The sequence below is a fragment of the Microbacterium sp. NPDC079176 genome, from assembly GCF_040686675.1.
In the GTDB taxonomy this organism is placed as follows: Bacteria; Actinomycetota; Actinomycetes; order Actinomycetales; family Microbacteriaceae; genus Microbacterium.
Window position 1 is genome coordinate 1 of record NZ_JBFBLM010000004.1, and the last position, 57178, is coordinate 57178.

Below are 57178 nucleotides of genomic sequence, written 5' to 3' on the forward strand. Positions count from 1 at the left end.
TCCGCTCGAGGCCCTCGTCATCCCGCTCTTCCTGCAGGTCAAGAGCCTCGGGCTGCTCAACAGCATCCTCGGCCTGATGGTCGTGTACGTCGCGCTCTCGCTGGCGTTCGGGATCTGGATGCTGCGCGGATTCGTCGCCGCCGTGCCCGTCGAGCTCGAGGAGGCCGCGTACATCGACGGCGCCAGCTGGTGGCGGATGTTCCGCTCGATCCTGCTGCCGCTGGTGATGCCCGGTCTCGTCGCGACCAGCATCTTCAGCTTCATCACGGCCTGGAACGAATTCATCTTCGCCATGACGATCCTCGGCAGCGCGACCGACCAGTACACGGTCTCGATCGGACTGAAGTCGTTCTTCGGCCTGCACTCCAACGACTGGGGCAGCATCATGGCCGCGTCGACGATCATCACGATCCCGGTGATGGTGTTCTTCGTGATCGTGCAGCGTCGTCTCTCGGCCGGCATGGTCGCGGGAGCGGTGAAGGGATGACCGACGACCTCGTCCGCCTCGCCAACGGGGTGCTCTGGCCGGGGTTCCTCGGCACGGAGGCCCCCGAATGGCTTCTCGACGAGCTGCGCGACGGCCTCGCGGGTGTCGTGTACTTCAGTCAGAACGTCGGCGAGGGACTTCCGGCTCTGAGCGACGAGATCCTCCGGGCCAATCCGGACGCGCTGATCGGGATCGACGAGGAGGGCGGCAACGTCACACGCCTCGAGTCCGCAGCCGGCTCCACGCTTCCGGGGGCGGCTCAGCTGGGCATCGTCGACGACGTCGAGGCGACGCGGGCATCGGGTGCCGAGCTGGCTCGACGAGTGGCCGCGATCGGCGGCAACGTCGTGCTCGGTCCCGTCGCGGATGTGAACACCGATCCGCGGAATCCTGTGATCGGCGTCCGTTCCTTCGGCAGCGACCAGAAGCTCGTCGCCCGACACGTGCAGGCGGCCGTGGAGGGCCTGCAGAGCACGGCGGTCGCGGCGTGCGTCAAGCACTTCCCGGGGCACGGTGACACGCACACCGACTCGCACCACGCACTGCCCGAGATCTCGCTGGGGATCGAGGATTTCGAGCGCGTGCACCTCGAGCCGTTCCGCGCGGCGGTGGCCGCAGGTGTCGACGCCGTCATGACCGCGCACATCGTCGTTCCCGCCTGGGGCGCCGAGCCGGCGACGCTGAACCCCCGAGTGCTCGGGCTGCTCCGCGGCTGGGGCTTCGACGGCGTGATCATCACGGATGCCCTCGACATGGCGGCCATCCGCGAGACCGTCGGCATCGGCGAAGGCGCCGCGCGGGCCCTCGCGGCCGGAGCGGATCTGCTGTGCATCGGCAACCCGACGAACCGCGGTGAGGCCACGCTCCCCGACCAGGACCGTCGAGACTTCCTCGCCGCGCGCGACGGGATCCTCGCGGCGGTGGACGACGGCTCACTCTCTCGCGAGCGACTCGCCGAAGCGGCCGGGAGGGTCTCCCGCCTGGCTCAGACCCTGAGCGTCCGTGCCGAGACTGCGACTCCCGTCGACTACGACGGATCGGACATCGTCCGACGCGCGATCACAGGAGTGGCGCGCGATGCCGAGGCGCTCGCCGTCGTCGATGCTCGTCGACGTTCGACGCTCGCGGTCGACAGCGCGTCGGCGTACGTGGCTGAGACTCTGGCGGCAGACGGTCATCGCGTGCGCGTCGACGTCGCACGGACGACGATCGACGAGCAGGATGGGGCTCTCGACGCGGCTGTCGCCGCAGACGGACTGACGGTCGTCCTCCTGGATCGTCCAGACACCGACGACGGGCAGCGTGCGCTCGTCGAGCGCGCCGCTCTGCGTGATCCCGACGCGGTCGTGGTCAACGTCGGACTCGCGGCACGGCAGCCTCTGCCCCTCGCGCTCGTGGAGGTCGGATCCGCGAGCCGGATCGGAGCCCAGGCCGCCAGAGATCGACTGATCGGGGGCTCGTCGCGCCGCGCCGATCCGTCGCCCGACAGCGCAGGTGCCGCCGACTGAGGCAGGATGACACCGTGGACGCCGATGTTCTCGCGCTGGTGCGCCGATCCGTTCCCCGACTGAGTGCTGCAGAAGCACGGGTCGCGGAGACGATCCTCGGAGACCCCACGCTCGTCGTCGACCTCGCCATCAACGACCTCGCCCAGCTCTGTCACACATCGCTGTCGACCGTGGCTCGCTTCGCGCAGTCGCTCGGCTTCAGCGGATACCGGGAGCTGCGGGTCGCGGTCGCCCGCACGATCACGCTCGCCCAGGCGCAGCAGGCGCGCTTCGGCCTCGACACCACGGCGATCGATCCCGATGACGAGCCGTCCGCCATCGCTGCGAAGCTCGCGGCACAGGAGATCGACGCGATCGAGAAGACGGCGCTCGGACTGGACGCCGACGCGCTCGACCGCGTCGCCAGGGCCGTCGTGGCGGCGCGCCACGTCGATCTGTTCGGGCAGGCCGCATCGTCGTTGACCGCTCAGGACCTTCAGCAGAAGCTCGCGCGCATCGGGTGCTCGGTCGCGCACTCCGCCGATCCGCACCTCGCCCTCACGACGGCGTCGCTGCGGACCCCGGAGGACGTCGTCATCGCGTTCTCCCACGGGGGCGAGACGCAGGAGGTCGTCCGGGCTGTCGAGATCGCCAGAGATGCGGGCGCCTTGTCGGTGGCCATCACCAGCGCGCCCGACTCGACGCTCGCGCTCGCCGCAGACGTCTCGCTGATCACCTACGCGCAGGAGTCGCCGTTCCGCATGGCCGCGATGTCGAGCCGCATCGCGCAGCTGGCGCTGGTCGACATCCTCTTCGTCCGGGTCGTCCAGCACCGGGGTGAACCCGTGGTCATCCCGCTGCAGCTGACGCACGACGCTGCGGCGCCGCGTCGACGTCGCTAGAGGCAGGCGATGAGATACCCGTCGACCGTCACCGGTGCCCGTGGCGACCGGCAGGAACAGCGCCGCTGATCAGTCGATGTGGTCTCGGGTGCTGACCAGTGCCCTGGTCGCGATCCGGTGCGCGCGAGCGAGGCTGCCGGTGAGCGAGAGTCCCGACAGGACGCCGGCCAGGAATCCGGCGGCGAACGCATCTCCGGCGCCGATGGACTCCACGACGGGGACATCGAGCGACCTGCTGTCGGTGCGCTCGGCGCCGTCGAAGGCCACAGCGCCGTCTGGACTCGTGGCCAGCAGATACCTCGGTTCGGGGAACAGCTCGCGCAGTCGATCGGGCTCGCCGGTGCCGAAGACCGCCTCGGCGTCGGGGCGTGTGCAGAACGCGATGTCGGCGCGGCGGACGTAGTCCGCGATCACCGCGCGCCCCTCGTCCTGTCGCCCGCGCCACAGCGCAGGTCGCCAGTTCACGTCGAAGCTGAGCAGCCGCCCGTCGCGCGGCGCATCGAAGAGGGCGTTCTGCGCTGCGTGGGCGGTGTCCGAGAGAGCAGGCGTGATCCCCGAGGTGTGCACGAGGGCGGCCTGTGACAGCAGCGCGGATGCCGCGTCGGAGTCGAGCGTCGCCGGCGACAGGGCCGCGGCCGCGGAGCCCGAGCGGTAGTAGTGCATGGTCCCGTCGACGGAGCCGTCCGGACGCGGTGACAGCTCCTTGACGTAGAGGCCGGTGGGCGCCTCGGCGTCGATCTCCACGGCGGAGTCGTCGACCTCGTGCCGGCGCAGCTCGGCGGCGAGGAAGCGCCCGAACCCGTCGTCGCCCACACGGGAGACGACGGCGGTGCGGATGCCGGCCGAGGCCAGTGCGATCGCCGTGTTCCACTCCGCTCCGGCGAGCGAGCGGTGGAACGTCCGCACGTCCTCGAGGGGCGCGGCGATGGCCGGGACGAAGGAGACGAGGCCCTCGCCGACGCAGACGGCGAGGGGAGACGTGTCGGGCACGCTCTGGAGATTACCGGATCGGCCACACCCCCGGACATCCGTAACAGGAATGAAACCTGCAGGTGTTTGGCATCGGTCTGCGCACTGGGTAGTTTCAAGGAATCACCGTTTCCGAAGTCGACGATGTCTTCGGAACGCGCACAGCAGCGCTCGACAGGAAGGTCACACAATGCACCACTCAGTCATGCGTCGGCGAGGTCTCATCGCCGTCACCGGAGCGGCAGTCGCCGCGATGGTCCTCTCAGGATGCGTCGCCAGCGAGCGCGGCGACGACGGCGGAGAGGCGTCCGGCGATGTCGACGGAACCTTCGTGTTCGCGGCGTCCTCCGACCCCGCGAGCCTCGACCCGGCGTTCGCCCAGGACGGCGAGAGCTTCCGCGTCTCGCGTCAGATCTTCGAGGGCCTCGTCGGCACCGAGCCCGGCACGGCCGACCCGGCACCGCTGCTGGCCGAGTCATGGGAATCGTCCGAAGACGGCATGAGCCACACCTTCACGCTGAAGGAGGACGTGACCTTCCACGACGGCACGCCGTTCAACGCCGAAGCCGTATGCGCGAACTTCGACCGCTGGTTCAACTGGACCGGCCTCGCGGCCTCCGAGGCGTTCGGCTACTACTACAACAAGCTCTTCAAGGGCTACGCGGAGAACCCGGCTGACGCCGTCTACAAGTCCTGCACCCCCGACGGCGACTACTCCGTGACGATCGACCTGAACAAGCCGTTCGCAGGGTTCGTGGCGTCGCTGTCGCTGCCGTCCTTCTCCATGCAGAGCCCTTCGGCCCTGCAGGAGTTCGGTGCTGACGAGGTCAGCGGCTCGGCCGAGGCACCCGTCCTCTCGGAGTACGCGATGGGGCACCCGGTCGGCACCGGCCCGTACCAGTTCGACGAGTGGGCGCCGGGCGAGCAGGTCTCGCTCAAGGCGTACGACGACTACTGGGGCGAGGCGGGTCAGATCGACGAGATCATCTTCCGCACGATCGACGACCCGACCGCGCGTCGTCAGGCTCTCGAGTCCGGCTCCATCGACGGCTACGACCTCGTCGGTCCGGCCGACACGCAGGCACTCGAGGACGACGGCTTCACCATGGTCTCCCGTCCTCCGTTCACGATCCTGTACCTCGCGTTCAACCAGGCGCTCCCTGAGCTGCAGGACCCGAAGGTCCGCGAGGCGCTCTCGTACGCGGTCGACAAGGATGCCCTGATCAGCCAGGTCCTGCCCGAGGGCACCGAGAAGGCGATCGAGTTCGTGCCCGACACCGTCAACGGCTACAACCCCGATGTCACGACCTACGACTACGACCCCGAGAAGGCCAAGGAGCTGCTGGCGGAGGCCGGCTACGACGAGGCCAACCCGCTGAAGCTGACCTTCAACTACCCCGTCAACGTCTCGCGTCCCTACATGCCGGACCCCGAGCAGATCTTCACGGTCCTCTCGTCGCAGCTCGCCGAGGTCGGCGTCGAGACCACCCCGGTCTCGGAGGAGTGGGTCGAGTACCTCGACCGCACCACCGGCACGTCGGACCACGGCATCCACCTGCTCGGCTGGACCGGTGACTACAACGACACGGACAACTTCGTCGGCGTCTTCTTCGGGCAGCAGAGCTCCGAGTGGGGCTTCGACAACCCGGAGCTGTTCCAGAAGCTCAACGAGGCTCGCGGCGTCTCCAACCTCGAGGACCAGACGGCCCTCTACGAGGAGATCAACGAGATGGTCGCGCAGTTCATCCCCGGTGTCCCGCTCGCGCACCCGGCGCCCACACTGGCGTTCGACCCGCGTGTCGAGAGCTACCCCGCCAGCCCGGTGAACGACGAGGTCTTCACGGACATCGTCCTCACCGAGTAGGTCTGACCGACTGAGTTGCCCACCCGGGTCCCCGCGCTCGCCGCGGGGACCCGGGCCCGGCGTACCTTCTGATCAACGGAGACCTCTTGCTGCGCACCATCGGCAGACGACTGCTTTTCCTCATCCCCACCCTGATCGGCCTCAGCATCCTGCTGTTCGCCTGGGTCAGGGCCCTCCCCGGCGGCCCGGCCGTCGCGCTTCTCGGCGAGAAGGCGACACCCGAGGCCATCGAGAGGGTCAACGAGCTCTACGGCTTCAACAAGCCCATCATCGAGCAGTACTTCATCTGGGTCGGCCGCCTGCTGCAGGGCGACTTCGGCACATCGATCCAGACCAACCGGCCGGTCACGGAGGAGTTCTTCCGCCGATTCCCGGCCACGATCGAGCTGAGCGTCGTCGCGCTCATCTTCGCGGTCGGCGTGGGCATCCCGCTCGGATACTGGGCCGCTCGCCGCCACGGCAAGTTCACCGACCACGCGTCGGTCGTGCTGAGTCTCATCGGCATCACCATCCCGGTGTTCTTCCTCGCCTTCATCCTCAAGTACGTGTTCGCCGTGCAGCTCGGCTGGCTGCCGTCGGACGGCAGGCAGAATCCACGAATAGACGCCACCCATCCGACGGGGTTCTATGTGTGGGACGGCATCATCACCGGCGAGTTCGACGCCTCCTGGGATGCCCTCATGCACCTGGTGCTCCCGGCACTCGCGCTCGGCACCATCCCGCTCGCGATCATCGTCCGCATCACCAGGGCGAGCGTGCTCGAAGTGCAGAACGCGGACTACGTGCGGACGGGGCGGGCGAAGGGCGTCGGCTCGTCGACGCTGCGCAGTCGCTTCATCCTCCGCAACGCGATGCTGCCGGTGATCACGACGATCGGTCTGCAGACCGGGCTCCTGATCTCGGGGGCAGTGCTCACCGAGACCGTCTTCGCGTTCCCCGGCATCGGGTCCTTCCTCGCGAGGGCGATCTTCACACGGGACTTCCCCGTGCTGCAGGGGTTCATCATCTTCATCGCGATCGCCTACGCGCTGATCAACCTGGCCGTCGACGTGTCGTACAGCTTCATCGATCCGAGAGTGCGGGTGCAGTGATGATCCGTCTCGTTCTCCGAAAGGGGGTGGCGTCATGACCATCTCGCTCCCACCCGCGCAGGGACCGTCCGCGGCGAGCGGCTCGGTCGTCGACACGGTCGCCGTGAATCAGGCCGGCCTCAAAGAGGGGCCCGGGGGGTTCTGGCGCGACGTGTTCCGCCGCCTCCGCCGCAACCCGACGGCCTGGATCGGCGCCGGCATCGTGCTGGTGTTCGTCCTCGTCTCGGTGCTCGCGCCATTGCTCGCCCCGTACCCCGAGACGGCGTTGCCCGGCGCGAAGTACATCACGCCGACGCACATCCCCGGTCCGGGGGAGCTGCCGGAGTTCCCCCTCGGGCTCGACCGCTTCGGCGGCGATGTGCTCTCCAAGCTCATCTGGGGCGCGCAGGCGTCGCTGCTGATCGGTGTGATCTCGACCGCGCTCGGTCTGGTCGGCGGAATGATCCTCGGACTCCTCGCCGGCACATTCGGCGGATGGGTCGACACCCTCATCATGCGCATCGTCGACATCATCCTGTCGGTGCCGAACCTGCTGCTGGCGGTCTCGATCGCCGCGATCCTGGGTCAGACGCCCTTCGCGGTGATGATCGCCATCGGAGCATCCCAGGTTCCGATCTTCGCCCGCCTCCTGCGGGCGTCGATGCTGCAGCAGCGATCGAGCGACTACGTGCTCTCGGCCCAGACGCTGGGGCTCGGTCGCGGGCAGATCACCATGTCGCATGTGCTGCCGAACGCCATCGGACCTGTCATCGTACAGGGCACGCTCACGCTCGCGACGGCGGTGATCGATGCGGCGGCGCTGTCGTTCCTCGGTCTCGGCGGCGGTCGTCCCGAGACGGCCGAGTGGGGCCGCATGCTCACCTACGCCCAGGCCGAGCTGGCCATCGCGCCATGGCTGGCATTCCTGCCCGGCATCTGCATCGCGGTCACCGCGCTCGGCTTCACCCTGTTCGGTGAAGCCCTGCGCGAGGCCATGGACCCGAGGACGAGAGCACGATGAACGCTGCGAAAGAGACACGGACCACGGACGCTCCGCTGCTGTCCGTCAAAGGGCTGGCGGTCGACTTCGCCACCATGGACGGCGTCGTGCACGCCGTCGAGGGAGTCGACCTCGAGATCGCGCCGGGCCAGACCGTCGCGATCGTGGGGGAGTCCGGGTCGGGCAAGTCGACGACTGCCATGGCCATCATCGGGCTGCTCGCCGGTGGCGGGCGCGTCGCCGGCGGCAGCATCCGCCTCGACGGCAAGGACATCACCCGCGCTCCCGAGAGCGAGCTGCGCACCATCCGCGGGCGCGACATCGGCCTCGTGCCGCAGGACCCCATGTCGAACCTGAATCCGGTCGCGAAGATCGGCACCCAGGTCGCCGAGACCCTGCTCGCCCACGGACTCGCCACCAGGCAGAACGTGCAGCAGAAGGTCGTCGAGGCGCTGACAGCAGCCGGACTGCCGGATCCCGAGAAACGCGCGAAGCAGTACCCGCACGAGTTCTCCGGCGGCATGCGCCAGCGCGCGCTGATCGCGATCGGCCTGGCGTGCAAACCGCGCCTGCTGATCGCGGACGAGCCGACGAGCGCGCTCGACGTGACGGTGCAGCAGACGATCCTCGACCAGATCGGCGACATGACGCGCGAGCTCGGCACCGCCGTGCTGCTCATCACGCACGATCTGGGACTCGCGGCCGAGCGTGCCGAGCGCGTCATCGTGATGCACCGCGGCAAGGTGGTCGAGCAAGGGCCGGCGAAGCAGATCCTCGAGAATCCGCAGCACCCCTACACGCAGTCGCTCGTGCAGGCGGCGCCGTCGGTGGCTGCCGCGCGTCTGCGCCCGGAGGCGTTCCACGCCGAGGAGCGTCCGTCCGATCCGAACGCAGCCGAGGATGCCTCGAGCGCGCTCGCCCTGCCGACAGCGGACAACATCGTCGAGATCGAGAACCTCACCAAGGTCTATCCGGTCCGTGGGCAGAAAGAGGACTTCGTCGCCGTGGACGACGTGTCGCTCGCCATCCCGCGCGGCGAGACGGTGGCGATCGTGGGCGAGTCCGGTTCGGGCAAGACGACGACCGCGCGGATGCTGCTGAAGATCATCGAGCCGACGAGCGGTCTCATCCGCTACGAGGGAAAGGACGTCTCCTCGCTCACCCGTGCGGAGACCCGGGACTTCCGGCAGAAGGTGCAGCCGATCTTCCAGGATCCGTACTCGAGCCTGAATCCGATGTTCACCATCGAGCGCCTCATCTCCGAGCCGCTGGACTTCTACAAGCGGGGGAGCGGCGCCGATCGGCGCAAGCGCGTCCGGCAGCTGCTCGACGACGTGGCGCTGCCGCAGTCGATGCTGCGCCGGTATCCGTCCGAGCTGTCCGGCGGTCAGCGTCAGCGTGTCGCGATCGCCCGTGCGCTCGCGCTCTCGCCCGAGCTGATCGTGTGCGACGAACCCGTGTCAGCGCTCGACGTCCTCGTGCAGGATCAGATCCTGAACCTGCTGGGCGACCTGCAGACCGAGTACGGACTCAGCTATCTCTTCATCTCCCACGACCTCGCCGTGGTCCGCCTGATCAGCGACTACGTGTGCGTGATGAAGGACGGCTCGCTCGTCGAGGCGGCATCCTCGGAGGAGATCTTCACGAATCCTCGAGACCCGTACACGCGACGTCTGCTGGCGTCGATCCCGGGGAACGAACTCAACATCGCCTCCTGACGACGACGGTGCGCCCGCCCCGAGCGCGAGCTCCGGGGCGGGCGCACCGGGTCGACGGACGACGCTTCCGGGTGCCATTACCGCAGCATCCGAAGAAGGTCAAGGATTGCGCTTGCCATGTCGCAAGATCGCGCGTATAGTTGGTAGTTGCGCTCGCTTCTCCGTGCCCTCATATGGTGGTCGGCATTTCGTTGAGTCTTTGAGCGCACACTCCACCTGACGACAAAGGAATCGAGAAGCCCTGCGGGGCTCACGGAGGTTATTCCCTTGGCTGCTGCTCGCAACGCATCCACATCCACCACCACCAAGAACGGACGCGGAGCTTCCCGTCTTTCGTTCGCCAAGATCTCCGACACGCTGACGGTCCCTGACCTTCTCGCTCTGCAGACGGAATCCTTCGGATGGCTCGTCGGCAACGACGCCTGGAAGGCTCGAGTCGCAGAGGCCAAGAAGGCCGGCCGCACCGACGTGAACGAGAACAGCGGTCTCGGCGAGATCTTCGAGGAGATCTCTCCGATCGAGGACCTCGGCGAGACGATGCAGCTGTCGTTCACCAACCCTTACCTCGAGCCGGAGAAGTACTCGATCGAGGAGTGCAAGGAGCGCGGCAAGACGTACGCCGCTCCGCTGTACGTCGAGGCCGAGTTCATGAACCACCTCACGGGTGAGATCAAGACCCAGACGGTCTTCATGGGCGACTTCCCGCTGCAGACCGACAAGGGAACGTTCATCATCAACGGCTCCGAGCGCGTCGTCGTCTCGCAGCTCGTGCGTTCGCCCGGTGTGTACTTCGACAAGACCCCCGACAAGACGTCCGATAAGGACATCGTGTCGGCTCGCGTCATCCCGAGCCGTGGTGCATGGCTCGAGTTCGAGATCGACAAGCGCGACCAGGTCGGCGTGCGCGTCGACCGCAAGCGCAAGCAGTCGGTCACCGTGTTCCTCAAGGCGCTGGGCATGACCAGCGAGGAGATCCTCACGGAGTTCGCCGGCTACACCTCGATCGAGGAGACGCTCGCGAAGGACACGATCGTCACGAAGGAAGATGCGCTCCGCGACATCTACCGCAAGCTGCGTCCGGGCGAGCAGGTCGCCGCCGAGGCCGCCCGCGCGCTCCTCGACAACTTCTACTTCAACCCGAAGCGCTACGACCTCGCGAAGGTGGGTCGTTACAAGATCAACCACAAGCTCGGTCTCGACGCTCCGCTGACCGACTCGGTCCTCACGGTTCAGGACATCGTCGCGACGATCAAGTACCTCGTGCGTCTGCACGCAGGCACGGAAGAGACCTTCCCCGGCATCCGCTCGGGCAAGAAGGCCGACATCCGCATCGCGACCGATGACATCGACAACTTCGGCAACCGTCGCATCCGCGCGGTCGGCGAGCTGATCCAGAACCAGGTCCGCACCGGTCTGTCCCGCATGGAGCGCGTCGTCCGCGAGCGCATGACCACGCAGGACATCGAGGCGATCACGCCGCAGACCCTGATCAACGTGCGCCCCGTCGTCGCCGCGATCAAGGAGTTCTTCGGAACCTCGCAGCTGTCGCAGTTCATGGACCAGAACAACCCGCTCGCGGGTCTGACCAACAAGCGCCGCCTCTCGGCTCTCGGCCCCGGTGGTCTGAGCCGTGACCGCGCAGGCGTCGAGGTCCGTGACGTCCACCCGTCGCACTACGGCCGCATGTGCCCCATCGAGACCCCTGAAGGCCCGAACATCGGTCTGATCGGTGCTCTCGCGACGTTCGCGCGCATCAACTCGTTCGGTTTCATCGAGACCCCGTACCGCAAGGTCGAGGGTGGCGTCGTCACCGAGCACATCGATTACCTGACCGCTTCCGAAGAGGTCGACTTCAACATCGCGCAGGCGAACGCCCCGCTCGACAAGAACGGTCGCTTCCGCGAGAGCCACGTCCTCGCGCGCCCCAAGGGCGGTAGCGGTGAGGTGGACCTCTTCCTTCCGGAGGAGATCGGCTACATCGACGTCTCGCCGCGCCAGATGGTGTCGGTCGCGACCTCGCTCGTGCCCTTCCTCGAGCACGACGACGCACAGCGCGCACTCATGGGCGCCAACATGCAGCGTCAGGCTGTGCCGCTGCTCCGCAGCGACTCGCCGCTCGTCGGAACCGGTATGGAGGGCTACACGGCCATCGACGCCGGCGACGTGCTCACGGCTGAGAAGCCGGGTGTCGTCACCGAGGTCTCCGCAGACCGCGTCACCGTCATGCTCGACGAGGGTGGAACGCAGGACTACCACCTGCGCAAGTTCGACCGCTCGAACCAGGGCACGTCGTACAACCAGAAGGTCGTCGTCAACGAGGGCGACCGCGTCGAGGTCGGAGAGGTCATCGCCGATGGCCCCGCCACCGAGAACGGCGAACTGGCACTCGGAAAGAACCTCCTCGTCGCGTTCATGACGTGGGAGGGCTACAACTTCGAGGACGCGATCATCCTGAGCCAGGACCTGGTCAAGGACGACACCCTCTCCTCGATCCACATCGAGGAGTACGAGGTCGACGCGCGCGACACGAAGCTCGGCAAGGAGGAGATCACCCGTGACCTCCCCAACGTCAGCCCCGAGCTCCTGAAGGATCTCGACGAGCGCGGCATCATCCGCATCGGTGCCGAGGTCCGCCCCGGTGACATCCTCGTCGGCAAGGTCACGCCGAAGGGCGAGACCGAGCTGTCGGCGGAAGAGCGTCTGCTCCGCGCGATCTTCAACGAGAAGAGCCGCGAAGTCCGTGACACCTCTCTCAAGGTGCCCCACGGCGAGCAGGGCACGATCATCGCCGTCAAGGAGTTCAACGCCGAGGACGGCGACGACGAGCTCGGCTCCGGTGTCAACCGCCGCGTCGTGGTCTACATCGCCCAGAAGCGCAAGATCACCGAGGGTGACAAGCTCGCCGGTCGTCACGGCAACAAGGGTGTCATCGCCAAGATCCTCCCGATCGAGGACATGCCGTTCCTCGCGGACGGAACCCCGGTCGACATCGTCCTGAACCCGCTGGGCATCCCCGGTCGAATGAACTTCGGCCAGGTGCTCGAGACCCACCTCGGGTGGATCGCGAAGCAGGGCTGGAAGGTCGAAGGCACCCCGGAGTGGGCTGCGCGACTCCCCAAGGACGCGTTCGAGGCTGCCCCCGGCACCAAGGTCGCGACCCCGGTGTTCGACGGTGCGAGCGAGGAGGAGATCTCCGGTCTCCTCGACGCGACCACCCCGACCCGTGACGGCATCCGCCTGATCGACTCGACCGGAAAGACGCAGCTGTTCGACGGCCGCTCCGGTGAGCCGTTCCCGGCGCCGATCTCGGTGGGCTACATGTACATCCTGAAGCTGCACCACCTGGTCGACGACAAGATCCACGCACGCTCGACGGGTCCGTACTCGATGATCACCCAGCAGCCGCTCGGTGGTAAGGCGCAGTTCGGTGGCCAGCGATTCGGTGAGATGGAGGTGTGGGCCCTCGAGGCCTACGGCGCCGCATACGCGCTCCAGGAGCTCCTCACGATCAAGTCCGACGACATCCTCGGCCGCGTCAAGGTGTACGAGGCGATCGTCAAGGGCGAGAACATCCAGGAGCCCGGCATCCCCGAGTCCTTCAAGGTGCTCATGAAGGAGATGCAGTCGCTCTGCCTGAACGTCGAGGTCCTCTCGGCAGACGGCACGCTCGTCAACCTGCGTGACACCGACGACGAGGCCTTCCGCGCTGCGGAGGAACTCGGCATCAACATCTCCAGCCGCTTCGAGGCCGCCTCGATCGACGAGATCTAAGGTCCAGGCCGCCGACCGCGCGTCACGCCCGGTCGGCGGCCCACCTCCCCGATTTCTTCAGAAGAATTCCTACACAGGAGAATTTGTGCTCGAGTCAAACACTTTCGATGAGCTTCGCATCGGCCTGGCCACCGCGGACCACATCCGCGCCTGGTCCTACGGCGAGGTCAAGAAGCCTGAAACCATCAACTACCGCACCCTGAAGCCGGAGAAGGACGGTCTCTTCGGAGAGCAGATCTTCGGCCCGTCCCGCGACTGGGAGTGCGCCTGCGGCAAGTACAAGCGTGTCCGCTTCAAGGGCATCGTCTGCGAGCGCTGCGGCGTCGAGGTCACCAAGTCCTCGGTCCGTCGTGAGCGCATGGGTCACATCGAGCTCGCCGCTCCCGTCACCCACATCTGGTACTTCAAGGGTGTTCCCTCGCGTCTCGGGTACCTGCTCGACATGGCGCCGAAGGACCTCGAGAAGGTCATCTACTTCGCCGCCTACATGGTCATCTCGGTCGACGAGGATGCTCGTCACCGCGACCTGGGCACGCAGGAGAACAACATCCGTCTCGAGCTGAAGACGCTCGGAGACCGCCGCGACGCGAAGATCGCCGAGCGCCTGGCTCGCCTGGAGGAGGAGCTCGCTTCCCTCGAGGCGGAGGGCGCCAAGGCCGACGCGAAGAAGAAGGTCAAGGACGCCGCCGAGAAGGAGATGTCGCTCATCCGCAAGGGTGCCGACGAGGCGATCGCCAAGCTCGAGCGCGTGTGGGAGGACTTCCGCACGCTCGAGGTCGGCGCACTGCGTCCCGAGGACGATGTCTTCCACGAGCTCCAGGACCGCTTCGGTCAGTACTTCGAGGCCTACATGGGCGCCGAGTCGATCCAGCGTCGCCTCGCGGCGTTCGACCTGGCAGCCGAGGCGGAGAGCCTGCACCTGCAGATCTCCGAGGGCAAGGGCCAGCGCAAGATCCGCGCGATCAAGCGTCTGAAGGTCGTCAACTCGTTCCTGGAGACCGGCATGAGCCCGGCCGCCATGGTCCTCGACGTCGTTCCGGTGATCCCGCCGGAGCTGCGCCCGATGGTGCAGCTCGACGGTGGCCGCTTCGCGACCTCCGACCTCAACGACCTCTACCGTCGTGTGATCAACCGCAACAACCGTCTTCGTCGTCTGATCGACCTCGGTGCTCCCGAGATCATCGTCAACAACGAGAAGCGGATGCTGCAGGAGGCCGTCGACGCACTGTTCGACAACGGTCGCCGTGGTCGTCCCGTCACCGGTACCGGTAACCGTGCCCTGAAGTCCCTCAGCGACATGCTGAAGGGTAAGCAGGGTCGTTTCCGCCAGAACCTGCTCGGCAAGCGCGTCGACTACTCGGGCCGTTCGGTCATCATCGTCGGCCCGCAGCTGAAGCTGCACCAGTGCGGTCTGCCCAAGCAGATGGCTCTGGAGCTCTTCAAGCCGTTCGTCATCAAGCGCCTGATCGACCTCGGTCACTCGCAGAACATCAAGGCGGCCAAGCGCGCCGTCGAGCGCACGCGTCCCGAGGTCTGGGACGTGCTCGAGGAGATCATCCGCGAGCGTCCGGTGCTGCTCAACCGTGCGCCCACGCTGCACCGTCTCGGCATCCAGGCCTTCGAGCCTCAGCTCGTCGAGGGCAAGGCCATCCAGCTGCACCCGCTCGTCTGCGCGGCGTTCAACGCCGACTTCGACGGTGACCAGATGGCTGTCCACCTGCCGCTGTCGGTCGAGGCTCAGGCCGAGGCCCGCGTGCTCATGCTCGCGTCGAACAACATCCTGAAGCCGTCCGACGGACGCCCGGTCACCCTGCCTTCGCAGGACATGATCATCGGTCTGCACCACCTGACCACGGTCAAGGCGGGCGCAGCCGGTGAGGGTCGTGCATTCGGTTCGGTGGGCGAGGCGATCCTGGCGAAGGACGAGGGAACCCTCGACCTGCAGGCCAAGGTCCGCATCCGCATCCCGGGTCTCACGTTCCTCGAGGGCGAAGCTCCCGAGGGCTACGAGCGTCACGGTCTCGTCGACGCATCGCTCGGTCAGGCGATCTTCAACGACACGCTGCCCAAGGGATACCCGTTCGTCCGCGAGCAGGCTGACAAGAACAAGCTGTCGCAGATCGTCAACAAGCTGGCCGAGGAGTACCCCAAGGTCGAGACGGCTGCGTCGCTGGACCGCATCAAGGACGCCGGTTTCTACTGGGCCACGCGCTCGGGTGTGACCGTCGCCCTGAGCGACATCCTCACGCCGCCGAACAAGGCTGAGATCGTCGCGGGCTACGAGAAGCAGGCCGCGAAGGTCCAGTCCCAGTACGAGAAGGGCCTCACGACCGACGTCGAGCGTCGTCAGGAGCTCATCAAGATCTGGACCGAGGCGACCGACGAGGTCCAGGCTGCGATGAAGGCCAACTTCCCCGAGGACAACACCATCAACCGCATGGTGTCGTCGGGTGCTCGTGGTAACTGGCTGCAGATCCGGAACATCGCCGGTATGCGTGGTCTGGTGAACAACCCCAAGGGTGAGATCATCCCGCGTCCGATCATCTCCTCGTACCGCGAGGGTCTGTCGGTTGCGGAGTACTTCATCGCGACGCACGGTACCCGTAAGGGTCTCGCCGACACCGCTCTGCGTACCGCCGACTCGGGTTACCTGACCCGTCGTCTGGTGGATGTCTCGCAGGACGTCATCATCCGCGAAGAGGACTGCGGCACGTCGAAGGGCCTCGAGCTCCCGATCGCCGCTCCGAACTCGCAGGGTGAGCTCGTGCGCGACGCGAACGTCGAGAACTCGGTGTTCGCTCGTACGCTGGCCTCCGACGTGGTCGACAGCAAGGGCGAGGTCCTCGCCTCTGCCGGCGACGACGTGGGTGACGTTCTCATCGACAAGCTGGTCGGTCTCGGTGTCGAGAGCATCAAGGTGCGCTCGGTCCTCACCTGCGACTCCGCCGTCGGTGTCTGCGCGCAGTGCTACGGCCGTTCGCTCGCGACGGGTAAGACCGTCGACATCGGCGAGGCCGTCGGCATCATCGCGGCACAGTCGATCGGTGAGCCCGGTACCCAGCTGACGATGCGTACGTTCCACACCGGTGGTTCGGCGTCGGCAGATGACATCACGCAGGGTCTGCCCCGCGTGCAGGAGCTCTTCGAGGCTCGCACCCCGAAGGCCGCATCGCCGATCGCCGAGGCCGATGGCCGCATCACGATCGACGAGACGGACAAGGCCAAGAAGGTCATCCTGACGCCCGACAACGGTGACGAGGAAGTGATCTACCCGGTCCTGAAGCGTGCGACGCTTCTGGTCGAGGACGGTCAGCACGTCACGGTCGGTCAGCCTCTCCTGGTCGGAACGCTCGACCCCAAGGAGGTCATGCGCGTCATGGGTGCCCGCGAGGTGCAGCGTTACCTCGTCGGCGGCGTCCAGGGTGTCTACCGCTCGCAGGGTGTGCCGATCCACGACAAGCACATCGAGGTCATCGTCCGTCAGATGCTCCGCAAGGTCACCGTCGTCGATCACGCCGACACGACCCTGCTCCCGGGTGAGATGGTCGACCTCAAGCGCTACCAGGCGATCAACCGCGAGGCTGTGGCAGAGGGCAAGCGCCCCGCGTCCGGCCGTCCGGAGCTGATGGGTATCACGAAGGCGTCGCTCGCGACCGAGTCGTGGCTGTCGGCCGCTTCCTTCCAGGAGACGACCCGCGTTCTCACGCAGGCCGCCATGGAGGGCAAGCGCGACCCGCTGGTCGGTCTCAAGGAGAACGTCATCATCGGAAAGCTCATCCCCGCCGGAACCGGTCTCTCGAAGTACCGCGACGTCACGGTCGAGGCGACGGAGGAAGCCAAGAGCGAGCGCTACCCGAACCGGATCTTCGCATCCGACGGTGCGTACGCCGACGGCGACTTCGGTTACGTCGACTTCGACGCGTTCTCGACGGACGACATCACGCCGGGTACGTACAACTGATCGAGTGAGTGAGTGAGAAGGCCCCGGGCGATTCGCCCGGGGCCTTCTTCGTGCCCGGATCCGGGGTGCCTGCCGTGGACAGGGCGACGGATCAGTCGAAGAGGTGCGCCACGATGCTCGAGGTGTATCCCTCGGGCGCGAGATTCGAGTACTGGGAGTCGATCAGCACGTCGTCCCGCCAGAAGAGGGTGCGACCGTCGGTGACAGGGTACCGCTCGTTCTGCCAGGTCTTCTCGCAGCGCGTGCCGCCGTCGGGAGTGAAGCACGTGTAGCCCTCGTCGGCCACGAGAGCGTTCAGCATGTCGAGGGCCGGCCCTCGGTTCATCAGGGAGATGGTGGTGACCAGCCGGGTGGTGTCCGCCTTCGGATCCGCCCAGATGCAGGTGAGCTCGCCGTCGTCTCCGACCCCGGACGGTCCGAACGCCGCGTCATTGAGTGGCACTCCCTCGAGCTGTGCGAGCACGTCGTCCGAGAGGATCGCCCTGCAGTCGGTCGGCAGAGCGATCGGAGTCTCTGTCGGTGTGGGGGAGGGCGACGGGCTCTCCGATTCGTCCGGTCCCGGACTCGACGACGGTTCAGCGGAATCGTTCGACGGCGTGGTGCCCGAACCGGTCGGATCGCAGCCGGTGAGCACGGCGAGGAGCAGGAGAGCCGCAGCGCCGGCGGCGATTCGAGCGTTCATGCGCTCACCGTAGCGCTGTGCCCAGCCCGCGCAGGGAGGCTGACCGAACCGCCGAAGAAGCCGCTCTCGCGGTAGTGTCGGCGGAATGAGTGATGATTCCTCCCGTATGCCCGGTGCAGTCGTCGTCGGAGACGCGCTGATCGACGAGATCCACGACGTCGGCGGGGTGCGTGAGCTGGTCGGCGGCGCGGCACTGAACGTCGCCGTCGGTCTTCGCAGGCTCGGTGTGCCGACCACCCTGATCGCGATGGTCGGGGACGACGAAGCGGGGGCGCACATTCGCGAATACCTCGACGATCACGACGTGCGGCTGATCGCCAGCGAGGCGCCGCTGGGCTCGTCCCGGGCGATCGTGCAGCGTGGTCCCGACGGCGAGCCCGTCTACGTGTTCAACGAGGCCGCGCAGCGGCGCAGCATCCGCTATTCCGACGCGGCTGTCCGTGCGATCGCCGATTCGGATCTCGTGGCCGTCAGCTGCTTCCCCTTCGACGTGCCCGGTGAGGTCGACGCCCTGCTCGACGCCGTCGGCGACACTCGCCTCGCTGTCGACCCGAACCCACGGTCGGGGATGCTGAGCGACCGTGCCGAGTTCGTGCAGGGCTTCGAGCGCGCCGCCGCAGGAGCGTCGATCGTCAAGATCGGCGCCGATGATGCGGCTCTCCTCTATGACGGCGATCTCGATGCGCTGAGGGCGCGGCTGCGCGCGCTCGGGGTGAGCGCGGTGCTCGCGACCGCAGGCGCCGATGGTGCAGCCCTCGAGTCGGATGCCGGCATCGTCACGGCGCCCATCTCGACGCTGCCCGGTCGCGTCGTCGACACCGTGGGAGCCGGAGATGCGACTCTCGCGGCCGTGGCGGCCGGCCTTGCTCAGGGGACACCCTCCGATGCGAAAGGCTGGCAGCACCTGCTCGATCGAGCCATGGATGTGGCCGCTGCGACGTGCCGAGCCGAGGGCGGCCTGCTGCGGACTCCGGAGTCGATCGCTGACGCCGATCGCGGCGTGTTCGGCAGCTGAGCGTTCGATTTCTCACGCTTGCCCTCGGCAGGTATGATTATCTATCGTGCCCCCGGTTGGCTGTCGAAGTCGGACGGGTGCGCTCTGGCGAGTTACCCAAGCGGCCAAAGGGATCTGACTGTAAATCAGACTGCTCAGCATTCGGGGGTTCGAATCCCTCACTCGCCACCATGGGGTATTCCCGGATCTCGAGGATTTTGTTCTCGTATCTCAGAATGCCAGGTCAAACGAGGAAAGCCCCCGAGAATACCGGGGGCTTTCCTCGTTTCGGTGCCAGTTCTGCTTCTTGCGTGAGCTGTCGGCAGGCCGCCCAGAGGTCCCTGGGCTGGCTGGGTCGCACTGTGCGCGACCGTCGGGCAGTGGCAGCTCACCCGATGAGACAACAGGCACGACGAGAGCGTCGCAGGGCGAGCTCAGTCTCGACGTAGCAGGCCCTCAGGTAGGCGATCCCCTGGGGAGAGCCAGAACCTGAGGGCGACGGCGCCGCGGCCGAATCCTGAGCTTCGCCCGCTGGCACCTCAAGCAGGTGTAGGGCAGTCGGGGGTATCCGTGGGAATCGCGAAAGGAACGCGTGGGAAACGCGTAGGAATCGCGGGCCCCGATCCCTGTAAAGGGTAGGACTCGGGGACACGGGAAAACCCCACCCTCTGTTCGTTGTTCTCGATCACGAGATCCACGAGCCGGAGAAACGCCCCCGTCCTCGGGGGCGTTTCCTTTTCACGGCGTGCTCACATCGCAGGAACCAGGACGCGATCGATCGTGTGGATCACTCCATTGTTCGCGGTGATGTTCACCCGCCACAGCACCAGGGCCGGGTCCCGCAGGGTGGGGCTCTCGTCACGCAAGAAGACGCCGCGCGGCCGGACGACCCCGCCGTTGGCCATGGTGAGCGACTTCGACGTGATGACCTTGATCGGGCCCAGCTTCTTGCCCGCGACGACGTGGTAGAGCAGGATGTCGGCGATCTGGTCGGTGGTGAAGGCGGTCGTGAGCGTGGTCAGTGCCGCCGCCTCGGATGCGGGTGCGGTGCCCGTCAGGTCGGACACCAGCCGCAGGAAGGCTCGATCGTTCGGAGCGAAGACGGTGAACGTTCCCGCCGGATCTGCGAGCGTGCTGTCGAGGCCGGTGGCGAGCACCGCCTGGACGAGCAGGTCGTAGTCGTTGGCGTTTCGGTCTGGAGCGCCTCCTCCTGAGGCGGTGACGAGAACATCGACGATGTTCCCCGAGGGGCGTGCTGTCTCTGCGGCCTGTGCGGGCGCGGCGGTCAGGACGAGGGCGAGTGCGGCCACCCCTGCGAGGGAGGCGCGGATCTTTCCAGTCATCGTTCAACTCCATTGTCGATCGGAGTCACGGCGAGGGTCGTGACACAGGGTTATTCCGCTGGTCACCACCGTTTGGATGCACCGGCCGCGAAGTTTCTCTGAGCTGCCTCGGAGAGCGGAAGACAGTTTCTGGACTGTATTCAAAAACATATGGACAGAGTGATCGGGGGCGCGCATAATCGCTTCAACACCACCGGGCACCAGCGAAGGAGCACCCCATGAGTGATGAGAAGGAAACGTCCGAACTGTTCTCCGAGGCCTCGGGGCCGAGTGGAGCATCGATCACGGACTGGACGGATCTCGGCCGAGAGATGTGGGCCTATCTGACCGGTCGCGGAGCGGCGGTCAACTACACGTTCGAGGACATGACCGTGGAAGTCCCTCGGGATATCGGGCCGGATGCGCCTCGCGCGACGTGGAAGTTCAACGGCACGCTGCGCGTGACGACCAGCGACAGCGAGTCCGGCGAGAGCCGGCCGGCCTGACGGCCTGCCACCATGATCCGTCTCGATATCGACCTGAAGGTCGAGCACGTCGCTTCGGACGGCGCATCTCCGACTCGCTTCACGGTGCGTGCCGCGGGTCGGGAGGTCGTCATCTCGTTCGAGTCCACTGCGGGCCTCACCGGCATGGGTCGCCGCGAGCTCACGCAGCTGGCACCTCTCGCCGATGCCTTGTCGCGACGAGGCCTCAGCGTGCGTGTGGAAGGGCCGAAGGGGACTCTGCTCCAGCTCGGCGACGTCAGGTCAGGGCCTGTCGGCCGTGCGATCGCCGGGTCGTCGCACATCAGGCTCGGACATCTGTCGGCGCTGCTCTCGGAGGTGAAGCACCGGGACGATGGCAGCCGGTTCCGCCTCCCCGCCCCGCCGCCCACTCTCTTCCCCCTCGTTCCCACGTTGGCACGTCGGGTGCCGCGGCGGGTGACGACCACCCACTACCTTCCCGGATCCGGTCGACCACGGCTGATCTTCGCGGTCGGGAACGGCGACTGGAACAGCACCAGGCCGCGTGAGTTCGATCTCCTTCCCGGACGGACGACGATCGGCTCGGGCAAGGACGCCGACCTGCGGCTCGAGGGAGTGGAGGCGCTGCACGCCGAAGTCCGCCACAACGAGGACGACGAGTACGTCCTGTATTCGTACGCCCCCACCGGCGGCGGGCGGCCTAATCTGCCGCACAGCTCGGAGGATGCCCGGATTCTGCGCACCGGATCGCGGATCGAGATCGGATCCTGGCGGCTGGCGTTCTATCGTGAGGAGTTCGCCGATCACGGACGCCCCTTCGGAGGGCGTCAGGGTGGCGAGTACGCCTTCCAGAGGCAGCAGCCGATTCGACCGTACGGATCGGGGGAACTCGGCTGAACAGACGCACACGAGAGGTACCGGACATGAGTGACCAGACACGGATCGCGCAGCTCGAGAAGGAGCACGTCGAACTCGTCCTGCGCCGCTTCGACCGCAGGGACGCATGGGAGCTGGGTCGCTCGATCGCAGAACGGGCATTGGCCGAGGGCCACCCGGTCGCCGTGGACGTGCGCACCTCGTCAGGGGTCCTCTTCCACGCATCTCTGCCGGGCGCGACGGCCGACAACGACGCATGGGCGGCGAAGAAGGCGGCGACCGCTCTCAGGTTCGAGACCAGCACGGCTCTGCTCGAAGCGCGCATCGAGCAGGGCGGCCGGGACATGTACGAGCCGGGATGGCTCGATCCGGTCGTCTACGCGGTCGCGGGTGGGTCGGTGCCGATCCGCGTCGACGGTGTGGGTGTCGTCGCGGTCGCGACGGTGTCGGGACTTCCGTCATCGGACGACCACGACCTGGTCGTCGAGGGGATCGCAGGGCTGGGTCTGCTCACGGAGTAGCGGCGCGGATCTCGATCTCCGCGTATGGATAGTGGCAGTCGCCGGTCGCACCTGATCGCTCGCAATCGAGATCGGGTACGAGCATCAGCATCGGCGTCCCCGTGAGATCGGGCGGCACCTCGACCGACACCGAGGTCGCTCCGACCTCGAGACGTGAACCGGTGCGCAGATCGCCCTCGGGGGAGCGGATGATCACCTCGCCCGCCCAGAGCTCGTCGAGGCACTCGGGGGGATGCACTGACACGGAGACCGTCTGCCCGGCGGTGGCTGACAGCGGATCGACCGTCAACATCACAGCCACGCCATCGCAGCTGAGAGGGCTCGCACGAGGGGCGTCGCTGACCGAACCGGCGCCAAGGGCGGTCTCAGCAGTCGACGCATCGTTCGCAGGCTGAGTTCCGCCGGAGGAGGGCGAGCAGCCGGTCAGCCCGACGCTGAGCGTCGTCGCCGCGACCAGGATCCGCACAGCGCGCCGCATCGAGTTCTTCATGACTCAGAGTGTCGCTGGCCGAGGAATCGTCTCAGTAGTCCGGGTGCAACCGCAGCCGTGACGCGATCTGAGCGGCCTGCTCAGCCGGCGTCAGAGCGATGTCGATCTCGATGGCCCGCTCGTCCGCCTCCAGGGGTTCGAGCGTCGCGAACTGCGAGTCGAGCAGTGTGGCGGGCATGAAGTGCCCCTGGCGGCGCAGCATCCGCTCGAGGATCAGCTCGCGCTCGCCGGCGAAATGCACGAACGTGACCGCATCCCGGCGAAGCACGTCGCGGTAGCTGCGTCGCAGGGCGGAGCAGGTCACGATGCCGGGCTCGCCGGCGTCGATGCGCTCATCGATCCACTCGGCGATGCGGTCGAGCCAGGGCCAGCGGTCCTCGTCGTTCAGAGCGTGGCCGGCAGCCATCTTGGCGACGTTCGCCTCGGGATGCAGGTCGTCGCCCTCTTCGAACGCCCATCCGAGACGGCCGGCGAGCATCGCTGCCACGGTCGACTTTCCGGTGCTGGCGACGCCCATGAAGACGAGGACAGGTGCGTTGACGGACATCATGGCGCGCTCAGACGAACATGCTCAGGACGAGGACGCCGGCGAGACCGGTGACGGAGATGAGGCATTCGAGTACTGTCCATGACTTCAGAGTCTGCGGGATGCTGAGGCCGAAGTACTCCTTGATGAGCCAGAAACCCGCATCATTGACATGCGACAGGAACACCGAGCCCGAGCCGATCGCGAGCACCAGCAGCGCGACCATGGGGGAGTCGAGGGTCTCGGTGAGCGGCTGCAGGATGCCGGCGGCGGTGATCGTCGCGACGGTCGCGGATCCCGTGGCGATGCGGATGACGACGGCGACCAGCCACGCGAGGATCAGCACCGAGACGGACGACCCGGAGACGAACTGGGCGATCACGTTGCCGATGCCGGTGTCGACCAGCACCTGCTTGAATCCGCCACCCGCGCCGACGATCAGCAGGATGCCGGCGATGGGACCGAGCGACGAGCCGACGATGTCGTTGATCTTCGTGCGGTCGAATCCGGCGCCGCGGCCGAGGATGAAGAATCCGGCGAGCACGGCGATGAGCAGGGCGATGACCGGCGTGCCGAGGAAGTCGAGCGCGACCTTCCACGGGGCGTCGGAGCCTGCGGCCGAGATGTCGGCGACAGCCTTGGCGAGCATGAGGAACACGGGGAGCAGGATGCTGAAGAGCGTCGCACCGAACGACGGGCGGCGACGCTGCTCGATGCCCTCGTCCTCGTCCGTCACGAACAGCTCGGGGACCGGGACGTCGACCCAGCGCTCTGCGAAGCGGGCGAACAGCGGCCCAGAGATGATCACGGCGGGGATCGCGACGATCACACCGAAGGCGAGGGTGAGGCCGAGGTTGGCTCCGAGCGCGTCGATCGCGGCGAGCGGGCCCGGGTGCGGCGGCACGAGGCCGTGCATGGCCGAGAGGCCGGCGAGCGTCGGGATCGCGATGCGCATGAGTGGCGCCCCGGAGCGCCGTGCGACGAGGATGATGACCGGCACGAGGAGCACGAGGCCGACCTCGAAGAACATCGGGAGACCGATGACCGCACCGATGAGTCCCATGACCCACGGCAGCGACCGTGCGCTGGCACGGCTGACGAGCGTATCGACGATGCGGTCGGCACCACCCGAGTCGGCGAGGAGCTTTCCGTAGATGGCACCGAGGGCGATCAGGATTCCCACCCCGCCCATCGTGGTGCCGAATCCGGTCGAGAAGCTGGTGACCGATGCCGCGATGTCCATGCCGGCGATCGCGCCGGTGGCGAGCGCGCCGATGGTGAGCGACAGGAAGGGATGCAGCTTCACCCACGTGATGAGGACGATGATGATCGCGATCCCGAGCACTGCGGCGGTGATCAGCTGACCGGCGGGGCGGTCAGGGGCTGCCGTGTCGGCGACTGCCGTCATGAGCGCGGCGGCGGCGGGGGTGAAGAGTGCCATGAGCTTCCTTGATCCGGGCGTGGTTTACGACCTTATGCCGTACATAATAAGCACGCATACCACGTCATGCGCAACATAACCGAAACAATCGCCTGAGACGTCCCACGTCAACGACCCTGTGGCGGGCATACTCGACATATGACCGTCGCCGGCCCTGCAAGCCCTGTCCACGACTCGCTCGTCGCCGAGCTCGGTCGCGCGATCGTCGACGGCGAGCACCCCCCGGGCTCGCGGATGCTGACGGTGGAGCTCGCTCAGGAGCGGGGAGTGTCCCGCTCCGCCGCCCGTGAGGCGGTGCGGGTCCTCGAGTCCTTCGGTCTTGTCTGGGTGCGGCGGAAATCGGGTGTCGAGGTGCGGCCGCGGGCCGATTGGAACGTCTACGCGCCCGAGGTGATCGCGTGGCGACTCGCGGGCCCCGGTCGCGATGAGCAGCTTCGCGAGCTCAGCCAGCTCCGTTCCGTGATCGAACCGCTCGCTGCGCGACTCGCTGCGGTGAACGCGACGTCGGAACAGAAGGTCGAGCTCGTCTCACTCGTCGTCGCGATGAGCGAGGAGGACCACGAGGCCGACCGAGAGCGCTACCTCGCCGCGGACATCAGGCTTCACCGTCTTCTGCTGGATTCGTCCGGCAATCGGATGCTCGCCGCTCTGGGCGGCATGGTCGAGGCAGTGCTCAGGGGGCGCACGGCGCATGACCTCATGCCGCACGTGGCCAATCAGAGCGCTGTGCAGTGGCATCGGGATGTCGCGTTCGCGGTTGCGGGCGGAGATGCCGATGCCGCCGCGTCAGCGATGCGGAGCATCGTCATGGAGGCCGACGAGGCGATGCAGCGCGCTGCCGAATAGCCGAAGAGCGGCATACTCAGCCGATATCTCGGTATACGTCGGCTTTCGCAGTATTCCGGAATCATTCGCAGACCTACGATCGGATCGCGGAGAGTTTCGCGTTCTCGGGGGAGGCCGGCGATGGAGCAGGGGACAGGCGGACGTGCGCGCGGCGCGCGTCTTCCCCTGCACATGCTCGATCGTCCGCGGCTGACGGAGATCTTCGATCGAGGGCATGCCCTGACGGTCATCAGCGGCCCCGCCGGAGGTGGGAAGTCGGTTCTGCTGAGCCAGTGGGCGACGATGCAGGAAGAACGAGCGGCTGCTGCGGTGCGACTCGGGTTCGACGAGAGCGTCACGAACGAGCACCTCATGCTTCGCGAGATCCTGACCAAGGTCATCGTCCAGGACTTGATCGCTGATCGGAGCACCGCTCGCTCGGCGCTGCGTGGGTTCGACAGCGTCCGGGATCCGGGCGGCGAACTCGGGCGCCTGCTCGGCGACCTGAGTCGACCGTGCGTCCTACTGATCGACAATGCGGAGCGGGCCGATGAGCGGTCGCTTCTCGGGCGGGCTCTCGATCTTCTCGACGCCGCACCGCTCCTGCGGATCGTCGTGGCGACGCGCCGCTCGACGGTGACGCGGACGCTGCAGATGCTCGCGTCCGCGGACGTGTGCGTCGTCGGACCCGCGCATCTCTTCTTCACGTGTGACGAGGCTCGGGCGGTGGTGGAACGCGTATCCGGTCAGGCGCTCCCGCCGCATCCGCTCGGTGAGGAGAGCGCACTGCCCCTTGCAGCCCGGGCGTTGGGCCTTGCTCTCGCGACCCATCGGGACCCGGTCGAGATCGCCGCCGTCGAGGTGCAAGGGCTCGCTGATGCTCTGATGGCCAGCCTGATCGGTCCGGATGCTCCGGCCGACTTCCAGGAGTTCCTGCTTCGGACTTCGGTGCCGGGGAGAGTGACGCGCGAGATCGTCCGGCGTCTCGGCTGGCCGGATGGCGGGGACGAGCACCTCGATCGGGCCGAGCTCTACGGACTGGGCATGTGGGAACCGGCGGATGACGGTCTCGGGTTCGTCTACACCCCGCTGCTGCGCGAAGCGCTCGCGCGCCGACTCGATCAGCGGCCACTCGACGCCGTGGCACCGATCCGCCGAACAGTCGCGCTGTGGGCTTCCGAGCACGGCCGCCATCTCGAGGCGCTGACCAACGCGATGAGAGCGAGGGACTACGTCCTCGCGGTGCGCCTCGGGCGCAAGTCCTGGTTCATCCTCTCGCGGTCGAGTCCGCGCGAAGTCGAGACGCTGCTGCGTCGCGAGAATCCTCTCGTGCTCGCGCGTCATCCGCTGCTCGGCATGCTGCTGGCTTTGGTCCTGCTGCGTCTCGGTCAACGGCTGCGTGCGTTCGCCTATTTTCAGGGCGCCGCGCTGTCACTCGGCCGCCGGGGCGTCGACGATGACCCCGTCGAGCGGTTCTGGATGCTCAGCGCGAAGGCGCTGGCCGAGCGGTTCGCCGGGCAGTTCCGGCGATCCGGGATGTCCGCCGATCTGGTTGTTCAGGTCTTCCACACGATGGATGCCGAGCAGCGTGCGGAGTGCACCGGATTCGCGGCGCTGCTGCTCAGCAACTGCGGGCTCAGCTTCTTTCAGCTGGGTCGGATCTCGGATGCCATCGAGGTCCTGGAGCTCGGAATGACGATTCAGGTCGCGCATACCGTCATGATCCTCGAAGACGGTGTCGGTCTGCGGATGCCCGATGACGACGGCGGCTGGTATCACTGCGCTGCGACTCTCGCCGGCGTATACGCCCTGCGGGGACGGCTGTCCGATGCGCGGCGGGTCCTCGATGAGATCGACGGCGCGGATCCGCCGCCCGCCTGGCGATCGGAGCAGTTCGGGATACTGGAGCAGATCGCCCACGCCGTCATCGCCATCGCGGCGCTCGATCTCGACGAGGCCAGACGCCGTACGGATTCGATCGCACACCACCTGGGAACGACGGAGCTCTGGCCCTACCTCGTCTGCGTTCAGAGCGAGATCGAGGTGCGCGAGGGGCGCGCGGCCGAGGCATCGCTGGCCATCGCCCATTCGCTCGGGCGGGGCGTGAACTCGGCGGTCTCCGACTACGGATCGTCCCGGCTGACTGTCGCGCAGGCGATGGCGTCGCTGGCGCTCGGCGACCAGACGGCGGCCCGACGGACTGCGGCCGGGCTCCCCGGCGATGATCCGGCTCGGCTTGCCGTCGAGGCGTTCGTCGCGCTCCTCACCGGTGACGACGCGCGTTCCTACGCCGCGGCCGAGGTCGCCCAGGCCGAACGCGACCCGGACCTCGACCGGCTCTGCCTCGCAGCCATCACGTCCTCAGCCGCGGCAGCACGGTTGGGCAGGCGTGAGGCGTCTGCCCGCGCGATGTCTCGCGCCGTCGCCGTGATGCGAGAGCAGCGCTCTCAGGCTCCGCTCGCGCTCTTCGCCGGTGACGTGCTGAGCGAGGTGCGCGAACTGTGCGCGCCGACCGAGCAGGAATTCCTCGACTCCTATCTCGCGCGCGCCTCGGACGGATGCCCGTTCCCGGCGCTGCCGCCCCCGGTCAGGCTCACGTCGAGAGAACTCGCGGTGATGCGAGAGCTGCGGAGGACGTCGTCCACCGACGTGCTCGCCGCGGCACTCTTCGTCTCACCGAACACGGTGAAGGTCCAACGTCGCAGCGCGTACCGCAAGCTCGGTGCGTCGAACAGGGAGCAGGCTCTTCTGCGCGCCGCAGAGCTGGGGCTGCTCGAGGAATGAGCGACTGACCGGTCGATCGAGGCGCACCCCGAGTTCGGGTGACGCGTGGTGCGCCTCAGAGTCGGGAGCGTGGGAGGGGTGAACCTGGGGGTTCGTGCTCTCATCGACCTGTGTTCACGATAGGTGCGGGCGCGTCGGGGTCGTGAGGGAGCGCATCCAACACGCGGTATTTCGCCCTGGAACTCACCCTGGCCGCGCCTCGGCGCGATCTCGGACGCCTGGTCGCGACCCCATGCGCACCGGTGTTCATAGACTGGAGCGATGCGAGCGCTCACCGAAGCAGACGTCCGTGCCTCGTTCGTCAATGCGGATGCCGACGAGCTGCGGGTCATGGAGATGCCCCACGACTTCGTCCTGATCGACTGGGACTACCTGGACTTCTTCGCGTGGCGAGACCCGAGTGCGGGTCGGCGCGGCTACGTGCTCACTCAGCACGACGGTGAGGTCTCGGGGTTCGTGCTGCGAGTCTCGGACCCCGGCCGAGGTCGTTCGGGCATGTGCAACATCTGCCACACCATGCAGCCGGGAAACCAGGTGGCGCTGTTCTCAGCACGGCTCGCAGGTGAGGCCGGTGAGCGGGGCGACTCCGTCGGCACCTACATGTGCGCCGATCTCTCCTGTCACGAGAACGTGAGACTCGCCCACCCGCTCGCCCCGAACGAGATCCTCGCCCCCGGACAGGTGGACGTCCGTCTCGACGGCACGAGGCGGCGAATGGAGGCCTTCGTGGGCCGCGTGAGGCAGCAGGCCTGATCACGGTTAGCCTGGTCGCATACGTCTGCGCTCGAAGGAGAAGCCATGAACGATGCCATCCTGTTCACCGTCGATGAGGGGCTGGCCCGGCTCACACTGAACCGTCCGGCACGGCTCAATGCCTTCAACTCCGATCTGGCGCACGCGTGGCGCGACGCGACGGCCGAGGCGACGTCGCGCACGGATGTGAAGGCGATCCTGATCGATGCGGCGGGCCCCGCGTTCTGCGCCGGCGGTGATGTCATCGAGATGGCGACGACGATGGGATCGGGTGACGAGATCACGGCCCTGGCCGAAGTCATCAACGCCGGGATCCGGTCGCTGACCGAGTCTGCGGTGCCGGTCGTCGCCGCAGCCCACGGGACGACCGCCGGCGGCGGGCTCGGCATCCTGCTCAGCAGCGACTACGCCGTGGTCGGCTCACGCTCTCGGCTGGGCAGCCTCTATGCGAACATCGGGCTGACACCCGACCTGTCGGTCTCGGCTCAGCTCGCTCGAGCGGTCGGACAGCGCCGCGCGCTGCAGCTGGTGCTGCAGGACCGCCTCCTGACGGCCGCGGAAGCCGTGGAATGGGGCCTCGTCGCAGAGGCCGTCGACGGGGCCGACTCTGCGGACGAAGCCGGCCGGGTGAGGGCGCGTGCGGAGGAGATCGCCCGCTTCTGGCTCGCCGGTGCGGCTGAAGCGTACGGTCACGCGAAGCGCCTCGTCCGCTCTCAGCCCGAGCGGACGTTCGCCGAGCAGCTGGGCGAGGAGGCGCGCTCGATCGGTGCCTCCCTGGCGACCCCGGACGCTCAGGCCCGGATCGCCGCGTTCGCCGCGGCATCCGCACGCAAGGGCTGATTCCCGCGGGAGCCGGTTCGCCCCGATGTATCCACGGATCATGTCGAGGCTCCTGCCTCCGCGCCGGCGCATGCAAGGATGAACGCAACGCCGCTCAACGAGAGGAACGCGATGTCGCAGCCGGAGATCACCCAGCAGCCCCCCGCGCTGGTCGAGAAGAAGAACATGTCCCTTCTCATCAGAGGGGCGATCTGGATCGCCATCGGCGCACTCATCGCCGCGGCGCTCGTCTGCGTCGTGTGGGTTCTGATCGGTGATCAGGACGGGCTGATCGGGCGGGCATTCCTCACGATCCTCCTGCTCGCCGCGTTCGCGGGGATCGCGATCCTCGAGGCGGGACTCGCCCCCAACCGTCCCGACTGGCTCGCGCTGTCGAGCATGGTCAGCTGGATCGTGGCTCTGCTGGTCGGAGCGGTCAAGATCTGGCTGCCCGAGGACGACGCGTTCTTCACCGGTGCAGAGCGCTTCTTCCAGCTGCTGCTCGTGGTGGGAATCCTGCAGCTCGCCCTGCTGCATGTGAGGCTGTTCACTCCGGCCGCGCAGCGTCACGTGACGACGTTCACCCGCATCATCTACATCGCGACGATCGTGTTCCTCGGCGGCCTCGTGGCCATGCTGATCTTCTTCCTCACCTTCCCGCACACCTTCGACTACGGCGAGCTGTACTGGCGAATCGTCGTCGCACTCACGATCCTGGCCGCGGTCGGAACCACGCTGATCCCGCTGCTCAACGCCCTGTTCGCTCCTCGCAAGCCGGCCGGCGCTCGTGCCGCCGCCGCGGCGCAGAGTGTCGCAGCCGCTCCGGCATGGCCGACCTACGCAGACGGTGTGACGCCCCTGCCTGTGCTGCCCGACGGCTCGCCGGACTGGAATGCCTACTACACCGGCCACCCGTCGCCGCAGCCGCAGCAGGCGCTCCCTGTCGCTCCCGCGCCGCAGGGGTTCCCCGTCGCGCCGTTCCCGACCGCGCCTGAGCCGTACTCGCAGGGCCCGGCGACGCCTCCGGCTCCGCCCGCGCCCGCGGCTCACGACGCCTACCCGCCGGCTCCCACTGCTCACGACGCCTACCCGCCGGCTCCGCCGCTGCCTCCCCAGTGAGCATCGAACTCGAACTGGCTGACCTCGCCCGCCGGATCGCACGCGAGGCGGGCGACCTGGCGCGGCGCCGTCGCGACGAGGGCGTGCACCTCGCCGCCACGAAGTCGACGCTGGCGGACATCGTCACCGATGCCGATCGCGAAGTCGAAGCGCTCGTCCGCGACCGGTTGAGGGTCGCTCGACCCGGCGACGGCTTCCTGGGCGAAGAGTCGGAGGCTGAACCCGGCGTGACCGGCATCACCTGGGTCGTCGATCCGATCGACGGCACGGTGAACTACGCCTACGGAATCCCCTCCTATGCCGTGAGCATCGCGGCAGTGAGGGGCAGCGCAGTCGCGGGGGAGTGGGAGGCGCTCGCCGCTGCCGTCTACGCGCCCGCAACCGCCGAGATGTTCACCGCCGCTCGAGGTCATGGCGCCTTCCTGGGCGACGTGCGGCTGTCGGTCACGACGGAGACGCCGGCGGGAGCGCTGCTCGCCACCGGATTCGGCTACGACCCCGCGACGCATGACGGCGACCTCGCGACCGTGCGCAGGATCATGCCGATCGCGAGAGACCTCCGCCGCGCAGGCTCTGCCGCCCTCGACCTCGCTTTCGTGGCCTCCGGGCGGCTGGACGGCTACTTCGAGCGCGGCCTGAAGCCGTGGGATCACGCGGCAGGCGCGCTGCTGGTCACCGAGGCGGGGGGCGATGTCTCGCTGATCGACCGTGCCTCCGCGAGACCCATGCTCATCGCGGGTGGCACTGAGGTCCATCAGCGCGTCCTCGATATTCTTCGAGATGAAACGTGAACGATTCATGGCATTCACAGGTGGATCAGGCTAGGGTTTATCCGATCGTTACTTTCATCGGCCCGAATCGGTGAAGGTCGTAAGCGCCCCCGAGCTTGACGTTTGAACCCGAGAGAATCTGATTTGCCCTTCGAGAATCCCCAGGCTGCCTCTGCGCCCACGCGCCGCTCCAGCCGTACCCGCACTGCGGCCTTCGAGGCCTCCGCGGCAGGAGTGACGGAAGCCGTCTCCGAAGCCGCGCCCGTCTCCGAAGCCACGGCCGTCCCCTCCGAGGCTCCCCTGTCTCGTCGTGCCGCCCGCCAGCGACTGAACACCGCAGAGGTCTTCATCGCCGCGACCGCGGTCGCGGCGGCGTCGGCAGCATCCGACTCCGCCGACGTCGTCGTGAGCGAGACCGATGAGGCTCCCGCGGACGTCGCCGAGCCGATCGTCATCGAGCCGATCGTCGCCGAGCCGATTGCGATGCCCGCAGCAGCCGAGCACGATCAGCCCGACTCGGAGCGCGCGGACGACGCAAGCCACCGTTCGAGCGACGAGGATGCCTTCGAGACGGCTGCCCGTGCATTCCGTCGCGTGGCACCCGAGGCCGCGGCCGAGCCCGCCGAGGACCCGACTGAGGCCGCCGAGGCTGACGAGACTCCGGTCGAGCATGTCGTGCGCCGTCGCCCGTCTGCACGCAAGTTCCTCGCCGTCGGCGCGACCGTCGGCGTGATGAGCCTCGCCGGTCTCCTCGCCGTCGGCATGACCCTTCCTGCCGAAGCCGTCGCCGCAGTGCAGGGAACGCCGTCGCTCGCGGCGACGTCCCTCGTCGCTGCATCGGGTACGGCGTCGAAGGCTGCATCCGACGACGAGATCCAGGCGTTCGTCACGTCTTCCGACGTGCAGAACGAGCCGCTCGCGCGCTCCGACAGCTTCTCGAGCGTGTCTCTCATCCAGGTGGCATCGGAAGAGGGCATCAACTACTCGAACGAGGTCTTCACCAACGACGCCGAGGCTGCCATCCAGTGGCCGTTCAAGGTCGGCGTGGGTATGAGCTCGGGATACGGCATGCGCTGGGGTCGTCTGCACGAGGGAATCGACTTCGTCCCCGGTGAGGGAGCGCCCATCCAGGCGATCGCCGACGGCGTGGTGCGCATCGCCACCGAGCAGGGCGGCGCCTACGGTGTCACCGTGTACATCGACCACGTGATCGACGGACAGATCGTCACGAGCCACTACTCGCACATGCAGTACGGCTCGCTGCAGGTCAAGCCCGGGCAGACCGTGAAGGTCGGCGACGTCGTCGGCCACACCGGAAACACCGGTCGTTCCTACGGAGCGCACCTGCACTTCGAGATCATCATCAACGGTGGCACGATCGATCCGCTGCCGTGGTTGCGCGAGAACGCGGGTCGTACCTCGTACTGACACCTCGATTTCATGAGGACGCCACAGTGATGGTATTCTCGTGTGGTTGCCCCGCGAGGGGCAGCACGCCCCGATAGCTCAGTGGCAGAGCACTTCCATGGTAAGGAAGGGGTCGTCAGTTCAATCCTGACTCGGGGCTCACAGCGTTCGTATCTGCGATGCGGATGCGGTGTGGCAGGGTAGCTCAGCTGGTCAGAGCGCACGACTCATAATCGTGAGGTCGCGGGTTCAAGCCCCGCTCCTGCTACAGATGAAAACCCCCGGGATTCCCGGGGGTTTTTGCGTACCCGGGCTCAGGATCGACCGAGACGCACTGCGGGCACGATGTTCGCACGGTGCCCACCCGATCGGTTGAGGTTCGGCGTGCGCGATGTCAAGGGGATGCCGTGGCGAGGCCTGCGGCGGTCACACTGGTCGTCCAGTACCCGGACGATAGGAGCGACTCATGTCAGACCCCCAGGCAGCACCGGACGAAGGCGCCGAGATCGACGCGACCGGCGTGGACGCCGACTTCGTGACGAACGACCCGGACCCCGAGGTCGACCCCGCCACCCCGGGTGAGAGCCAGAAGGCCGACGGCGACAATGCGGATCACCCGGACGAGCTCGAGGTCGGCGACCTCCCCTGACCACGCACGAAGACGGGCCCGCTCCTCATCTGAGGAGCGGGCCCGTCGTTCGTGAAAAGGTCAGCGACCGGCGGGCGGGATGTCGCGTCGACCGGCTGCGATGCGGTCCTCGTCGCCGGGAGCGGCGTCACTTCGACCGGAGCCGCCGCGCTGCTCCGCCTCGAGACGCTCCGCCTCCTCGCCGCTGATGGCCTCGCCCCGAGCGACGAGTCCCGCCTGATCCGACAGCGGGATCTGCTTGAGGAACAGCGAGAGCACCAGAGCGAGAGCGATGAAGGGCACCAGGTACCAGAAGACCGGTGCGAGGGCATCCGCGTAGGCCGTGACGATGCCGTCCCTGACCTCGTCCGGCAGCGAGTTCAGCGTCGCGGGGTCGATCGTCGACGCCGCCTGCGAGGCGGCATCCGGTGATGCTCCGGCGTCGGCGAAGACGCCGAGCAGGTTCTCGGTCAGGCGGGTGGTGAAGATCGTGCCGAAGACGGCGGTTCCGAGTGATGCACCCACTTCGCGGAAGTAGTTGTTCGTGCTCGTCGCTGTGCCGATCTCGCCGGCGGGGACGGCGTTCTGCACGACCAGCACGACGACCTGCATGATCAGGCCCAGACCGGCGCCGAATACGAAGAGGAAGGCGCAGATCAGCCAGATCGGCGTCTCGGCCGAGAGGGTGGTCATCGAGATCATCGCGATGCCCGTCAGGATCGTTCCGACGATCGGGTAGATCTTGTACTTCCCCGTCTTCGAGATCGCGATGCCCGAGAAGATCGACGTTCCGATCAGTCCCACCATCATCGGGATCATCAGCAGACCGGATGCGGCGGCCGACGTGCCTGACGACATCTGCAGGAACGTCGGGACGAACCCGATCGCCGCGAACATCCCGATGCCGAGCACGAGACCGATCGCGGTCGCGTTGACGAAGATCGGATTGCGGAAAAGGCTCAGCGGGATGATCGGGTCCTGCACCTTGGCCTCGGTGATGACGAACGCGGTCGCGGCAACGATGAGCCCGGCTCCCCAGGCCCATGTGGCGAGCGAATCCCAGCCGAACTCCTTGTCGCCGCCGAAGTCGGTGAAGAAGATCAGACAGGTCGTCGCCATCGAGAGGAAGATGACGCCGAAGATGTCGATCGGCTTCTGGGCCTTCTTGCTGGGCAGCTTCAACGCGACGAGGGCGATGATGAAGGCGGCGATTCCGACCGGGATGTTGATGTAGAACGCCCACTGCCAGGTGAGGTGGTCGACGAAGAACCCGCCGAGCAGGGGGCCGGCGACGGCCGACAGACCGAAGACGGCGCCCAGGGGACCCATGTACTTGCCGCGCTCGTTCGCGGGGACGATGTCGGCGATGATCGCCTGCGACAGGATCATCAGACCGCCGCCGCCGAGGCCCTGCAGTGCGCGGAAGATCACGAACATCCAGAAGTCGGTGGCGAAGGCGCATCCGACGGACGCGAGCGTGAACAGCGCGATCGCGACGAGGAAGAGGTTGCGTCGGCCCAGGACGTCACCGAACTTGCCGTAGATGGGCATGACGATGGTGGTCGCGAGCAGATAGGCCGTGGTGATCCAGACCTGGTGGTCGACGCCGCCGAGCTGTCCGACGATGGTCGGCATGGCGGTCGAAACGATCGTCTGGTCGAGGCTCGAGAGCAGCATGCCCGCTATCAGGGCGCTGAAGATGATCCAGATGCGGCGCTTCGTGAGCAGGAAGGGCGCATCCTTGGTGGCGGTGGCGGACATTCAGTGGGCTTTCTGTGATGGTGCGAACACGGTGCGAGCGATCTCGAGGCGTCGGCTGACGAGGTCGCTGAAGGAGTCGGTCGAGTGGTGGTGCAGCAGCTGGTCCATGCACAGGCGCACCAGGGCGCCGACAGTGTGGACCATGACCTCGGCGCGCAGCGCGGCATCGTCGCCTCCACCGCTTCGCTGAACGACGAGCTCGCCGTCGCGCCTCTCGTTCTTCGCCAGCTGCTCGAATGCGGCCTTGAGCAGTCGAGGCTCCTGCTCGATCACCGCGAACAGCGCCGGTGCGTCGTCGAGGGGATTGAAGAGCTCGAATCGCGCGATCGTCAACCCGATGAAGTCGTCGAGCAGCTCGCCGTCCTGCGCGACGAAGGCGGCCTCGAGCGCTTCCTGTCGCGAGTCGATCGCGGCGAACCCGAAGACGGCGTTCTCCTTGCTCTCGAAGTAGTTGAAGAACGTACGCCGCGAGACGCCGACCGCAGAGCAGAGCTCCTCGACGGTGAAGCCGGCGAAACCGTGCTCGGTCGTCAGTCGGCGAGCCTCGTCGGTGAGTGCGCGGGACGTCTCCCTCTTGCGCTGCTCTCGCAATGAATCTGCACTCTCGCTCATGAAGTGCAATATTGCACTCTGAACCTAAGAGTGCACTGTGAGCTCCGTGCTCCGATCCTGTCGGTATGGGCTTCCTCACCATCTGGAGCGTCTGCGCCGGCGCGTTCATCATCTCCGCCCTCGCGCTCGCATTCATGCGGATGCCGCGCCTCACCGACTCCTCCGCACGAAAGGCCCACTCGTGAGCGCCCCCGATTTCGCGGCCGATGCCGTCGCGATCCTGCCTGACCTGGTCGCCCTGCGACGAGCTCTGCACGCCGACCCCGAGCTCGGACTCGACCTGCCGCGCACGCAGCAGAAGGTTCTCGACGCGCTCGAAGGACTGCCCCTCGAGATCACCACCGGCACGCGCACCACCTCGGTCGTGGCGGTTCTGCGCGGAGGGCGGCCGGGGCCCGCGGTGCTGCTGCGCGGTGACATGGACGCCCTGCCGATCGAGGAGACGACCGGTCTGGAGTTCGCCTCCACCAACGGCACCATGCACGCGTGCGGGCACGACCTGCACACCGCGGGCCTCGTGGGCGCGGCGAGGCTTCTCTCGGAGAGACGCGACGAGCTGCACGGCTCGGTGATCTTCATGTTCCAGCCGGGGGAGGAGGGACACGGGGGCGCGAAGGTCATGATCGAGGAGGGGCTGCTCGACGCGGCCGGTGAACGTCCGGTCGCCGCGTATGCGATCCATGTCGCACCCGGTCCGCGCGGCCTCTTCGCGACGAGGAGCGGAGCGGTGGCCGCAGGATCCAACCAGCTCTTCGTCACGGTCGACGGCAGGGGAGGGCACGGTTCGCAGCCTCATCAGACGCTCGATCCGGTGCCCGCCGCGGCCGAGATCGTGCTGGCGCTCCAGAGCTTCGTGACGCGGCGGTTCGATGCCTTCGATCCCGTGGTGCTGTCGGTGACCCGGCTCTCGACGGGTGAGGGAGCGGTCAACGTCATCCCCGAGCAGGTCGAGCTCGCTGCGACCGTCCGCAACATGTCGCCCGCGTCGCTCGCGACCCTCCAGGAGGGGCTGCCTCGGGTGATCGAGGGGGTGGCGGCCGCGCACGGCCTCACCGCCGACGTGCGCTTCGACACGATGTATCCGGTGACCGTGAACGACCCCGCAGAGACGGCCGAGACCGTCGACGTGCTGCAGGGTGTCTTCGGCGAGCAGCGCGTCGTCATCATGCCGACGCCGATGATGGGATCAGAGGACTTCGCCTTCGTCCTCGACGAGGTGCCCGGCACGTTCATCGCGCTGATGACCTCGCCGCCCGACGCGGACCCGAGCACGATCGAGTGGAACCACTCGCCGAGGGTGCTGTTCGACGACGCGGTGCTCGGCGACCAGGCTGCGGCGCTGGCATCCGTCGCATTCGCCCGCACGGCTCGCTGACGTCCCCTCTCAGCGGAGGCCGCTCCCCGTCGGGGAGCGGCCTCCGTCATGAATGACGACCAATTTGTGACGAATCGTTCGTAGCATCCGTCTTAGTGGTGTCGCTGCACTGCGGCCCTCCCCGCAGGGGATCGGAACACACTGACGAAGGAGCACATGATGGCGAACGTCTCGAACGCACAGCAGCCCAAGGTCCAGGTCGCCCCGGCAGGTTCGACCGTCGCCTCGACGGGTGCGACGATCATCGAGAACGGCGTGGTCGCGAAGATCGCGGGAATCGCGGCTCGCGAGGTTCCCGGTGTGTACGCTCTCGGTGGCGGAGCCGCTCGCGCCGTCGGAGCCATCCGTGATGCTCTCAACTCCACCGACCTGACCCAGGGTGTCAGCGTCGAAGTGGGCGAGACGCAGGTCGCGGTCGACGTGACGATCGTCGCCGAGTACCCGGCGTCGTTGCAGAAGGTCGCGGACGATGTCCGCGCGGCGATCTCCGTCGCGATGAGCGAGTTCGTCGGCAAGCAGGCGGTCGAGGTCAACGTCACCATCAACGACGTCCACATCCCCTCCGATGACGCGTCGGACGACGACGGCGCCGCCGCCGACGACGCCGTGGAGACGCGTGTCCTGTGATCCATCGAGATGCGAACGAGTGATCGGATCAGCATCTCGTGACCTCGTGACCTCGTGATCGGGTCGATGATCCGATCCGATCACGGGTCCGCTCCGAATCTATTCGGGGGAATGGAAAAGGGAGTCGACGCATGGCTGGGGAACGCTTTCGCTCTGCACTCGAGCAGGCCGACGACCGGATCGTCGCCGGTCGGGCGATGGATGGGGACGTCGCCGCATTCGCGGTGCTGGTGCGCAGGTACACGCCGATGATGCGCGCGTACACGCAGCGGATGCTGAACGCCTCGGCCGATGTCGACGACATCGTCCAGGAGACGTTCGTGACCGCGTGGCAGCGGTTCTCCGAACTGGACGACCCCGCGAAGGTCAAGAGCTGGCTGATGCGCATCGTGAGCCGCAAGGCGGTGGATCGCATCCGCGCACTGCGACCGATGATCGACGTCGACGACGTGGAGCAGGCCGCGCCGCCGCAGGGTGCTCCGGCGCGCGTCGTCGAGGCCCGCGCGGGGATCGAGGCGCTGGGGGCGGCGTTGCAGGAGCTGCCGGCCGCCCAGCGGGAGTGCTGGGTGCTCAGGGAGATGGGCGGGTACTCGTACGACGAGATCGCCGCCGAGCTCGACATATCGGTGTCGACGGCGCGTGGCCTTCTCGCCAGAGCCCGCAAATTCATGATCGTGCGAATGGAGGCCTGGCGATGAGCGATGATCAGGCGACCCCCGATGTCCGTCAGCTCGGTCTCGAACCGGGCGATCTCGACGGGCACACGCTCGAAGAGCTGAGCGACTATCTCGAAGCAGGGAGGGTTCCCCTCGACCCGTCGATCGAGGGCTCGCCGGGATGCCAGCTCGCTCTCGACGCACTCGAGCGGCTGCACGGCCTCGGCGGTCAGCTGATCGACGCCGATGCCGCCGCCATGCCCGAGGTCGATGACAGCTGGGTCGATCGCATCCTCTCGGGCATCGCCCTGGACGCCCGCGCCGGGCGTCGGATCCCGTTCGCAGAGACCGACCCCGCGGTCGACTTCGGAATCACCGAGGGTGCCGTCCGGGGCCTCATCCGCTCGGCGGAGAACGCTGTGCCCGGCATTCTGGTCGGCCGGTCGACACTCGACGGCGACGTCACCGCCGTGGGCGAGCCGATCCGCATCACGATCGAGGTCAACGCCGTCTACGGCGAGTCGATCCCGCAGGCGGTGGACCGGCTCCGCGAAGAGGTCGCCGAGCGTCTGCGGCGGCAGACGTCCCTCACGGTGACTGCGATCGACGTCACCGTGCGGGACATCCAGAGAATCAGCAGCGCGGCGGAGGAGACACCATGAGCGTTACCGATCCCACGGGACTCGCTGAGAGGATCGAGGCGGCCGTGCTGGCCACGCCGGGTGTGCGCAGCGTCTACCGGGCGGGCTCACTGGTGTCGAATCTCGTCGGAGAAGGTGCGGTCGCGATCGGCATCAGCCGGGTCGACGAGCCGCTCGTGGCGGTTCGCGTCGCCGACGAGGGCGTCGTGGTCGAGGCGTCGCTCGGCATCGAGTACTCGGCGAGTGCCGTCGAGCTGCTGCAGGACGTCCGCGGGGCCTTGGGGAAGGTCCTGGCGGAGGACGGGCTGGGGCCCGTCGAGATCGTGCTCACGATCGCGTATGTCCATCCTCGGGAGGCATCGTCGGACTGAGTCCGCGTGAGCGCGCTGAGGCGCCGATCCTGGGTGAGGATCGGCGCCTCCTGGTGGGGCGGCCGGCCGGATGCCGAACGGCGGATCAGGCGATGGCGCGCAGGCCCTCGACGAGAGGCGTCGTGGGACGGCCGATGAGCCGCGCGAGCGTGCCGTCCGACTCGGAGAGCGCGCCCGACGCGATGCCGGCATCCAGAGCGACGACGAAGCCCGCCGTGCCCTCGTCGAGACCGGCCGCCTGGAGTCCGGCGAGCTGCTCGTCGGCCGTGAGCGGCTGATAGGTCACGTCGCGGCCGGAGACCTCCGCGATCGCGGCTGCGAGCTGGGTGTAGTCCCACGCGACGTCGCCGCCGAGTTCATACACCTGCCCGATGTGACCGTCTTCGAGCAGCACGACGGCTGCGGCCTCGGCGAAGTCCTTGCGGCTGGCCGACGCGACGCGGCCGTCGCCGGCTCCGGAGGCGAGCACTCCGGTCTCGGCTGCACGGGCGAGGTCAGCGGCGTAGTTCTCGGTGTACCAGTTGTTGCGCAGGATGACTGCCGGGAGACCGGACGCCGTGATGAGCTCCTCGGTGGCCTTGTGTTCGGGGGCGAGCACGAGATCGCTCGTCGTGGCCTTCGGAGCGCTGGTGTAGACGAACTTCGTGACACCGGCGGACCGGGCGGCGTCGATGACCGCCTGGTGCTGCGCGACGCGCTGCCCGACCTCGGAACCCGAGATCAGCAGGACGCTGTCCACGCCCTCGAGGGCGGAGGTGACGGAGGAGGGGTCGGTGTAGTCGAGCCGCGCGACCCGCACGCCGAGATCCTCGGCCTTCGCGACATCGCGGGCGCCGGCGATGATCGACTGCGGGTCGGCGCCGCGCTCGAGGAGGCTGGCGATGACGAGGCGTCCGAGGTTGCCGGTCGCACCGGTGACGAGGATGGTCATGGGGTGTCCTTTCGTAGGTGACAGAGGCGATAACCTGGCCACCGTGTCGGAACATTCCATACTGCGGGTACCCACTTTGAAGTAAGGTACCTACATGACGGTTAGTTATGCACAGATCCGTGAGTCGACTCCGCAGATCTTCGAGCCGGGATGCAGCACCCGCGTCATCCTCGACCACGTGATGAGCAAGTGGGGCGTGCTCGTGCTCTCGTCCCTCTCCGACGGCACCCATCGCTGGGGCGAACTGCGCCGCGAGGTCGGCGGCATCAGCGAGAAGATGCTCGCCTCGACCCTGCGAACCCTCGCCGACGACGGGCTGGTGCGTCGGGAGTCCTTCCCGACGGTGCCTCCGCACGTCGAGTACAGCCTGACTCCTCTCGGGCGGGATCTCATGGGGCGGATGCTGCCGCTCGTCGAGTGGGTCGCCGACCACGCCGACGGAATGATCGTTCGTGACTCACTCGACTGATTCCGTCGCTCAGTTGCGCAGACGCCCACGGAATCCGTCGGTATAAGAAAAGGATTGACGCGATATACGCGGTACCCGTATGTTCTGAGCATGTCAGCTACGACGCCGATCCATCTCGAACGCCCCGACGGCAAGGGCCTGGCCGCCGGCACCCTCGGTCTGTGGGGCTCGACCGTCATCGGCCTGGCCTCGACGGCCCCCGTCTACTCACTCGTCGCGACGCTCGGCTATGTGGTGCTGGCCGTCGGAGCTCAGGCACCGATCGCGTTCATCATCGCGTTCGTGCCGATGCTGCTGATCGCCTTCGCCTACCGTGAGCTGAACAACGCTGTCCCCGACTGCGGCACCACGTTCACGTGGGGGACGAAGGCGTTCGGTCCCTGGGTCGGCTGGATGGGCGGCTGGGGTGTCGCAGTCGCCGGCATGGTGGTGCTCGCCAACCTCGCCCAGATCGCATCGGTCTACTTCTGGTCCCTGATCGGGTTCGATCTCGAGAACAACGACTGGCGGATCGTCCTCGTCGCTGTGCTGTTCATCGCCGCGATGACCTGGGTCAGCTGGCGCGGCGTCGAGATCGGTGAGCGCATCCAGAACGTTCTGCTGGGCATCCAGTACCTCGCCCTGGCGATCTTCGTCGTCGCCGCTCTCTGGCAGTTCTTCGCGGGTACCGCCCCGAACCCGACGCCGTTCGAGATGGAATGGCTGAACCCGTTCGCGTTCACCAGCTGGCCCGGATTCACCGAGTCGATCCTGCTCGCTCTCTTCATCTACTGGGGCTGGGACACGTGCCTCGCGCTCAACGAGGAGACCAAGGATCCCAAGAAGATCCCCGGTCGCGCGGCGCTGCTGACGACCGTCATCCTCCTCGTCACCTACGTCGGCGTCACGATCGCCGCGATGATGTACGCCGGTCTCGGGTCGGAGGGCACCGGGCTCGGCAACGAGGCCAACGCCGACGACTTCTTCCTGGCGATCAAGGACGGCCTGCTCGGCCCGTTCGGCTGGGTGCTCGTGGTCGCCGTCGTGCTCTCGGCCATCTCGTCGACGCAGACCACGATCCTCCCCACCGCCCGCGGCACCCTCGCGATGGGCGTCTACCGCGCTCTGCCGGCGAAGTTCAAGGACGTGCACCCGACCTACAAGACTCCGTCCTTCTCGACCATCGTCATGGGGGTCGTGGCCATCGCGTACTACATCGGCATGACCCTGATCAGCGACGACATCCTCCAGGACTCGATCCTGTCGCTCGGTCTGGCGATCGCGTTCTACTACGCCATCACCGGGTTCGCCTGCGCCTGGTACTTCCGCAAGGACCTCACCCGCTCGGCGCGCGACTTCCTCTTCAAGGGGCTGTTCCCGGTGCTGGGCGCGGCCATGCTCACCTGGGCCTTCGTGCAGTCGGCGATCGACATGTGGGACGTGGACTACGGCTACACGGTGCTCTTCGGCATCGGCGGCACCTTCGTGATCGGCATCGGAGCGCTCGCGTTCGGCCTCGTGCTCATGTTCGTCTGGTACCTGTTCCCGCGGTCGAAGAGGTTCTTCCGCGGCGAGAGCCTCAACCGCGACACCCAGGTGATGGTGCCCGACGAGCCGGGCCTGATCCGCTCGATCGACGGCGGCATCTGAGCTGCGGCATCCTGTCCGAGCCGGATCGCGCGCGGGTACGCCCTAGGCTTTATCCGTGCGCATCCGGCTCGACATCGCCTACGACGGCACCCACTTCCGCGGGTGGGCCAAGCAGCCCACCCTGCGCACAGTGCAGGGGACTCTCGAGGCCGCGCTTGCTCGCATCGTCGGCTCCGAGGTGCAGTTCGTCGTCGCAGGACGCACGGATGCCGGGGTCCACGCCCTGGGTCAGGTCGCGCACGTCGACCTCGACGAGGAGCAGTGGGCCCGCATCGAGTCGCGTCAGGGTCGTGCGCCGCAGGACCCTGCGGCGTCGATCGCGCGACGGATGAGGGGAGTGCTCGGCGCCTACCCTGATGCGACCGTCACGCGCTCGTCCATCGCTCCCGCTGGATTCGACGCCCGATTCTCTGCGGTCTGGCGGCGTTACCGCTACCGTCTCGCCGACTCGACGGCGGGGTACGACCCTCTTCGGCGCCACGACACGACCGCGCACCGCGGCGTTCTCGACGACCAGGCGATGGATGCCGCGGCGCGGACGCTCATCGGACTCCACGATTTCGCGGCCTACTGCAAACCTCGCGAGGAGGCCACGACGATCCGGACGCTCCTCGACTACCGCTGGTCGAGGGACGCCGAGGGTGTGCTGGTCGCCGAGGTGAAGGCCGACGCGTTCTGCCACAGCATGGTGCGGGCCCTCGTGGGCGCGTGTGTCGCCGTGGGGGAAGGGCGTCTCGACATCGACGATCTGGTCGTGCTGCGCGACGCGCTCACCCGCACCAGCGAGTTCAAGGTCCTGGCGGCGCGGGGACTCACGCTCACCGAGGTCGGCTATCCCGCCGACGATCTGCTGTCGACCAGGGCGGAGCAGACGCGCGCCCGTCGTGACGGCACGAGCGCATGAGTCGGCGGGCTGCGATGTTCGTCGAAGTCACCTCCCCGGGCTGGGCGTTCTGGCGAGCGCTGGTCGACACCTGCATCGGGCTGATCGTCGGCACGCTCTACACGTTCGTCGGCATCATCGTGGTCGGCATCGTGGGGGAGGAGGCGCTGTCGTCCGTGTACTGGCAGATCGACCTCGACCCTCTGTTCCGAGCGAGCATGGGCGTCTTCCTGCTCGCGGCTGCGCTGCTGGCAGCCCTCGTCCCCGTCGTCGTGGTCGCCGAACGCTTCGCGGCACTGCGCGCCGTCGAAGCCGCTGCGCTCGAGAACCCGGATGCCGTGCCGCAGCACTCCCTGCGCCAGACGCTGCAGGCGTCACCGGCCGCACTCCTGCAGAAGACCGGCACGGTGATGTTCTGGTGCGTGGTCGGACTCGGCGCCCTCTTGGCGCTGGGGGTGCTCTTCACGGAAGATCTCCGTGAGGATGCGGTGAGCTGGGTCGCGCTCCTCGTCATCGCCGTGCTGGCCGCCGGCGCCGCGGCGGTGCGACGACTCGGGCGACGAGCCGTCGAGCGCGTTGGGCCGCGGATGAGCACGCAGTGGAGCCGGTGGAAGCGGCTGGTGCCGCTCGCGGAAAGGCGCGACGCCGACCGCAGGGACGCGGCGATGCGCACCGTCGTGCCCCGCTGGCTCGCGGTGCCGAGCGCGCGGACGGTCGGCCGGATCGCGAAGATCCTGCTGACGGCGACGCTCCTCTCGCTCGCGGCCTTCATGCTGTCGGTGTTCATGCGACAGCAGTGCCGCACCTGCGACCCGGTCTACTGGGACGAGCCCATCGAGAACGGCATCGATGTGCTGAGCCTGACCAGCGGCGCAGCGATCGCGATGTGCGCCGCCCTCGGCATCGTCGCCTGGCTCGGGGGAGTCGTCCTGCAGTTCTCGCGCGAGCGCGCGCTGGTGCGGTGGGTCTCTGACGGCGTGCCGCGTCGCGTCGACACGAGCCTGGTCGAGTCCCTGCTCGCGGGCAATCGGTCGATGGTCCGGCTGCAGATCGGTCTGTCCGTGGTCGGGGCGGGTGCTCTCATCGTGGGCACCGGCGCGATCTGGGCGGACTGGACGGCGATGGACGCACGGTGGCCCCTCGTCGCCGCCGTCGTGCTGATCGCCTCGGGCTTCGTCATCGGCTGGGCGGATTCGCGCCGACGTCGCAGAGAGCGCCAGCTCGCGCGGGATGCACTGTTCCCCGGCGACGTCGGACGCCGCGGCGACGCGACGACGCGACGACGCGAGGGCGGGCGATTGCCACCGGAATCCAAGACTGACGCACTACCGTGAAGTGCGATGAAGGTCATCTCGTACAACTTGCAGAAGCACCGCGCCGCAGGAGAGCTCGCGGCGCTGGCCTCGACGCACGATCCTGACATCCTGTGCCTGCAGGAGTGCGATGTCGCGGACCTGCCGGAGACCATCGGAGACCTCACCCTCGCGGATGCGACACAGGGCAACCGGCTGGGACTCGCGATGTTCTATCGCGCGAGCGAGTTCCACCTGCAGGGCATCCGCACGATCGAGCTGAAGAAGTCGCTGCACGACCGCATCGCCAAGCCCGCGCACGAGCGGGTCCTGGGCGCACGGCTGCGGGACATCGACGCGGGGCGCGAGTTCATCGCCGCGTCGTTCCATGCGGCGCCGCTCACGGCCCTGAACTCCCTGCGGCGGCATCAGATCCGGGCGGCGCTCACCGAGCTGGCGACGCTCGGCGAGGGACTGCCGCAGCTGATGGTCGGCGACTACAACTACCCCGTGTTCAAGGAGAACCTCGGTCAGACGATCCGCGAACACGGATACGCGCTGACACTGAGCGACGATCACACCTACACCCGGTACCGCGTGTTCCGCGGCCACTACGACTTCGCCACCTCTGTCGGCTTCGAGATCCAGCGGGTCACCACGCTCCCGCAGGGGATGAGCGACCACCGTCCGATCCTGGTGACCACCCGCTTCGACTGACCGCCGACCGGCCCGGTTTGGGAGAACGCTCGGAATGACGTAAGCTGTCACTTTGGTACTCGACTGCCGAGTGCCACGAACGTGAGCCCTCCACTGGCGTGTTCCTCCCTGTAGGGAAGAACCACCCCGGAGTGGGATTCACGAACTTCTCCGTTCGAACAAGAAAGCAGCACTATCGTGACGCGCACTTACACCCCTAAGGCCGGCGAGGTCCAGCGTGACTGGGTCGTCATCGACGCCACTGACGTCGTTCTCGGCCGTCTGGCCTCGCACGCCGCTACGCTCCTGCGTGGCAAGCACAAGCCCACCTTCGCCAACCACATCGACTCGGGTGACTTCGTCATCATCGTGAACGCCGACAAGGTCGCGCTCACCGGTCAGAAGCTCCAGAAGAAGCTGGCTTACCGCCACTCGGGTTACCCGGGCGGCCTGAAGTCGGTCACCTACGCCGAGCTCATGGAGAAGAACCCGGTCCGTGCTGTCGAGAAGGCCATCCGTGGCATGCTCCCCAAGAACAGCATCGGCCGTCAGCAGCTGTCGAAGCTCAAGGTCTACGTCGGTGGAGAGCACCCGCACGCCGCTCAGCAGCCGAAGACGTACACCCTCGACCAGGTCGCCCAGTAAGCGCCGTAAAGACTTAAGGACATACTCGTGGCTGACATCCAGGACACCACCGAAAACCCCCAGAACTTCTCGACGTCGACTCCCGAGACCGACGCAGTCGAGGCGGCTCCCCGCCCCGTGCTGAGCGTCCCGGGTGCCGCTGTCGGCCGTCGCAAGCAGGCCATCGCCCGCGTGCGTCTCGTCCCCGGCTCGGGAACGATCACGGTCAACGGCCGCACGCTCGAGGACTACTTCCCGAACAAGCTGCACCAGCAGCTGATCAACGACCCGTTCACCATCCTCAACCTCGCCGGCGGCTACGACGTCATCGCGCGCATCTCGGGCGGTGGCCCCTCGGGCCAGGCCGGTGCACTGCGTCTCGGCATCGCTCGTTCGCTCAACGGCATCGACGAGGAGAACAACCGTCCGACCCTGAAGAAGGCCGGCTTCCTGTCGCGCGATGCTCGCGTCAAGGAGCGCAAGAAGGCTGGACTCAAGAAGGCCCGCAAGGCGCCTCAGTACTCGAAGCGTTAAGGTCCACCGCTCCGATGCCGATCTTTGGCACGGACGGCGTGCGAGGGCTTGCCAATGGCATCCTCACCGCCGACCTCGCGCTCACCCTGGCCCAGGCGACTGCTGTCGTCCTGGGCCAGGGCCGTACTGCGGAGGCTCGTAAAGCCGAAGGCAAGCGACTCACTGCAGTCGTGGCCCGCGACCCCCGGGTCTCTGGTCACTTCCTGACCGCTGCCGTCTCCGCAGGACTCGCATCCTCCGGCGTCGACGTGCTCGAGGCCGGAGTGATCCCGACGCCGGCTCTCGCGTTCCTCGTCGCCGACCGCGACGCCGACTTCGGTGTGATGATCTCGGCCTCGCACAACGCGGCCCCCGACAACGGGATCAAGATCTTCGCCCGCGGCGGCGTGAAACTGCCCGATGTCGTCGAGCAGCGGATCGAAGAGGCCATGGCCGGCGAGAAGCTGCGTCCTACCGGTGCCGGCGTGGGCAGGATCATCCGATTCTCCGACGCCGAAGACCGCTACGTCGTCCACCTGCTCGGCTCGCTGCCGAACCGGCTCAACGGCATCAAGGTCGTGCTCGACTGCGCCCACGGCGCCGCATCCGGCGTCTCGCCGGAGACCTTCCGCGATGCCGGGGCCGATGTCACCGTGATCGGTGCCGATCCGGACGGCTGGAACATCAACGACGGCGTCGGTTCGACGCACCTCGACCAGCTCGCCGAGGCTGTCGTCCGTCTCGGTGCCGACATCGGGATCGCGCATGACGGCGATGCCGATCGATGCCTGGCTGTCGACGCTCAGGGCAACGTCATCGACGGCGATCAGATCATGGCGATCCTCGCGGTCGCGATGAAGGAACGCGGTCACCTCACCGACGACACCCTCGTCGCCACCGTGATGAGCAATCTCGGTCTGCACATCGCCATGCGCGAGCAGGGGATCACGGTTCGACAGACCGCGGTGGGCGACCGCTACGTCCTCGAGGACATGAACCGGGGCGGCTACGCCCTGGGCGGAGAGCAGTCCGGACACGTCATCATGAGCGAGTTCGCGACCACCGGTGACGGTCTGCTCACAGGGCTCCACCTCGTCGCCGAGATGGCGCGCCAGAACAAGACGATCGCCGAGCTCGCGAGCGTGATGACCGTCTACCCGCAGGTGCTGATCAACGTCCGCGACGTCGACAAGGACGCGCTCGAGTCCGATGCCGTCGTGCAGCAGGCCGTTCGCGAGGTCGCAGCCGATCTCGGCGAGACGGGCCGGGTGCTCCTGCGCAAGTCGGGCACCGAGGCGCTCGTCCGAGTCATGGTCGAGGCGCCGGATGCGGAATCCGCGCAGTCGTACGCGGACCGCCTCGTCGATGTGGTGCGGGAGCGCCTCTCCCTCTGAACCGTCGAGCGCGCCGTGCGGCACCGACCCCTGGTCAGTCGCGCGGCGCGCTCCAGTTCAACTGCTCGATGTATCTCAGCAGCACGCCCTCGCGCAGCGCCCACGGCGATACTTCGAGCTCGTCGACGTCGAGCGCCGTCATTGCCGTGTGCAGCGATACGGCGGCGGCGACGATCTGGAACGTGCGATCCGCCGTGATCCCGGGCAGCTCCTGCCGCGCGGATGCGGGCAGGCGAGCGAGTCGAGGGATCCACGATCCCAGCGCTGCTCGCGGCAACACCATGCGCTGGATCCCCGACCATCCGGGAACCGGATAGCCGGCCAGTCGAGCCAGAGATCGGATCGCCTTCGAGGAGCCGACGACGTGATCGGGCCGCGGGAGCGCGGTGAATCGGGGAAGCACCTCGGCAAGGGTGGCGCTCGCGTGCTCGCGAAGCCGCTCGACGTCGTCTTCGCCCGGCGGGTCCTGCGGAAGGAACTGCACGGTCATCCGACCGGCTCCGAGTGGGACGGATGCCGCGGCGTCGGGAAGCTCGTCACCGCCCGCCGCGACCTCGAGCGATCCGCCGCCGATGTCGAGGAGAAGGAGCTGGCCGGCCGACCAGCCGAACCAGCGCCGAACGGCGAGGAAGGTGAGTTCGGCCTCGGTCTCTCCATCGAGCACCTGCAGAGGCTGGCCGAGGGCGGCTTCGATGCGGGCGATCACGTCGGCGCCGTTCCGGGCGTCGCGCACCGCACTCGTCGCGGTGGCGAGCAGCTCATCGACCCGCTCGGCTTCCGCGACCGCGCGCGCCTGGGCCACGGCCGCTTCGAGTGCGCGCACCCCCTCTTCCGAGATTGATCCGTCATCCGTGAGGTAGCGCATCAGGCGCAGGACGGTGCGGTCGCTGGTGGTCGCCAGCGGCCTGCCGCCGGGGCGGACGTCGGCGGCGAGCATGTGGACGGTGTTGGAACCGATGTCGAGTACTCCCAGGCGCACGGATAGAGACTACTCGTGCGCCGTTACGATGTATCCGTGACCACCGCCGACCCCACGCTGCCGCTGTCTCCGTATCGCGAGATCGGGCGCGATGAATGGGCGCGATTGGCGGCGGGACTCGACCAGCCGCTCACCGAGACCGAGGTCGTCGAACTCCGGGGCATCGGCGACCGGCTCGACCTCGCCGAGGTGCGCGAGGTCTATCTGCCGCTCAGTCGACTGCTGAGCCTCTACGCGACGGCCACCAAGCGGCTGGGCGCCGCGACCAGCTCGTTCCTTCAGGAGGACGATTCCACGACCCCGTTCGTGGTCGGAGTCGCCGGCTCGGTCGCCGTCGGCAAGTCGACGATCGCCCGTCTGCTGCGCGAGCTGATGAGCCGCTGGCCGGGCACCCCTCGCGTCGAGCTCGTGACGACGGACGGGTTCCTGTATTCGAATGCCGAGCTCGAGCGCAGGGGCCTGATGGAGCGCAAGGGTTTTCCGGAGTCCTACGACCGGAGGGCGCTGCTCGAGTTCCTCACCGAGGTGAAGAGCGGTGCGGCAGAGGTGCGGGCGCCGTTCTACTCGCACATGCGCTACGACATCGTCCCCGACGCCCATGTGGTCGTCCGTCGCCCCGACGTCGTGATCGTCGAGGGCCTGAACGTCCTCCAGCCGCCGCCCGCCCCCAATGACGTGGCCGTCAGCGACCTCTTCGACTTCTCGATCTTCGTCGACGCCGACACCTCGCACATCGAGAAGTGGTACGTCGATCGGTTCCTCGCACTGCGCCAGGGCGCGTTCTCGAATCCCTCGTCCTACTTCAACGTCTTCGCCCACCTGACCGATGACGAGGCGATCACGACGGCTCTCGGCTATTGGAACGAGATCAACATGCCGAACCTGGTCGAGAACGTGATGCCGACCAAGCATCGCGCGCGTCTCGTGCTCAACAAGGGCGTCGACCACAGCGTCGACAGCGTGCTCCTGCGGAAGCTCTGACCGGTCGGCTATTTCGTTCGGAACCTTCGCAAAAGGCCCGCCTTATTCTTGACGACATGTGTGGAATCGTCGGATACGTGGGCCCGCGGCCCAGCCAGGACATCCTGCTCGCAGGCCTCGCCCGTCTCGAGTACCGCGGGTATGACTCCGCGGGTGTCGCCGTCATCGACGGAGACGGTGCCCTCGGGATGCGCAAGAAGGCGGGAAAGCTCGCCATGCTGCGCGATTCGCTGAAGGATGCCGAGCTTTCGGACGGCAACACGGGCATCGGGCATACCCGCTGGGCCACCCACGGTGGGCCCACCGACGAGAATGCGCACCCGCATCTCGCCGATGACGACAAGCTCGCCGTGATCCACAACGGCATCATCGAGAACTTCGCCTCGCTCCGCGACGAGCTGCTCGCCGATGGCGTCAGCTTCCGCAGCGAGACCGACACCGAGGTCGCTGCCGCGCTGCTCGGCCGCGAGTACCGCAACAACGGCGGAGACCTGCAGGGCGCGTTCCGCGCCGTCGTCAACCGCCTCGAGGGCGCTTTCACCCTGCTCGCGATGCATCAGGACCACCCGGGCCTGGTCGTGGGCGCTCGCCGCAACTCGCCCCTGGTGATCGGCCTCGGTGAGGGTGAGAACTTCCTCGGTTCCGACGTCGCCGCGTTCATCGAGCACACCCGCAAGGCACTGGCCATCGGCCAGGACCAGATCGTCTCGATCACCCCGGACGCCGTCACCGTCACCGACTTCGCCGGCACGCCTGTCGAGGCCGAGCCGTTCGACGTCTCGTGGGACGCCGCCGCCGCCGAGAAGGGCGGCTGGTCGAGCTTCATGGCCAAGGAGGTCGCCGAGCAGCCCGAGGCGGTCGCCAACACGATCCGTGGCCGCATCCAGGGCGACCAGGTCGTGATCCCCGAGCTCGACGGGCTCGACGACCTGTTCCTCGGCATCAACCGCATCATCATCACCGCCTGCGGTACGGCCGCGTACTCGGCGCTCGTCGGCAAGTACGCGATCGAGCAGTGGGCGCGGGTCCCCGTCGACGTCGAGCTCGCGCACGAGTTCCGTTACCGCGACCCGGTGATCGGCGACGACACACTCGTGATCTCGATCAGCCAGTCCGGCGAGACGATGGACACGTTGATGGCCGTCAAGTACGCGAGGGAGCGCGGCGCGCGCACCCTCTCCATCTGCAACACGCAGGGTGCGACGATCCCTCGCGAGTCCGATGCGGTGGTCTACACCCACGCCGGCCCTGAGGTCGCAGTGGCGTCGACGAAAGCCTTCTCCGCGCAGATCACCGCTCTGCTGCTGCTCGGCCTGCACGTGGGGCGCGTGCGCGGCTCCGTCCAGGACGCGTCGGTCGACGTCGCCGAGCTCACCGCCCTTCCCGAGAAGATCGCCAAGGTCCTCGAGAGCGAGCAGGAGCATGTCACCCAGCTCGCGAGCTGGATGGCCGACACTCGTTCGGTGCTGTTCCTCGGTCGTCACGTGGGCTTCCCGATCGCACTCGAAGGCGCGTTGAAGCTCAAGGAGATCTCGTACATCCACGCGGAGGGCTTCGCCGCCGGCGAGCTGAAGCACGGCCCGATCGCGCTGATCGAGCCCGGACAGCCCGTCTTCGTGCTAGTGCCGTCGCCTCGGCACTCGGCTGTGGTCCACTCCAAGGTCGTCTCGAACATCCAGGAGATCCGCGCTCGCGGAGCTCGAGTGATCGTGGTGGCGGAAGAGGGCGATGCGGCCGTGCTGCCGTTCGCCGACGAAGTCATCCGCATCCCGCTCGCCGGCGCGATGTTCGAGCCGCTGCTCGCTGTCGTCCCGCTGCAGATCTTCGCGATGGCGCTCGCCACGGCCAAGGGGCTCGACGTCGACCAGCCGCGCAACCTCGCCAAGTCCGTCACCGTCGAGTAAGCGTCGTCGGCCTCCGGAGGCGGCTCGTCGAGACACGTCACCCGTCCGGGGCACGGGCGGCGTGCAGAGGCTGGGCCGACCGATTCGGGATGCCGCGACTAGGCTGAACTGGTGATCATCGGGACCGGCATCGACCTCGTGGACATCCCGCGGTTCGAGCGGACGATGGAGCGCACGCCGCGGCTTCTGGAGCGGCTGTTCGCGCCGGGGGAGCGGGGTCTCAGACTGCCGTCGCTCGCCGCGCGCTATGCCGCGAAGGAAGCCCTGATCAAGACGCTCGGCGGCTCTGACGGCGTGCACTGGATCGAGATCGAGATCGCCTCCGAGGCATCCGGCCGCCCGCATTTCGTGCTCTCCGGTTCCACCGCCGACGTCGTCGCAGAGCGCGGGATCACCCGACTGCACCTGACCCTCACCCATGACGCGGGGCTCGCCGCAGCGTTCGTGGTCGCCGAAGGAGAGCCGCTGTGACCGTTCCGTTCCGCGAAGCCCGCATCGAGCTGGATGCCATCAGCGACAACGTCCGCCATTTCCGCAGACTCACCGGCGTGCAGGTCATCGCCGTCGTGAAGGCGAACGCCTACGGCCACGGGGCTGCCGCGACTGCCGTCGCCGCCCTCGCCGGGGGTGCCACTCGTCTGGGGGTCGCCGAGATCCCTGAGGCGCTCGAACTCCGTCGTCAGGGCATCACCGCTCCGATCGTCGCCTGGCTGCACGCGCCGGGCGAGCGTTTCGACCAGGCTGCGGCGCACGACATCGAGGTGGGAATCTCGTCGTTCGACCAGCTCGAAGCGGCGGGAGCGGTCGCCTCGGTCGACCGCCCGGTCGGCGTGCACCTCAAGTTCGAGACCGGGCTGTCGCGCAACGGCATCGCCCCGGCGGACTGGCGTCGTGTGCTCGCCGAAGCCGCGCGCCTCGAACGCATCGGGCGGCTGCGCATCGTCGGGCTCTTCAGCCACCTCTCGAACACGTCGCCCCAGGACGACCGTGAGGCACTCGCGAAGTTCGAGGAGGCGGTCACGGCGGCGGCGTCGTTCGGCATCCATCCCGAGATCCGGCACATCGCGGCGACAGCGGCCGCGATCGACCTGCCGGAGATGCGTCTGGACGCCGTGCGCATCGGCATCGGCATCTACGGCCTCTCGCCGTTCGACGACCGCTCTTCTGCGGAGCTGGGGCTTCGCCCGGCCATGACGCTGCGGGGGGCGATCGCCGCCGTCCGCCGCGTGCCGGCCGGCGCCGGGGTGTCGTACGGATACGACCACCGCACCTCCCGCGACACGACGCTGGTGCTCGTCCCGCTGGGATACGCCGACGGCGTGCCGCGCCACGCATCCGGGCGCCTGCCCGTATCGATCGCCGGGCGCCGATACACGAACGTCGGCCGCATCGCCATGGACCAGTTCGTCGTGGACGTCGGGGACGCCCCGGTGTCGATCGGCGACGAGGTCGTGCTGTTCGGCGACCCGACGCTCGGCGTGCCCTCGGCATCGGAGTGGGCGAACGCCGCATCGACCATCGACTACGAGATCGTGACGCGCATCGGCGCCCGTGTTCCCCGGCGGTCGGCATGAGCGTCGACCCGTCCTTCCTGGGGCGCCGCGAGATCGAGACCTCGGACGCGATGGAGCAGCTCGGCTTCCGCATCGGCGAGCAGCTCGAAGCGGGCGACCTGCTGATCCTCACCGGCCCGCTCGGCGCAGGCAAGACGACGTTCACCCGCGGACTCGCGGAGGGTCTGGGCGTACGCGGCCCCGTGCAGAGCCCCACCTTCGTGATCGCCCGCACGCACCCCTCGCTCGTCGGACGCGCGCCGCTCGTGCACGTCGACGCCTACCGGCTTGGCTCAGGGGCAGAGCTCGACGATCTCGACCTCGACATCGCACGATCGGTCGTGGTGATCGAGTGGGGACGCGGGATGGCCGAGGACCTGGCCGAGACCTGGTGGGACATCGAGCTGGAGCGTCCCGTCGGCGGTGACGACGAGCTCGACCCCTCGGAGCTCGACGCCGACGCACCGCGGCACGTGTCGATCACGCGTGGCGGACGCTCAGCGATCACCGGCTGAACGACGACTACCCTGGAGAGGTGATCCTCGCCGTCGACACCTCCCTGGGCACCGCCGTCGCCCTCATCGACGACGACGGCACGCGTCTGTCAGATGCCTCGGCCGCCGATCCGCTCCGTCACGCGGAGGTCATCGGCGAGCTTCTCGTGCGGGCCCTCGACGCGCCCGGATCAGGCCCGATCGATCATGCGGTGGCCGGTATGGGCCCGGGGCCGTTCACCGGACTCCGCATCGGCATCGCGACGGCACGCACGTTCGCGCTGGGGCGTGGCATCCCCGTCGTCCCCGTGCCGAGCCACTTCGCCGCAGCGCTCACGGCCGTCGAGCATCACGCCGTGACCGGGCCGTTCGCCATCGTGACGGACGCCCGCCGCCGAGAGGTCGCCATCACCGTCTTCGACGGAACGGATGCCGACGGCATCCCGCACGTCATCACCGACACCGTGCTGGTCGCACGCGTCGACGCCGACGAGCACCTCCAGGGGATCCGCCGTATCGATGTGGAGACGCTGTCGGGCGTCGATCTGGCTCGCGTGGGCGCGAGGGCGTTGGCTGCCGGGCGCACACTCGCGGGCACCGAGCCGATCTATCTGCGTCAGCCCGACGTCACCGTGCCGGGAGCGCCCAAGAAGGTGGGGTCATGACGCTGCGCGACGCGACGCCAGACGATCTCGACGCCATCATGGCGATAGAGCACCGCTCGTTCCCCACCGACGCGTGGAGCTCGGAGGCGATGGCCCTGGAGCTCGCGAGCCCGCACGGACGCTATCTGGTCGACGAGCAGGACGGCGCGATCATCGGCTACGGCGGAGTCCGTGCACTGCAGGGGTCGAGTGACGCCGACATCCAGACCATCGCGTTCGACGTCGAGCACCGCGGTCGCGGTCGCGGCCGGGCGCTTCTGCGGTCCCTTCTCGATGCCGCGGTGGAACGCGGAGCCAGAGAGGTCTTCCTCGAGGTGCGGGCAGACAACCCCGGTGCCGAGGGGCTGTACCGCTCGGAGGGGTTCGAGGAGATCGGACGTCGCCCCCGCTACTACCAGCCCGACGACGTCGACGCGATCGTGATGCGCCTCGCCCTGCAGCATCCGCGCTCCGAGCATCGAGATGAGACGGCGTCGGATGCCGCGAAGGAGGCGACCTCATGACCGAGCCGCTGGTGCTGGGCATCGAGACGAGCTGCGACGAGACCGGCATCGGGATCGTCCGCGGACGCAGGCTGCTCTCGAACACGATCGCGTCGAGCATGGACGAGCACGCCCGCTACGGCGGAGTGGTTCCCGAGGTCGCCGCCCGTGCCCATCTCGAGGCCCTGCAACCCTCGATCGACGCCGCCCTGGCCGAGGCCGGGGTGCGGCTCGGCGACCTCGACGCGGTGGCCGTCACGAGCGGACCCGGCCTCGCGGGAGCGCTCATGGTCGGCGTCGGTGCCGCCAAGGGTCTGGCGGTGTCGCTCGACAAGCCGCTGTACGCGGTCAATCACCTGGTCGGACACATCGCCGCGGACATCCTGACTCCCGACTCCGAGCCGCTGGAGTACCCGACGATCGCGCTGCTGGTATCGGGCGGGCACACCTCGCTGCTGCACGTGCGCGATCTCACGACCGACGTCGAGATGCTGGGCGAGACCATGGACGATGCCGCGGGGGAGGCATTCGACAAGGTCGCCCGACTGCTGTCGCTGCCGTACCCCGGCGGACCCGAGATCGATCGAGCGGCACTCGACGGAGATCCGAACGCGATCCGCTTCCCTCGAGGGCTTTCGCGCGCCTCCGACCTCGCGAAGCACCGTTACGACTTCTCCTTCTCCGGGCTCAAGACCGCTGTCGCGCGCTGGGTCGAGCGCTGCGAGGCAGACGGCGTTCCCGTGCCCGTCGCCGACGTCGCCGCGAGCTTCCGTGAGGCGGTCGTCGATGTGCTCGTGACGAAGGCGCTCGCCGCGTGCGCAGACCTCGGCGTGCCCCGCCTGCTGCTCGGTGGAGGAGTGATCGCCAACCGACGACTCCGCGAGGTCGCCCTCGCGAGGGCGGAGAAGGCCGGCGTGACGGTGCGCATCCCGCCGTTGTCGCTGTGCACCGACAACGGCGCGATGATCGCGGCGCTCGCCGCGGAGCTCATCGCGTCCGGCCGTCGCCCGTCGACGCTGGCGTTCGGAGCCGACTCGACGCTTCCCGTCACCGAGATCCAGGTCGACGAGCGCGTCGCGGTGATGTGATGAGCGACGTGCCTCGCACTCCGGATCGGGCGGGTGCAGAACCGGGGCCCGCCTCGAGTGCCGCGGTGCCGCCGACCAGGATCGAGCGCCCGAGCGGCGAGGTCGAGCATCCGGCGGGGTCGGCACGCATACCCGGGTCGCGCCGCGAGGGATACACGAAGCTCCCCACCGGCCCGGTCGGAGTCGAGCCGGTGGTCGTCACGGGGCCAGTCGCCGAGGACATCGGTCGGGAGGGCGACTGGGAGCCGGCGACGGGCACGTCCGCCGTGGACGACACCCGCCTCGCTCCCTGGGCGCTGATGGCGGCGGTCGTCGCCTTGGCCGCGTCGTTCTTCGTCGGTTGGGGCATCCCGATCGCCATCGTCGCCGTGATCGCGTCGATCATGTCGCTGCGCCGACCGGTCGAGAGCCGCGCCATCGCTCGTTGGGCGCTCGTTCTCGGTCTGTGTGCGACCGTCTACAGCCTCGGTTGGCTCGTCTGGGCCGGGATGCAGTTCGAGAGACTCGGATAGCCGATGCTCGACGCGGACCGATCCGTCGAGCTGCGCGCGCTCCAGGCGCGGGCGTACGGCCGTGCGGGGTCGTTGAGCGCGGCGGATGCAGCGCGGCTGCGCGAGCTGGAATCCGCGAAGACGCGTCTGGCGGGGCCGCCGGCGACGAGAAGTCCGGAGACGCGTGCGCCGGACCCTGCGCAGGCTCCGCGGGGCGTTGCAGAGGAGGAGGGGAGCGCGTCACCTCCCGACCCGGCCGTGGACATCGAGGCCCAGGGCGGGTCCCCGCGCATCGCGCTGCGACACCATCGGCGTCTCGCGGTCGCGGTCGCCACGGCCTTCGCGGTCATCGGCCTCGCGCTGGGCTGGCTTCTCTTCACCGACCGGGGTCCCGCG

The 57178-nt window shown here is 67.7% G+C and carries 54 protein-coding genes and 3 tRNA genes (1 of these 57 cut by a window edge); 47 read left to right on the forward strand and 10 right to left on the reverse strand.

Annotated features, from left to right (window positions below; translation table 11 throughout):
- The 3 genes from AB0P11_RS10480 to AB0P11_RS10490 form a co-directional block, all read left to right on the forward strand.
- On the forward strand, positions 1-487 hold a 487-nt coding region (locus AB0P11_RS10480), incomplete at its 5' end, for a carbohydrate ABC transporter permease (RefSeq protein WP_363521802.1).
- Positions 484-1995: a glycoside hydrolase family 3 N-terminal domain-containing protein gene (locus AB0P11_RS10485; RefSeq protein ID WP_363521805.1), complete on the forward strand. Its 1512-nt coding sequence runs from the start codon at positions 484-486 to the stop codon at positions 1993-1995. The genes AB0P11_RS10480 and AB0P11_RS10485, both read left to right, overlap by 4 nt.
- Positions 1996-2009: 14 nt before the next feature.
- Positions 2010-2876, forward strand: coding sequence for a MurR/RpiR family transcriptional regulator (locus AB0P11_RS10490; RefSeq protein ID WP_056277179.1), 867 nt, complete (start codon positions 2010-2012; stop codon positions 2874-2876).
- Between the two features lie 69 nt (positions 2877-2945).
- Here the strand turns inward: AB0P11_RS10490 and AB0P11_RS10495 are convergent, their stop codons facing one another.
- The gene (locus AB0P11_RS10495) at positions 2946-3866 is read right to left on the reverse strand and encodes a sugar kinase (protein ID WP_363521808.1); all 921 of its coding nucleotides are present in this window, start codon (positions 3864-3866) and stop codon (positions 2946-2948) included.
- Between the two features lie 169 nt (positions 3867-4035).
- Here AB0P11_RS10495 and AB0P11_RS10500 point away from each other — a divergent pair, with 169 nt between their 5' ends.
- The 6 genes from AB0P11_RS10500 to rpoC all read left to right on the forward strand — a co-directional run bounded on the left by AB0P11_RS10500 (position 4036) and on the right by rpoC (position 17229).
- Complete coding sequence (locus AB0P11_RS10500; protein ID WP_053098897.1) at positions 4036-5709, forward strand: ABC transporter substrate-binding protein; 1674 nt, start codon at positions 4036-4038, stop codon at positions 5707-5709.
- 86 nt (positions 5710-5795) lie between these two features.
- The gene (locus AB0P11_RS10505) at positions 5796-6800 is read left to right on the forward strand and encodes an ABC transporter permease (protein ID WP_187250015.1); all 1005 of its coding nucleotides are present in this window, start codon (positions 5796-5798) and stop codon (positions 6798-6800) included.
- 34 nt (positions 6801-6834) lie between these two features.
- On the forward strand, positions 6835-7800 hold the full coding sequence (locus AB0P11_RS10510; RefSeq protein ID WP_053098899.1) for an ABC transporter permease: 966 nt from the start codon (positions 6835-6837) through the stop codon (positions 7798-7800).
- A complete protein-coding gene (locus AB0P11_RS10515; protein WP_363521813.1) occupies positions 7797-9497 on the forward strand; it encodes an ABC transporter ATP-binding protein in 1701 nt (566 codons plus the stop codon). Before AB0P11_RS10510 ends, AB0P11_RS10515 begins: the two co-directional genes overlap by 4 nt.
- Positions 9498-9764: 267 nt before the next feature.
- Positions 9765-13268, forward strand: a complete 3504-nt coding sequence (locus AB0P11_RS10520; protein WP_053098901.1) for a DNA-directed RNA polymerase subunit beta — start codon at positions 9765-9767, stop codon at positions 13266-13268.
- Positions 13269-13353: 85 nt separating this feature from the next.
- Entirely contained in the window at positions 13354-17229 is a 3876-nt protein-coding gene (rpoC, locus tag AB0P11_RS10525) for a DNA-directed RNA polymerase subunit beta' (RefSeq protein WP_053098902.1), read from the forward strand.
- Between the two features lie 91 nt (positions 17230-17320).
- On the opposite strand, the gene AB0P11_RS10530 is transcribed toward rpoC, so the two are convergent.
- On the reverse strand, positions 17321-17911 hold the full coding sequence (locus AB0P11_RS10530) for a hypothetical protein (protein ID WP_363521817.1): 591 nt from the start codon (positions 17909-17911) through the stop codon (positions 17321-17323).
- A gap of 85 nt (positions 17912-17996) precedes the next feature.
- Between AB0P11_RS10530 and AB0P11_RS10535 the strand changes: the two genes are divergently transcribed.
- The gene (locus AB0P11_RS10535) at positions 17997-18926 is read left to right on the forward strand and encodes a PfkB family carbohydrate kinase (RefSeq protein ID WP_363521820.1); all 930 of its coding nucleotides are present in this window, start codon (positions 17997-17999) and stop codon (positions 18924-18926) included.
- Positions 18927-19012: 86 nt separating this feature from the next.
- Positions 19013-19097, forward strand: a tRNA-Tyr gene (locus tag AB0P11_RS10540).
- A gap of 557 nt (positions 19098-19654) precedes the next feature.
- Here AB0P11_RS10540 and AB0P11_RS10545 read toward each other — a convergent pair.
- Positions 19655-20248 carry a fasciclin domain-containing protein gene (locus AB0P11_RS10545; RefSeq protein ID WP_053098913.1) on the reverse strand — a complete coding sequence of 198 codons (594 nt, stop codon included), beginning with the start codon at positions 20246-20248 and terminating at the stop codon, positions 19655-19657.
- A 218-nt stretch (positions 20249-20466) separates the two neighbouring features.
- Between AB0P11_RS10545 and AB0P11_RS10550 the strand changes: the two genes are divergently transcribed.
- The 3 genes from AB0P11_RS10550 to AB0P11_RS10560 are packed head-to-tail and all read left to right on the forward strand — an operon-like array spanning position 20467 to position 22109.
- Positions 20467-20733 (forward strand): hypothetical protein, encoded by a 267-nt coding sequence (locus tag AB0P11_RS10550; protein WP_053098914.1) that lies wholly within the window; start codon positions 20467-20469, stop codon positions 20731-20733.
- Positions 20734-20745: 12 nt separating this feature from the next.
- Entirely contained in the window at positions 20746-21609 is an 864-nt protein-coding gene (locus AB0P11_RS10555; RefSeq protein ID WP_053098915.1) for an FHA domain-containing protein, read from the forward strand.
- 26 nt (positions 21610-21635) lie between these two features.
- Positions 21636-22109 (forward strand): heme-binding protein, encoded by a 474-nt coding sequence (locus AB0P11_RS10560; protein ID WP_363521825.1) that lies wholly within the window; start codon positions 21636-21638, stop codon positions 22107-22109.
- Here AB0P11_RS10560 and AB0P11_RS10565 read toward each other — a convergent pair.
- Genes AB0P11_RS10565 through AB0P11_RS10575 form a run of 3 tightly spaced genes read right to left on the reverse strand, consistent with a single transcriptional unit; the run spans position 22099 to position 24533 of the window.
- Positions 22099-22599, reverse strand: a complete 501-nt coding sequence (locus tag AB0P11_RS10565; RefSeq protein ID WP_363521828.1) for a hypothetical protein — start codon at positions 22597-22599, stop codon at positions 22099-22101. The two genes, AB0P11_RS10560 and AB0P11_RS10565, sit on opposite strands and share 11 nt — an antisense overlap.
- Before the next feature lie 31 nt (positions 22600-22630).
- The gene (locus tag AB0P11_RS10570; protein ID WP_053098918.1) at positions 22631-23149 is read right to left on the reverse strand and encodes a gluconokinase; all 519 of its coding nucleotides are present in this window, start codon (positions 23147-23149) and stop codon (positions 22631-22633) included.
- Between the two features lie 7 nt (positions 23150-23156).
- Positions 23157-24533, reverse strand: a complete 1377-nt coding sequence (locus tag AB0P11_RS10575) for a gluconate:H+ symporter (protein WP_053099393.1) — start codon at positions 24531-24533, stop codon at positions 23157-23159.
- 171 nt (positions 24534-24704) lie between these two features.
- Here AB0P11_RS10575 and AB0P11_RS10580 point away from each other — a divergent pair, with 171 nt between their 5' ends.
- The 10 genes from AB0P11_RS10580 (at position 24705) to AB0P11_RS10625 (ending at position 33692) form a co-directional block, all read left to right on the forward strand.
- Positions 24705-25412 (forward strand): FCD domain-containing protein, encoded by a 708-nt coding sequence (locus AB0P11_RS10580; RefSeq protein WP_056277198.1) that lies wholly within the window; start codon positions 24705-24707, stop codon positions 25410-25412.
- A 120-nt stretch (positions 25413-25532) separates the two neighbouring features.
- On the forward strand, positions 25533-28175 hold the full coding sequence (locus tag AB0P11_RS10585; protein WP_363521832.1) for a LuxR C-terminal-related transcriptional regulator: 2643 nt from the start codon (positions 25533-25535) through the stop codon (positions 28173-28175).
- 261 nt (positions 28176-28436) lie between these two features.
- Complete coding sequence (locus AB0P11_RS10590; RefSeq protein ID WP_053098921.1) at positions 28437-28928, forward strand: FBP domain-containing protein; 492 nt, start codon at positions 28437-28439, stop codon at positions 28926-28928.
- Between the two features lie 45 nt (positions 28929-28973).
- Positions 28974-29768, forward strand: coding sequence for an enoyl-CoA hydratase/isomerase family protein (locus AB0P11_RS10595; RefSeq protein ID WP_363521835.1), 795 nt, complete (start codon positions 28974-28976; stop codon positions 29766-29768).
- 78 nt (positions 29769-29846) lie between these two features.
- The gene (locus AB0P11_RS10600) at positions 29847-30866 is read left to right on the forward strand and encodes a hypothetical protein (protein WP_157538099.1); all 1020 of its coding nucleotides are present in this window, start codon (positions 29847-29849) and stop codon (positions 30864-30866) included.
- Entirely contained in the window at positions 30863-31657 is a 795-nt protein-coding gene (locus AB0P11_RS10605; protein WP_053098924.1) for an inositol monophosphatase family protein, read from the forward strand. The genes AB0P11_RS10600 and AB0P11_RS10605 overlap by 4 nt, the downstream gene beginning before the upstream one ends.
- Before the next feature lie 123 nt (positions 31658-31780).
- A complete protein-coding gene (locus AB0P11_RS10610) occupies positions 31781-33064 on the forward strand; it encodes a peptidoglycan DD-metalloendopeptidase family protein (protein WP_363521840.1) in 1284 nt (427 codons plus the stop codon).
- A 67-nt stretch (positions 33065-33131) separates the two neighbouring features.
- Positions 33132-33203, forward strand: a tRNA-Thr gene (locus tag AB0P11_RS10615).
- 34 nt (positions 33204-33237) lie between these two features.
- A tRNA-Met gene (locus AB0P11_RS10620) sits at positions 33238-33311 on the forward strand.
- A gap of 198 nt (positions 33312-33509) precedes the next feature.
- Positions 33510-33692: a hypothetical protein gene (locus AB0P11_RS10625; RefSeq protein ID WP_053098926.1), complete on the forward strand. Its 183-nt coding sequence runs from the start codon at positions 33510-33512 to the stop codon at positions 33690-33692.
- A 60-nt stretch (positions 33693-33752) separates the two neighbouring features.
- On the opposite strand, the gene AB0P11_RS10630 is transcribed toward AB0P11_RS10625, so the two are convergent.
- Positions 33753-35432: an MDR family MFS transporter gene (locus AB0P11_RS10630; RefSeq protein ID WP_056277215.1), complete on the reverse strand. Its 1680-nt coding sequence runs from the start codon at positions 35430-35432 to the stop codon at positions 33753-33755.
- Positions 35433-36044, reverse strand: a complete 612-nt coding sequence (locus AB0P11_RS10635) for a TetR/AcrR family transcriptional regulator (protein WP_285364993.1) — start codon at positions 36042-36044, stop codon at positions 35433-35435. It lies immediately after the preceding gene.
- 181 nt (positions 36045-36225) lie between these two features.
- Here AB0P11_RS10635 and AB0P11_RS10640 point away from each other — a divergent pair, with 181 nt between their 5' ends.
- From AB0P11_RS10640 to AB0P11_RS10660, 5 genes are all read left to right on the forward strand, one after another.
- Complete coding sequence (locus AB0P11_RS10640; RefSeq protein ID WP_053098930.1) at positions 36226-37419, forward strand: M20 family metallopeptidase; 1194 nt, start codon at positions 36226-36228, stop codon at positions 37417-37419.
- Between the two features lie 159 nt (positions 37420-37578).
- Positions 37579-38046, forward strand: coding sequence for an Asp23/Gls24 family envelope stress response protein (locus AB0P11_RS10645; protein WP_082586538.1), 468 nt, complete (start codon positions 37579-37581; stop codon positions 38044-38046).
- 131 nt (positions 38047-38177) lie between these two features.
- Positions 38178-38744, forward strand: coding sequence for a sigma-70 family RNA polymerase sigma factor (locus AB0P11_RS10650; protein ID WP_056277222.1), 567 nt, complete (start codon positions 38178-38180; stop codon positions 38742-38744).
- Entirely contained in the window at positions 38741-39364 is a 624-nt protein-coding gene (locus tag AB0P11_RS10655; RefSeq protein ID WP_072590839.1) for an Asp23/Gls24 family envelope stress response protein, read from the forward strand. Before AB0P11_RS10650 ends, AB0P11_RS10655 begins: the two co-directional genes overlap by 4 nt.
- Positions 39361-39714 carry a hypothetical protein gene (locus tag AB0P11_RS10660; RefSeq protein ID WP_187250043.1) on the forward strand — a complete coding sequence of 118 codons (354 nt, stop codon included), beginning with the start codon at positions 39361-39363 and terminating at the stop codon, positions 39712-39714. Before AB0P11_RS10655 ends, AB0P11_RS10660 begins: the two co-directional genes overlap by 4 nt.
- A gap of 85 nt (positions 39715-39799) precedes the next feature.
- On the opposite strand, the gene AB0P11_RS10665 is transcribed toward AB0P11_RS10660, so the two are convergent.
- Positions 39800-40645, reverse strand: a complete 846-nt coding sequence (locus AB0P11_RS10665) for an SDR family oxidoreductase (RefSeq protein WP_056277233.1) — start codon at positions 40643-40645, stop codon at positions 39800-39802.
- 94 nt (positions 40646-40739) lie between these two features.
- Between AB0P11_RS10665 and AB0P11_RS10670 the strand changes: the two genes are divergently transcribed.
- From AB0P11_RS10670 to glmM, 8 genes are all read left to right on the forward strand, one after another.
- Entirely contained in the window at positions 40740-41114 is a 375-nt protein-coding gene (locus tag AB0P11_RS10670) for a helix-turn-helix domain-containing protein (RefSeq protein ID WP_053098935.1), read from the forward strand.
- 90 nt (positions 41115-41204) lie between these two features.
- Entirely contained in the window at positions 41205-42743 is a 1539-nt protein-coding gene (locus AB0P11_RS10675) for an APC family permease (RefSeq protein WP_053098936.1), read from the forward strand.
- A 55-nt stretch (positions 42744-42798) separates the two neighbouring features.
- Entirely contained in the window at positions 42799-43647 is an 849-nt protein-coding gene (truA, locus tag AB0P11_RS10680) for a tRNA pseudouridine(38-40) synthase TruA (RefSeq protein WP_363521849.1), read from the forward strand.
- 14 nt (positions 43648-43661) lie between these two features.
- On the forward strand, positions 43662-44960 hold the full coding sequence (locus AB0P11_RS10685; protein WP_363521852.1) for a hypothetical protein: 1299 nt from the start codon (positions 43662-43664) through the stop codon (positions 44958-44960).
- Between the two features lie 6 nt (positions 44961-44966).
- Positions 44967-45635 carry an endonuclease/exonuclease/phosphatase family protein gene (locus tag AB0P11_RS10690; RefSeq protein ID WP_053098939.1) on the forward strand — a complete coding sequence of 223 codons (669 nt, stop codon included), beginning with the start codon at positions 44967-44969 and terminating at the stop codon, positions 45633-45635.
- Between the two features lie 177 nt (positions 45636-45812).
- On the forward strand, positions 45813-46259 hold the full coding sequence (gene rplM, locus AB0P11_RS10695; RefSeq protein ID WP_045253410.1) for a 50S ribosomal protein L13: 447 nt from the start codon (positions 45813-45815) through the stop codon (positions 46257-46259).
- A 27-nt stretch (positions 46260-46286) separates the two neighbouring features.
- The gene (gene rpsI / locus AB0P11_RS10700; protein ID WP_042539158.1) at positions 46287-46772 is read left to right on the forward strand and encodes a 30S ribosomal protein S9; all 486 of its coding nucleotides are present in this window, start codon (positions 46287-46289) and stop codon (positions 46770-46772) included.
- Positions 46773-46786: 14 nt separating this feature from the next.
- The gene (gene glmM / locus AB0P11_RS10705; protein WP_363521857.1) at positions 46787-48145 is read left to right on the forward strand and encodes a phosphoglucosamine mutase; all 1359 of its coding nucleotides are present in this window, start codon (positions 46787-46789) and stop codon (positions 48143-48145) included.
- A gap of 34 nt (positions 48146-48179) precedes the next feature.
- Here glmM and AB0P11_RS10710 read toward each other — a convergent pair whose 3' ends face one another.
- Positions 48180-49124, reverse strand: a complete 945-nt coding sequence (locus AB0P11_RS10710) for an exopolyphosphatase (protein WP_053098941.1) — start codon at positions 49122-49124, stop codon at positions 48180-48182.
- A 36-nt stretch (positions 49125-49160) separates the two neighbouring features.
- Here AB0P11_RS10710 and coaA point away from each other — a divergent pair, with 36 nt between their 5' ends.
- From coaA to AB0P11_RS10760, 10 genes are all read left to right on the forward strand, one after another.
- Positions 49161-50105, forward strand: a complete 945-nt coding sequence (gene coaA / locus AB0P11_RS10715; RefSeq protein WP_363521860.1) for a type I pantothenate kinase — start codon at positions 49161-49163, stop codon at positions 50103-50105.
- Between the two features lie 56 nt (positions 50106-50161).
- Complete coding sequence (gene glmS, locus AB0P11_RS10720) at positions 50162-52009, forward strand: glutamine--fructose-6-phosphate transaminase (isomerizing) (protein WP_363521863.1); 1848 nt, start codon at positions 50162-50164, stop codon at positions 52007-52009.
- A 111-nt stretch (positions 52010-52120) separates the two neighbouring features.
- Positions 52121-52480, forward strand: a complete 360-nt coding sequence (locus AB0P11_RS10725) for a holo-ACP synthase (RefSeq protein WP_056277247.1) — start codon at positions 52121-52123, stop codon at positions 52478-52480.
- The gene (gene alr / locus AB0P11_RS10730; RefSeq protein ID WP_056277250.1) at positions 52477-53583 is read left to right on the forward strand and encodes an alanine racemase; all 1107 of its coding nucleotides are present in this window, start codon (positions 52477-52479) and stop codon (positions 53581-53583) included. Before AB0P11_RS10725 ends, alr begins: the two co-directional genes overlap by 4 nt.
- Entirely contained in the window at positions 53580-54077 is a 498-nt protein-coding gene (tsaE, locus tag AB0P11_RS10735; RefSeq protein WP_363521867.1) for a tRNA (adenosine(37)-N6)-threonylcarbamoyltransferase complex ATPase subunit type 1 TsaE, read from the forward strand. The genes alr and tsaE overlap by 4 nt, the downstream gene beginning before the upstream one ends.
- 20 nt (positions 54078-54097) lie before the next feature.
- Positions 54098-54721 (forward strand): tRNA (adenosine(37)-N6)-threonylcarbamoyltransferase complex dimerization subunit type 1 TsaB, encoded by a 624-nt coding sequence (gene tsaB, locus AB0P11_RS10740; protein ID WP_363521870.1) that lies wholly within the window; start codon positions 54098-54100, stop codon positions 54719-54721.
- The gene (rimI, locus tag AB0P11_RS10745; protein WP_053098948.1) at positions 54718-55224 is read left to right on the forward strand and encodes a ribosomal protein S18-alanine N-acetyltransferase; all 507 of its coding nucleotides are present in this window, start codon (positions 54718-54720) and stop codon (positions 55222-55224) included. Before tsaB ends, rimI begins: the two co-directional genes overlap by 4 nt.
- Positions 55221-56291: a tRNA (adenosine(37)-N6)-threonylcarbamoyltransferase complex transferase subunit TsaD gene (tsaD, locus tag AB0P11_RS10750; protein ID WP_053098949.1), complete on the forward strand. Its 1071-nt coding sequence runs from the start codon at positions 55221-55223 to the stop codon at positions 56289-56291. The genes rimI and tsaD overlap by 4 nt, the downstream gene beginning before the upstream one ends.
- Positions 56291-56803: a hypothetical protein gene (locus AB0P11_RS10755; RefSeq protein ID WP_056277261.1), complete on the forward strand. Its 513-nt coding sequence runs from the start codon at positions 56291-56293 to the stop codon at positions 56801-56803. Before tsaD ends, AB0P11_RS10755 begins: the two co-directional genes overlap by 1 nt.
- A 3-nt stretch (positions 56804-56806) precedes the next feature.
- A protein-coding gene (locus tag AB0P11_RS10760; protein ID WP_363521875.1) for a hypothetical protein crosses the window boundary here: on the forward strand, positions 56807-57178 show its beginning. The gene runs 690 nt beyond the window's last position; 372 of the gene's 1062 nt are visible here — the first part of the coding sequence; the start codon lies at positions 56807-56809; its stop codon lies beyond the right edge, outside the window.

Bases quoted from the DNA above. Each gene is read 5' to 3' on its own strand.
- AB0P11_RS10510 (WP_053098899.1), top strand. From the start codon at position 6,835: ATGACCATCTCGCTCCCACCCGCGCAGGGACCGTCCGCGGCGAGCGGC.
- AB0P11_RS10545 (WP_053098913.1), bottom strand. From the start codon at position 20,248: ATGACTGGAAAGATCCGCGCCTCCCTCGCAGGGGTGGCCGCACTCGCC.
- AB0P11_RS10500 (WP_053098897.1), top strand. From the start codon at position 4,036: ATGCACCACTCAGTCATGCGTCGGCGAGGTCTCATCGCCGTCACCGGA.
- AB0P11_RS10675 (WP_053098936.1), top strand. From the start codon at position 41,205: ATGTCAGCTACGACGCCGATCCATCTCGAACGCCCCGACGGCAAGGGC.
- AB0P11_RS10560 (WP_363521825.1), top strand. From the start codon at position 21,636: ATGAGTGACCAGACACGGATCGCGCAGCTCGAGAAGGAGCACGTCGAA.
- AB0P11_RS10755 (WP_056277261.1), top strand. From the start codon at position 56,291: ATGAGCGACGTGCCTCGCACTCCGGATCGGGCGGGTGCAGAACCGGGG.
- AB0P11_RS10645 (WP_082586538.1), top strand. From the start codon at position 37,579: ATGGCGAACGTCTCGAACGCACAGCAGCCCAAGGTCCAGGTCGCCCCG.
- AB0P11_RS10485 (WP_363521805.1), top strand. From the start codon at position 484: ATGACCGACGACCTCGTCCGCCTCGCCAACGGGGTGCTCTGGCCGGGG.
- AB0P11_RS10635 (WP_285364993.1), bottom strand. From the start codon at position 36,044: ATGAGCGAGAGTGCAGATTCATTGCGAGAGCAGCGCAAGAGGGAGACG.
- AB0P11_RS10535 (WP_363521820.1), top strand. From the start codon at position 17,997: ATGAGTGATGATTCCTCCCGTATGCCCGGTGCAGTCGTCGTCGGAGAC.
- AB0P11_RS10660 (WP_187250043.1), top strand. From the start codon at position 39,361: ATGAGCGTTACCGATCCCACGGGACTCGCTGAGAGGATCGAGGCGGCC.
- tsaE (WP_363521867.1), top strand. From the start codon at position 53,580: ATGAGCGTCGACCCGTCCTTCCTGGGGCGCCGCGAGATCGAGACCTCG.
- AB0P11_RS10590 (WP_053098921.1), top strand. From the start codon at position 28,437: ATGCGAGCGCTCACCGAAGCAGACGTCCGTGCCTCGTTCGTCAATGCG.
- AB0P11_RS10690 (WP_053098939.1), top strand. From the start codon at position 44,967: ATGAAGGTCATCTCGTACAACTTGCAGAAGCACCGCGCCGCAGGAGAG.
- AB0P11_RS10650 (WP_056277222.1), top strand. From the start codon at position 38,178: ATGGCTGGGGAACGCTTTCGCTCTGCACTCGAGCAGGCCGACGACCGG.
- AB0P11_RS10600 (WP_157538099.1), top strand. From the start codon at position 29,847: ATGAACGCAACGCCGCTCAACGAGAGGAACGCGATGTCGCAGCCGGAG.
- AB0P11_RS10565 (WP_363521828.1), bottom strand. From the start codon at position 22,599: ATGAAGAACTCGATGCGGCGCGCTGTGCGGATCCTGGTCGCGGCGACG.
- AB0P11_RS10670 (WP_053098935.1), top strand. From the start codon at position 40,740: ATGACGGTTAGTTATGCACAGATCCGTGAGTCGACTCCGCAGATCTTC.
- AB0P11_RS10550 (WP_053098914.1), top strand. From the start codon at position 20,467: ATGAGTGATGAGAAGGAAACGTCCGAACTGTTCTCCGAGGCCTCGGGG.
- AB0P11_RS10630 (WP_056277215.1), bottom strand. From the start codon at position 35,432: ATGTCCGCCACCGCCACCAAGGATGCGCCCTTCCTGCTCACGAAGCGC.
- glmM (WP_363521857.1), top strand. From the start codon at position 46,787: ATGCCGATCTTTGGCACGGACGGCGTGCGAGGGCTTGCCAATGGCATC.
- AB0P11_RS10575 (WP_053099393.1), bottom strand. From the start codon at position 24,533: ATGACGGCAGTCGCCGACACGGCAGCCCCTGACCGCCCCGCCGGTCAG.
- AB0P11_RS10595 (WP_363521835.1), top strand. From the start codon at position 28,974: ATGAACGATGCCATCCTGTTCACCGTCGATGAGGGGCTGGCCCGGCTC.
- AB0P11_RS10555 (WP_053098915.1), top strand. From the start codon at position 20,746: ATGATCCGTCTCGATATCGACCTGAAGGTCGAGCACGTCGCTTCGGAC.
- AB0P11_RS10570 (WP_053098918.1), bottom strand. From the start codon at position 23,149: ATGATGTCCGTCAACGCACCTGTCCTCGTCTTCATGGGCGTCGCCAGC.
- tsaD (WP_053098949.1), top strand. From the start codon at position 55,221: ATGACCGAGCCGCTGGTGCTGGGCATCGAGACGAGCTGCGACGAGACC.
- AB0P11_RS10530 (WP_363521817.1), bottom strand. From the start codon at position 17,911: ATGAACGCTCGAATCGCCGCCGGCGCTGCGGCTCTCCTGCTCCTCGCC.
- AB0P11_RS10585 (WP_363521832.1), top strand. From the start codon at position 25,533: ATGGAGCAGGGGACAGGCGGACGTGCGCGCGGCGCGCGTCTTCCCCTG.
- rimI (WP_053098948.1), top strand. From the start codon at position 54,718: ATGACGCTGCGCGACGCGACGCCAGACGATCTCGACGCCATCATGGCG.
- AB0P11_RS10625 (WP_053098926.1), top strand. From the start codon at position 33,510: ATGTCAGACCCCCAGGCAGCACCGGACGAAGGCGCCGAGATCGACGCG.
- AB0P11_RS10580 (WP_056277198.1), top strand. From the start codon at position 24,705: ATGACCGTCGCCGGCCCTGCAAGCCCTGTCCACGACTCGCTCGTCGCC.
- glmS (WP_363521863.1), top strand. From the start codon at position 50,162: ATGTGTGGAATCGTCGGATACGTGGGCCCGCGGCCCAGCCAGGACATC.
- AB0P11_RS10685 (WP_363521852.1), top strand. From the start codon at position 43,662: ATGTTCGTCGAAGTCACCTCCCCGGGCTGGGCGTTCTGGCGAGCGCTG.
- AB0P11_RS10665 (WP_056277233.1), bottom strand. From the start codon at position 40,645: ATGACCATCCTCGTCACCGGTGCGACCGGCAACCTCGGACGCCTCGTC.
- AB0P11_RS10515 (WP_363521813.1), top strand. From the start codon at position 7,797: ATGAACGCTGCGAAAGAGACACGGACCACGGACGCTCCGCTGCTGTCC.
- AB0P11_RS10655 (WP_072590839.1), top strand. From the start codon at position 38,741: ATGAGCGATGATCAGGCGACCCCCGATGTCCGTCAGCTCGGTCTCGAA.